We start from the raw sequence: 55,708 nt of genomic DNA, 5'->3' as shown, positions 1-55,708 counted from the left end.
GATCACCGCATCTCCGCCCGGCAGGCTGCCCAGCTGCTCGGTCAGCAGGTCGAGCCCGGCGGCCTGCTCGTCGAGCGTGGCGAGCATCTGTCCAAGCGCGGGCGAGGTGGCGAGGTTGGGCAGTTCGAGCGCGAGCTTGTCCAGCGCCTGGCGCTGGCCGTGGAAGGCCGTGTCGGCCGCCAGGAACTGCATCGCGCGCTCGCCGATGCGCTGCTGCTCGACTTCGAGCGCGGCGTCCATCGCGGCGATGCGCGGCAGGTCGGCATAGCGCAGCTCCTTGAGCATCTGCAGCGCGCCGCGCCGCTCGCGCAGCCGGCCCAGCGCCTTCACGAAATCGTCGGGCGCGCGCCAGAGGGTGCTGGCAATGTCGACCAGCAGCGCATGCTGCTCGTCTTCCGCGCGGGCCAACGCACGCGCGGTTTCGCGGCGGATGGTGTCGACCTTTTCGAACTCGGCCAGCGTGCTGCGCGCCACCTCGGCGATGCTGCGCAGCTCGCCCATGAGGCCGGTGGCCTCGGGCGCGTCGAGCCAGAAGTAGGCGTCGCTCACGCGGGTGCACTGGCGGATCAGGTCTTCATAGGCGGCGCGCGTGGGCGCCTGCTCGCGCACCGCGCGGGCGATGCCCATGAGGTCGCTCACCCCGCGCACCAGTTCGGCGTTGCCGATCTTGCCGAAGAAGCCGGTGGCGGGCGGCTGCGCGCTCACGTGCTCTTCGCTGGCGAAGGGCGTCTGCCACAGCTGCATCGGGTGCACGCGCGTGGGCTCGACGTCGTCGCCGTTGAACACCAGCATGCGGCCGTCGGCAAAGCGCGCGTAGCCGTTGGCGATGATCGGCGTGGCGAGCTTCTTGTCGATCAGGTTGTAGTTGAACAGCGCATAGCGCCCGGGCTTCGGGTCGTAGAACACATAGGCCACGTCTTCGCCGTTGGGCGAGCGCAGCATGCGCTTGAAGCGCAGGTTCTCCACCACCTCGGCCGGCAGGTCGAATCGCTTGTACTCCCCCGACTGCAGGTAGTAGCCGCCCGGGAAAATGATGCCGTGGTCTTCGGGCAGCTGCACGCAGGAACCGCCGATGGCGTCAATGCGCTCGACCTGCTGCGTGCGGATGTTGAACACCAGGTAGCGCGTGACCTGCTCGCGGTAGGGCTTCACGCGCAGCAGGATCAGCATGCCCAGCTTGGCCCAGGCGATCTCCGCGTCGGTGAGCGACTGGCTCTTGTCCTCCACCGGCTCGCTGTAGATGCCCAGCCCGGTCTCGGTGTTGTTCTCGATCTTGACCGTGAGGTCGCCGCCCAGTGTCTCGACGAACACGGTGTCGAGCACGTTCACGTGCGGATGCTTGCCGCCCACGTGGTCTTCGCGCGTGGCCACGGTCCACTCGAAATCGTGGCTGGCGGGCAAGGCGATGTCGCGCTCGCCGCGGTTGTCGATGTAGTTGATGTTGCCGTTGCGCTCGATGGCCCAGCGGAACACGCGCACGTCGTGCAGCTGCTGGCCGATCTGGAACGAGGCGAGCAGCTTGTCCTGCGTGACGCGCAGCTGCAGCAGCGTGGCCTGCTTGTAGTAGGCGTAGAGCTCGCGGAAGTCGGAGGCGAAGCGCGCGTCTTCCAGGAAGGTGCCGGCCAGCGGCACGGGCTGCAGCTCGTCGTTCTCGGTGGCGGCTTCGCCCGGCGATGCGAGCCGGTACAGGCCGAACACGTCGCCCACGGCCGTTTCCTTGCGCAGGCCGATGAAGACGTTGTAGCCGAACAGCAGCAGGTCGCCGATGCGCACGATGTCGCGCGCCACGGCGTTGTTCTCGGTGCGCGCGCGGGTGCGCAGAATCAGCGCCTGGTCGGAGCGGCCGAACTCGGCCAACCGCTGCTCGTTGAGCGCCTGCGTCTTCTTCAGCAGGCCCTCGCCCTGGGTTTCGAGCCGCTTCTTCAGCAGGTCGTAGCTGCCGCTGCCGGAGACCAGTGCTTCGGTGGGGTCGATGGGGGCCTGGGCGCTGGGCGGCGCTGCGGTGTCGTCAGTGGGTTGCATGGATCGGCGCGGTCAGTCCGCGCGCAGCAGTGCGAGCAATTCGTCGCGGTGAGGCTGGGTGTCGAGCCAGGCGCGGATGCGGTCCAGCTCGTCGATGCAGTCGTCGCCGTAGCGGCGGCGCAGCGCGGCCAGGCGCGCCTCGCGCACCTCCTCGGTCTGCAGCCGGCGCTGCCAGCCGTCGGACAGCAGCTCGTCGAGCCGGCCGGCCAGGCCGCGGCTCACGAGGGCGCGCCACTCGCCCTGGTCGAACCAGAGGTTCTGGCAGGCCACGCAGCGGTCGATGCGGAAGTCGGGCCCGGCGCTCACGCGCAGGCGCTGCATCAGGCGCTCGCACTCGGGGCAGTGGCGCACGGCGGCGACGTCGAACACCTCGATCACCTCGTCGTCGACCTCATGCGGCACGCGCTTCGGATCGGCGGCCTTCCAGCTGCGCCAGTCGTCCATGTCCATCACCATGCCGTGGCAGTCGCCGCACTGCACGCCGAGCAGGGCCTCGGCGAGCGCGACAGGCTGCATCGCGGCATGGGTGGCGCAACTGCACTTCAGGTTCGGGTTCATCGCGCGCCCCCGGCTCAGTTGCGGAAGGAGGAGATCAGGTTCTGCAGCGCCGACTTCTGGCTTTCGGTGCCGTCGTTGGCGATCTTGCTCATCAGCGAGGCGACGCTGAGGTTCTGAATTTCGCCCGACGAGTTGCCCAGCGCGCCGACGATGTCGCGCAGGTCCTTCACCACGTCGCGCTCGCCCGAGAGCTGTTCCTTGAAGGCGACCTGCACCGCCTGGCTCTTGGAGATGACGCCGTCGATACCCTTGCCCACGGAGAGCGAGCGCACGAAGCTGTCGAAGTAGTCGCCCGAGCCGCCCACGATGTCGATCTTGGCGTTGGCGAGCGCGGTGCCCAGCACGTCGGCCTGTTCCTTGGCGATGGAGGTCTGCGCGTCGATGCCCTTCATGGTTTCGATGTGCGACTTTTCCAGGCGCATGCGGAACTCTTCGTGGTCGCGGGTTTCGGGGCTCATGGACTTCATGGCCTCGAACTTCTCGTGCAGGCCCTTGGCCTCGGCGTTGAAGCGCGCTTCGATCACCTGCGCGTCGGCCTGGCCCGACTTGAGCGTGGCTTCGGCGTCGGCCGTGCGCACGTTGACTTCGGCGAGGCCGAGCTTTTCCTTGCCCGAGGCTTCGGCCTCGAACTTGGCACGCATGCCGGCCGCTTCGGCCTGCGAGCGGGCCTCGATGACCTGCGCATCGGCCTGGCCGGCCTTGAGGATCGCGTCGGCATCGGCCTGGCGCACATGCACGTCGGCCAGGCCCAGCTTTTCCTTGCCCGAAGCCTCGGCTTCGAAGCTTGCGAGCTTGGCCTGGGCCGTGGCAATTTCGACCTTGGCGGCGGCCAGGCCCGGTGCGGCGGAAATGGCTTCCACGCCCTCGGCTTCGCGCTTCTTCGATTCGGCGTCGCGCTCGGCCACCTTGAGCTTGGCGTCGGCCAGCGTGAGTTCTTCGGCGGCCTTGTGGCGGGCGCGCTTTTCTTGCGTTTCGGCGGCCTTCACGTCCAGCACCATCTTCTCTTCGGCCTGGCCCTCGGCCATGATCACGACCGACTTCTTGGTGCGCTCGGCCTCGGCGACCACGCGCAGTTCCTTGATGGCTTCTTCCTGCTCGGCCACGGTGCGCTCGACCACGATGCGCTCGCGGATCACGTCGGCAATGGCCTTCTTCTGTACTTCGACGGCCTTGTCCTTCTCGATGCGCTGCAGGGTCACTTCCTTCTCGCGATCGACGATCTCGAGGTCGCGGGCACGCGTGACCTTTTCTTCCTCGATGGCCACCGCGCGCTTGCGGTTGTTCTCGGCCACTTCCTTTTCGCGCTGCACGTTCTCCTGCTGCACCGAGACCGACTGCTCGGCCATGAGGCGCGCGGTTTCGGACTTGGTGCGCTCTTCGGACTGGATCTTGGAGGTCTCGGCTTCTTCGCGGGCGCGCACGCTGGCAATCTCGCGCTGCTGACGCGCGGTGGCGTCGGCCTGCTGGCGCTCGAGCTCGAGCAGTGCTTCTTGCGTCTCGACGTTCTTCTTCTTGATCTGCATTTCCTCGTTGCGGCGCAGCTCGTTGGTGCGCACGTGCTCGACCGCCGTCAGCTCGGTGATCTTCTTGATGCCCTGCGCATCGAGGATGTTGTTGGCGTCCAGCTCGGACAGCGGCGTCTGCTCGAGGTAGTCGATGGCGGCATCTTCGAGCACGTAGCCCGAGAGGTCGTTGCCGATCTGGCTGATGATCTCGTCGCGGAAGCCGTCGCGCGCCTGGTACAGGTCGACGAAGTCCATCGACTTGCCCACCGTCTTGAGCGCTTCGGAGAACTTGGCCGAGAACAGCTCTTCGAGCGTCTCGTGGTTCGAGGCCCGTGCGCAGCCGATGCCCTGCGCCACCTTCAGCACGTCGTCGGCGGTCTTGTTGACGCGCACGAAGAACTTCACCTTGATGTCCGCGCGGATGTTGTCGCGGCAGATGAGGCCTTCGTTGCCCGAGCGGTCGATCTCGATGGTCTTGACCGAGATGTCCATCAGCTCGGCCTTGTGGATGATCGGGTAGACCATGCGGCCGGTGAAGGTCACCTCGGGCTCGGCGCGCAGCGTGTTCACGATGAGTGCGTGGCCCTGTTCGATCTTGCGATAGAACTTGGCGAACATCGCGAACAGGCCGAGGATGACGACGGCCAGTATGACCACGGCGAAGATGATGGGCTCCATTTTTTCTCCAGATGCTTTAAGAGCGAGCGAACGAACTTGGGTGAGGGATGCGCGCGGGCAGAAGGTGTGAGTGAATCCGGCGTGGCCGATGAACGGACATGGCGGGTTCGTTCACGCCTTCTCAGACGATGTCTTCGTGCGCCGCGATGAGGTAGCGCGCGGCCACCTCGTCGTATTCGAGGATGAGCGCGTGCGAGCCGCGCTTGAGGGCGTTGGGCGTGGGCGCCCAGACGCGGATGTTGAGACTGGCGCCGCGGCGCGCCACTTCGGCGCGGCCGTCCTTCTCGTTCACCACGCCGGTGACGACGCGGCAGACCTGGCCTACCAGCGCCGCATTGCTCACGGCCGTGTGGCTCACGAAGAGGCCCTTGAGCGGGCGGATGGCCACCGCCGTCACCGGGATGGCAAGGGCTGCACTGGCCACCAGCAGCACCGTGCCGGCCACCAGCTTGAGCACCATCGTCGGCACCAGCGGCAGCAGCCACTCGCCGCCCAGGCACGAGAGCGTCCAGGCCACGAGCACCAGCAGGCTCACGGCCACCGAGAACGGCACGCCGTTCAGGCCGAAGGCGACCACGTAGCTCGCGATCTGGCCCATGTCGCTGGTGTCGCCGTCGGCATGCGTCTGCAGGTCGACGTCGATCCCGCTGCTCTCGAAGTCGACCATGCCGACCACCGCGAGCACCCAATAGATCACCACGACGCCGAGCAGCACCGTGTAGATCGCGGTGGGGTACCCCGTCACCGCTCCCATGAAATCGCCCATTGATCCTCCCGCGTGCGGGTTGGTTGTTGTTCTCTTTTCTTCTTACCTGCCGCCCGGCTTCCTCGTGCCGGTGTTCTTCTTGTTCGCCTTGCCTGCAAAGGCAATCAGTTCGCGCGTGGCCCTCTCCTTGATGGCCAGGCGGTCGTCAGGTGACAGACCATACCGCGCCGCCAGAAACTCGTAGTCGGCCGTGTTCAACGACACCGTGAGGCGCGGCCGCTTCGGTTTCGAGGTGGTCGCCAGGCCCAGCACCTGCCGGATCTGGTCGGGCGTGGACACATGCTGCTCGAAGGCCGCGGTGCGCACGGCCTCGAGCACGGCTTCTTCCACGTCGAAGGCCACCTGGACCGCGCGGATCGCCTCGTCCGAGCCTTGCCAGCGTACCGGCTTGACCCGCACCATCGTCACTCCTGAACCGGCTTGGACGGTTCGGACGGCTTGGCCTGCCGGGCGCGGATGCGCTCCATCACCTTGCCGGTGCGGTCGGCATCGTTGCCGATGCCCGCCGCGGCCAGCTTCTTCTCGAGCGCGCTGTGGCCGAACTCGTCCTCGAGCTGCTGGCCCGCCGTCATGCGGTCGGACAGGTCTTCGTGGCGCGAGCGGATGCGCTCCAGCGACTCGCGCGCACTGGCCAGGCGCGAGCCGCCGCTGCCGATGTTCTCGGAGATCGACTGGGTGGCGCGGTAGACGCTCTCGGTGGTCTTGGCGATGCCGATCTCGCGCTCGTGCTCGCGGATGCGCGCCTCGGCCGACTTGATCAGGTCCTTGAGCCGCGACACCTGCAGCGCATAAGAAGCGTGGGCCTTGGCCTGCTCCTCGAGCTCCTGCTCAAGCGTGCCGACCTTGGCCGCCACGTCGAGCGCCAGGCCTTCCTGGGTCTTGTTGAGCGCTTCGAGCGCCAGGCCTTCGTAGCGCGCGACCTCGCCCTTCAGGCGTTCGATTTCGCGGGCCGACTGCATCTCCTTGGCCATCACGCCCGTGAGGTCGCCCTTGGCCTTCTCGATGCTGTGCTTGGCGTCGATGATTTCCTGCTCGTAGATGCGCGTGGCGTTGCTGTCGATCACGCTCTCGCCGATTTCGCGGGCGCTGCCGCGCAGCAAGGTGACCAGCTTCTTGATGACTGTCATGATGATCTCCGCTTAATTCAGGAATTCGGACAAGGCGTCGAGCGCATCGAGCGCGTTGTCGCTGAGCACGGCCACTTCGCGTGCGATGTCTTCCACGCTCGCGTTGCGCCCCAGCGCCCCCGTGAGCACGTAGCGGCCACCGACGCGTCCGAAGGACGACAGCGGCACCGACGGGTTGAGGTCGAGCAGCGATTCGAGCAGCTCGGTGCGCCGCGCGGGCTTCACGTCTTCCTCGGTCCAGAGGTAGCAGATGCAGATGATCTGCATGTCGGAGCTGGTGACGAAGATCGGCAGCTCGTCACGCCCTTCGATGCTCACCTGCACCACCGGCGTACTGCCCGGAATCGGCTGCAGCTGAACAGACAGCCCGCCCATCGCGGCACCGGCCAGCACATCGAGGCCTTCGAGTTGATCCAGCAGTGATTGCATACCTCTCCTTTGGGTTGTCTACCGTGGGAAGCGCGCGATGCTTCGATGGATTCACTATAGGTGCAGCGACATAACATGTCAAAAATTCTTTTAACCCGTGCGCATGACTTTCGGCACTGGCGCGCTCTCTAGAATCCGCCGATGGCCAGCACCATCAACCCCGCGCGTGTCGATTTCGTGACGCTGCGCCTGTTCTGCGCCGTCGCCCAGTCGGGCAGCATCACCAAGGGTGCGGAGGCGTGTCACCTCGCGCTCTCGGCGGCGAGCCGGCGCCTGTCCGACTTCGAAGCCGCCACCGGCTCCAAGCTGCTCGAACGCAGCGCCCAGGGCATCGCGCTCACACCGGCCGGGCATGTGGCGATGCAGCATGCGATGCGCCTCTTCCAGGGCTTCGAGCAGTTCAGCAACGAGCTGGGCGACTACGCCAGCGGCGTGCGCGGCCATGTGCGGCTGTGGGCCAACATGTCGGCGTTGACGGAGTTCCTGCCGACCACGCTGGCGGCTTTCCTGGGACAGCATCCCGATATCCGCGTCGAGGTCGAGGAACAGCTCAGCGGCGACATCGTGCGCGCGCTGGTCGACGGCCTCGCCGACGTGGGGGTGTTCGCCGAGAACACACCCGCCTACGGCCTCGACGTCGCGCCCTTCCAGACCGACGAGCTCGTGGTGCTGTGCGCCAGGCCGCATCCGCTGGCGCGACTGCGCGCGAAGCAGGTCGATTTCAAGACCTGCCTGGCACACGAATTCGTGGGGCTGAACCGCAGCAGCTCGCTGCTCGAACTGACCTCGCGTGCGGCCGAACAGGCCGGCATTCCGATGCGCCTGCGCGTGCAGGTGCGCAGCTTCGATGCGATGTGCCACATGATCGCGGCCAACCTCGGCATCGGCGTGGTGCCCCTGGCCGCCTGCAAGGCGCAGGTGGCCGCGCTCGACCTGAAGGTGGTGCACCTGAAGGACGCGTGGGCCACGCGGCGCCTGCTGATGGCGACGAAGACGGGCGCGGCGCTGACGCCGGCGACGCAGCTGCTGGTGCGGCAGCTGCTCGCCTCGTCGAACTGACGACCGGCCGGGGCCCTACCTCGCCGCCTCCGCCTCGAGCACCGCCCACTCCGCATCAGTGAACAACCGCGAGCGCGTCAGAAAGCGCACCCCCAGCGGCCCTTCCAGCGAGAACATGCCGCCGCGCCCCGGCACCACGTCGATGATCAGTTGCGTGTGCTGCCAGTACTCGAACTGCGGCCCGCTGATGTAGAACGGCATGCCGCCGATGCGGCCCAGCAGCCGGTCGTAGTCGCCCACGATGAACTCGCCCTGGGCGTAGCACATGGGCGCGCTGCCGTCGCAGCAACCGCCCGACTGATGGAACATCAGCGGGCCGAGCCTGGCGGCGAGGTCGTCGATGAGCGCGAGCGCCGCGTCGGTCGCGGTGACGCGCAGGACCTCGCCGGTCATCAGAAGAAGCCCAGCTTGTTCTCGCTGTAGCTCACGAGCAGGTTCTTGGTCTGCTGGTAGTGGTCGAGCATCATCTTGTGGTTCTCTCGCCCGATGCCCGATTGCTTGTAGCCGCCGAAGGCCGCATGCGCCGGGTACTGGTGGTAGCAGTTGGTCCACACGCGCCCCGCCTGGATGCCGCGGCCCATGCGGAAGGCGCGGTTCATGTCGCGGCTCCACACGCCGGCGCCCAGGCCGTAGAGCGTGTCGTTGGCGATCGACAGCGCTTCTTCCTCGTCCTTGAAGGTGGTGACCGACACCACGGGCCCGAAGATCTCTTCCTGGAAGATGCGCATCTTGTTGTGGCCGCGGAACACGGTCGGCTTCACGTAGTAGCCGTCGGCCAGATCACCGTCGAGCTGCTGGCGCTCGCCGCCGATGAGCACCTGCGCGCCCTCCTGCCGGCCGATGTCCAGGTACGACAGGATTTTTTCCAGCTGTTCGCTCGAAGCCTGCGCGCCGATCATGGTGGCCGCGTCGAGCGGGCTGCCTTGCTTGATCGCGGCCACGCGCTTCAGTGCGCGCTCCATGAAGCGGTCGTAGATCGATTCCTGGATCAGCGCGCGGCTCGGGCAGGTGCAGACCTCGCCCTGGTTCAGCGCAAACATCGTGAAGCCTTCGAGCGCCTTGTCGAAGAAGGCGTCGTCGCGCTCCATCACGTCGGCAAAGAAGATGTTGGGCGACTTGCCGCCCAGCTCCAGCGTCACCGGAATGAGGTTCTGGCTCGCGTACTGCGAGATCAGCCGGCCCGTGGTGGTCTCGCCGGTGAAGGCGATCTTGCCGATGCGGTTGCTCGACGCCAGCGGCTTGCCCGCCTCCACGCCGAAGCCGTTGACGATGTTCAGCACGCCCGGCGGCAGCAGGTCGCCGATGACCTCCATCAGCACCAGGATCGACACTGGCGTCTGCTCGGCGGGCTTGAGCACCACGCAGTTGCCGGCCGCCAGCGCGGGCGCGAGCTTCCACACGGCCATGAGGATCGGGAAGTTCCACGGAATGATCTGGCCGACCACGCCGATGGGCTCGTGAAAGTGGTACGCGAAGGTTTCGTGGTCGATCTCGCTGATGCCGCCCTCCTGCGAGCGGATGCACGAGGCGAAGTAGCGGAAGTGGTCGATGGCCAGCGGCAGGTCGGCGGCCATGGTCTCGCGGATCGGCTTGCCGTTGTCCCAGGTCTCGGCCGCCGCCAGCATGGCCAGGTTTTCCTGCATGCGGTCGGCGATGCGGTTCAGGATGTTGGCGCGCTCGGTGGTCGAGGTGCGGCCCCAGGCGCCCTTGGCCTTGTGGGCGGCGTCGAGCGCGCGCTCGATGTCGGCGGCGCTGGAGCGCGGCACTTCGCAGAAGACCTTGCCGGTGACGGGCGTGATGTTCCCGAAATACTGGTTCTCCACCGGCGCGACCCATTCGCCGCCGATGTAGTTGCCGTAGCGCTTCTTGAAAGGCACTGCGGTACCGAATTTGCCCGGTTCGAGCATGTCCATGGGTTGTCTCCGTTGGGTAAGGTGTGAACGGGCACCGCGACATGCGGCGGCCCGCACAGGCACCGCAAGCGGCATACCCGCGCGGATCGGGACAATCCCCAAGCCCCGCGCCACAGGGGCGCGGCCCGCGCAGAGGGTTTCCATTCGCAATCTGCGACAGATGCGCGCGACGGCGGCGACTACGATGTCGCACAAGGCGAATCGCCGGCAATCCCCGTCCACGGAGTCACGCATGACGAGTGAAGCTTCCGCTCCATCGGTCAGCGTCGCGCAGGCGCGCGAGCTGTTCTTCGCGCAGGGCCGCGACCCGGCGCCGTGGATCGCGCCGCACATCTCGCGCTCGTGGCAGCGCAGCCGGCCGGTCGACCCGCATTGCATCGACCCCACGCCGATGGCGCCGTCGCTGCTGAACGAGCGCCGCGAGCAGGCGATGCGCCTGCTCAGCTGCGCGCAGCCCGAGCTCGACGGGCTCGCCGAGCACGCGGTGGGCAACGGTTGCATCGTCGCGCTGTCGGACGCCAGCGGCCTCATCCTCGAAGAAATCGGCAGCCCCGACTTTCTGCCCAAGGCCCAGCGCGTGGCGCTGCAGCCCGGCGTGGAATGGTCGGAGAGCCACCGCGGCACCAACGCCATCGGCACGGCGCTGGCCGAGCGTGTGGCGCTGATGGTGCTGGGCGGCGAGCACTACCTGGCGCAGAACGGCCGGCTGGGCTGCGCGGCGGCGCCCATCTTCAGCGGACGCGGCGAGCTGGCCGGCGCGCTCGACATCTCGGGCGAGACCGCGCGCGTGAACCACCACGCCCTGGGCCTGGTGCGCATGGCGGCACAACAAGTGGAGCACCGCATGCTGCTGGCCGAGGCCTCGGGCCACGTGCTGCGCTTCCATGCACGGCCGGCGTTGATCGGCACCGCGCGCGAAGGCCTGATGGTGATCGAGGGCGGCCGCATCGTGGCGGCCAACCGCGTGGCGCTCGACCTGTTCGGGCGCTCGTGGGAGGGCCTGCTCGACCTCGACGCCGAAGAATTCCTGGGCGCGCAGTGGCCACGCATGGAGCACCGGCGCAGCCTGCTCACGCTGCCGGGCGGACGGCAGATCGCGACCGTCATGGAGCGCACGGGCACGGCGAACAGCGGCACGGGCCGCTCCGGTGGTGCGCGGCAGGTGATGGCCGCGAACACAGCGCCCGTCGACAACGACGACGTGGTGCGCCCATTGCTGGCGCGCGCCGTGCGCGTGCTCAACGAAGGCGTGCCGGTGCTGGTGAACGGCGAGACCGGCAGCGGCAAGGAGGTGTTCTCGCGCCGCCTGCACGCCGCCAGCCGCCGCAGCGCGGGCCCGTTCGTGGCGGTCGACTGCGCCTCGCTGCCCGAGACGCTGATCGAGGCCGAGCTGTTCGGTTACGAAGAAGGCGCCTTCACCGGCGCGCGCCGCAAGGGCATGCCGGGGCGCATCCGCGAGGCGCACGGCGGGGTGTTGTTTCTGGACGAGATCGCCGAGATCCCGCTCGCGCTGCAGACGCGCCTGCTGCGCGTGCTCGAAGGCCGCGTGGTCACGCCGCTGGGCGGTGGCCAGGGTGTGGCGGTCGATTTCGATTTGATTTGCGCCACGCACGCCGGCCTGCCCGCGCTGGTCGAGGCCGGGCGCTTTCGCGCCGACCTGATGTACCGCGTGGCCGGTTTCACCGTCGCCCTGCCCGCGCTGCACGAACGCGCCGACCGGCGCGCGCTGATCGCGCGGCTATTTCTCGAATCGGGCGGCGCCGCCAAGCACCTGTGCCTGGAGAACGACGCGCTCGAACGCCTGGCCGCCTACCGCTGGCCCGGCAACGTGCGCGAGCTGCGCAGCGTGCTGCGCGCCCTCGTGGCGCTGGCCGACCCGGGCGATGCGGTGACGGCCGATGCGCTGCCCGCGCACCTGCAAGACCCCGCACCCGTTGCCGACTTCAGCGAAGCCACACTGTCGCAACCCAACGCACCCCTGCAGACCATCACGCGCCACGCCATCGACGAAGCGCTGCGCGCCTGCGACCACGACGTGGCGCGCGCGGCCCGCCGGCTCGGCGTTCACCGCAGTACCGTGTACCGCCACCTCGCACGCCAGCGCCCGCCCGCGGGCAACACCAAAGACTGACTTGCCCGCACGCGCGGGACCGGCCAGACTTTGTGCATGGCCCTGCCCCCGCATTCATGACCACCGGCAAATCCGCGCGCAAGCTCTCGGCCGTGCCGTCCACCTTGCGAATTCCGCTGGCCGCGCGGGCTTCGGGCGATGCGCTGTTTCCGCAGATGGCCGTGCGCGACGCCTACGCCGCCGGCATCCTCGAGCAGATCCGCGACGACGACCATGCCCTGCCCGACGACCGCACGACCATCTACGGCATCCTGGCGCGCACGCGGCGCTTTCGCAGCCTGGCGCAGGACTTCCTCAAGCTGCACCCGGGCGCGCGTGTCGTGAACATGGGCTGCGGCCTGAGCCACTACTTCCAATGGCTGGACGACGGCAAGTCGCGCATGACCGACGCCGACCTGCCCGAGGTGCTGGCCCTGCGCCGCGAGCTGCTGCCCGACACGCATCCGCGCCACGACCTGCGCGAACTCGACCTTACGGCGCCCGGCTGGTGGGAGCAGCTCGGCCTGCCGCGCAAGCGCCAGGCGCAGCCGGTCTTCCTGTTCACCGAGGGCGTGCTGATGTACCTCACGCCCGAGCAGGTGAATGCGGTGTTCACCACCTTCGGCGAACGCGCGCCCGCGGGTTCGGTGCTGGCCTTCGATGCGATGTGCTGGCTGGCCGTGGGCCGTGCGCGCCAGCATCCGTCCGTGCGCGCGACCGGCGCGGAGTTCCAGTGGGGCCTGCGCCGGTACGAAGACCTCACGCAGCCCCATCCGCGGCTGCACCTGGACGGTACCTACCGCGTGATGGAAGGCATCGGCTGGCCCTACACGCTGTTCGCGCCGATGGTGCTGTTCTTTCTCGGCGTGCCGATCTACGCGGTGTACGCGCTGAGGGTGAAGGACTAGGACCTCTTCAGGCGAAAGGCACGCTGCGCCACGGGCTGCGCGTGTCGCTCAACAGCAGGCGGTTGGTGCGCAGCAGATGCTCTTCGCGCGCGTCGGAGTACTGCCAGATCAGGCCCGCCGCGATGTACGCGGCGCTCACCTGCGACCAGCTGGCATAGGCCGCGCGCACCTGCGATGCCAGGCCGCCCGCAAAGTCCGCGAACTCCGCGCGTTCGATGTAGCCCAGCTGCACCGCCCAGCGCGACAGGTTGGCCAGGCGCACCGCGTCCCAGGCCACGAGGTTCGTCAGCTGATCCGGCGCCACGCCGAAGTGCTTGCGCAGGACGCCGACCCAGCTCTGACTGCCCGTCATCAGCTGGCTCAGCTCGGCGCTCGAGTGCCCGGTCTGCGCGGACAGCGCCCGCATGTCCAGGTGCTCGCGCGCCTTGATCTGGAAGAACGCGGGAAACCACGCGTCCATGACCAGGCGCAGCACGCCCGGCGTGGATTGCACCGCCGCATCGATTGCACCGATGGCCTTCCAGGCCGGCAGGTACTTCGCGCGCTGCCCTTCCTCGGTCAGCCAGCGCGCGGTCTGCTCGAAGCTCGCGCGGTCGCTCACGTTCCACACCTGCGCGATGCCTTCGCGCAGGGTGTCGTTGTCCTTGCCGGTGAGCACCGCGTTCACGCAATCGCCGTTGAAGGCCGACAGCGGCGTGCTCAGCGTGACCAGCCATTGCTCCTGCGCGGGAAGCGCGGGCGCAGCGGCGTCGAACTTGAGCTTGTCGTTGTCGAGCATCGCGTGCGCGAGCGTGTCCTTGAACCCCATGAAAACTCCTCCGAGATTTGTTGAATGGCGCGCGGGTGGATCGATCAGGCCTTCGATTGCAGGCGCGCGATCTCCTGCTGCAGGAACGCGAGGAAAGGTGCGCGCAGCGATTCCTTCATGTGCGCGGGCAGCGCCATCGGCGGGGTCGAGCCCGTCAGCAGCTGGTCGCCCTTCTCTCCGATCTGCAGCGCACGCACCTCCACCCGCTCCAGCGCGATGCGCAGCGGCGACTCCATCAGGTCCTTGCCGTACAGCGCCTGCGCGGTGAGCGCCACGCCGTAGGGGCCGCCGAACAGCGGAAAGTCGGCCAGCGCGAACTGCAGCGTCTCGCCCGCGGGAATCTGGAACTTGTCCGTCACCTTGCCCAGCTTCTTGGCCAGCTTCGGGTTGGCGGGGTCGAGCAAGGTGTCGACTGCGCCGTGGTCGGCCACCAGCTCGGCCAGCGTCCAGACGCGTTGCTGCGCCTGTCGCTGGCTGCCGTTTTCCGCGTGGTACGCGAGCACCGCCGCGACCGTCGGCGCCAGCAGTTCGCCGCAGCGTTTGAGCAGCACCGGCTCGGGCGCGTCGGCCACGCCGGACCAGTCTTTCCAGGCCTTGAAGCGCGCGAGCAGCATCGAGACGAACGAAGGTGCATCGTCCGCGCGCGCCGGCAAGGCATGGCCCTGCGCCGGTGGCGGTGCGGCCGACAGCACGGTGAAGTCGTCCTGCACGTACACCGCCTGATCGGTCAGCAGCAGCCCTTGCGAGGTGCGCTTGCCGCTGAGCCGGTTCATCGCGTGGTAGCCCAGGAAGAAGAGCGGAATCTCGTCGCCCAGCCACGGCTTGGGCAGGTACATCTGCTCGACCGCCTGCGCGAACACCTGCGGTGCGTCCTCGTGGTCGGGGTGGTCTGCCTGGTCGGGCAGGAAGGAAAAGGCCGACAGGTCGGCATGCAACGGTGCCTGCACCTGTTGCTGCACGCGTGTGCGCAAGGCATCGCCGTGGCGCGCGCGTTCGGGCGGCAACGCGCCCAGGTGATCGGTGAACGACGAAAAAACGAATGACATGCTGAATCTCTCCCTGAAACCGTGGTTGTGAATGGGTAAGCGGCCCGGCATCTGCTTCCGCGGGCCATGCACGGCAGATCGGCCGTGACCGCGGCGTGTCCTGGAAGGACACCGCCGCAACGCCGGCCCAAGGGAAGTGTTCCCCGGCGGCTCACGGACTGGATGATCACGCGCCCCCATGTCAGGAGCGCGGCCATGCTACTGGGAAGCGTCGCCTGGCATTCTGACGAATTCTGCGAGGCCGCGCGATCACGCCATCGGGTCGCTAGCATCACCGCATCTTCAAACCGTGGCCGCACCGCGACACGCCACACACGGGAGTCAAACGAATGGGTACATGGTCGACAGCAGGCTTCGGCAACGACGAGGCACTCGATTGGCTGGCGGAACTGCAGGAAGCCGATGACGCGCTCGCCTTCATCCGCGAGACGCTGGATTCAGGTTCGACCGAAGGCACCGTCGCCGCGGCCGAAGTGCTGGCACTGCTCTCCGGACACGGCAGCGCCGATGCACACCCGGACGCCGTCGACTGGTGCGCCGGCAAGGCCGCGCCGCCCGCCGACCTGCGCAAGGCTGCCGCCGACGCGCTGCAGGCCATCCTCGACGACCCCGACGCGGACGGCCACGACACCTGGGCCGAACTGGGCGAGGACGACGAGGACTACCTTGCGTGGCTGGCCAACCTGAAGAGCTTGCAGGTCCGGCTGCGCGGCTGAACCGCGCTGAACGCGCCCGGCGTTCCGGCCAAAGCGCGCGCCGTGTTACGTAACGAGTGGCGACAGCTGCCCGTTTTGCACCATTGGCCTGACAGGGCCATTTGCACAAAAATCGTTTCGAATCAAAGAGATACGGCGTTTCCGGTCCGTCGTTGACGGCCGAAGTCGAAGGCGGCACGCATGTTGCCCTCTGTAGTCATTTATTTGACGAGGAGGCCGCATGACCACCACCGTATCGCCGATCGCTTCGATCCCCGCCGCCGCCGAAAGCGGCGCCCCCGTGGTGCTTGCACAGGCCAGCGTCACCCCCCTGGGCCCCGTCGGATCGGGCGCCCCCATGGCCGCGCCCGCCGGGCCGACCAGCCTGGGCACCCTGTCCAACGCCACGCCCGGCACGGTCGTCATGCGCGACGGATTTCGCATGCCGGTGGACGGCAACCAGACCCTCATCGCAGGCGACCGCGTGATCGTGCCCGACGGCGGCCAGGCCAACGTGCTCTTCCCCGGCTCGGCCACCAACAAGGCGCCGCTGGCCGGAGTGTTCGCGGGCGGCACCGACGCCACCATCACCTCGACCAAGCTGTCCAGCGGCCTCGAACAGGTGAACGTCGACGTGGCCGCCGGCAACCTCGATGTCACCTCGCCCGACAGCGACGCGGAAGCCGCGGCGCTCGCCGTGAGCAAGAAGACCGCGGCCGGCAGCGGCATCGGCCTGGGTGAATTCGCACTCGGCGCGCTGGGCGCCATCGGCCTGGGCGCCGCGCTGAGCGGCGGTGGTGGCGGCGACGGCGGCGGCTTTCCCCTGTTCGTGTCGGGCATCGGCGACAGCGACGCGGATGCCGATTCGGATGCCGATGCAGACGCCGACGCCGACTCGGATGCAGACGCCGATGCCGATGCCGATTCGGACGCCGACGCGGATTCGGATGCAGACGCCGACGCTGATGCGGACGCCGATTCGGACGCGGATGCCGACGCCGACGCAGACCACCTGCTCGATCCGGGCGACGGCCTCGCCGGGCACCTGCTGGGCGCCCTCGACAACGCGCTCGGCCTGGGCGGCGGTGCGACCAACGTGCGCAGCGCCTCCGGCTCGTCGGGCACGCTGGCCTCGCTGATGCCGGTGGCCGACGGCCTCACCGACCTCGTCGACGACCTGCTCTCGCCGGTGACCGGCGAGGAGTTCAAGCCCAACGATCCCAATGAGTTCGAACCGGTGGACAACGCGGTCGAAAACATTGCCGTTCACGTGGGCGGCGTGCTGACCCCCGTGGTCGACGGCCTGCTCGGCGATGGCCTGACCGACGCCCTCGTCGGCTCGCTGATCGGCCAGGTCGACTACCTGACCGACGCGCTGGGCAATGCGCTGGAGAACGTGCTGGGCAGCGAAGGCCTGCTCGGCGGCATCACCACCCCGCTGGGCCTGGACGGCCTCGTGGACGACCTGCTCGGCACGGACGGCGTCGTCGGCCAGGTGCTCGAGGGGCTGCTGGGTGACGGCAGCCTGCTGGGCAGCGTGCTCGGCGAAGACGGATTGATCGGGCAGTTGCTGGGCGATGACGGGCTGCTCGGCGGCGTGCTGGGCGATGGCGGTTTGCTGGGTGGCTTGCTCGGCGGCGAAGGCGGCCTGCTGGGCGGTGTGCTGGGTGACGACGGCCTGTTGGGCGGTCTGCTCGGTGGCGACGGGGGCCTGCTCGGCGGTGTGCTGGGCGATGACGGCCTGCTGGGTGGTGTCCTCGGCGGTGAAGGAGGCTTGCTTGGCGGCGTGCTGGGTGACAACGGCCTGTTGGGCGGCTTGCTCGGTGGCGATGGGGGTCTGCTCGGCGGTGTACTGGGTGACGACGGCCTGCTGGGCGGTGTCCTCGGTGGCGAAGGTGGCTTGCTCGGGGGTGTCCTGGGCGACGACGGCCTGCTGGGTGGCCTCCTCGGCGGCGAGGGCGGCCTGCTTGGCGGTGTGCTGGGCGACGAAGGCCTGGTCAACGGCCTCCTCGGTGACGAAGGCATCCTGGGCGGCGTGCTCGGCGGCGAGGGCGCCCTGTCCGGCCTGCTCGGTAGCGAAGGCCTCACCGGCGGACTGCTCGGTGGCGACGGGCTCGTGGACAGCCTGCTCGGCCCCGACGGCGCGGTCGGCTCCCTGCTGAGCGCCACCCCGCTGGCCGGCCTGCTCGGCGGCGAAGACGGCTTGCTCAGCGGCCTGCTGGGCGATGACGGGCTCCTGGGTGGCGTCCTCGGTGACGACGGCCTGCTGGGCGGTGTGCTGGGCGACGACGGCATCCTCGGTGCCGAAGGCCCGGTCGGCGGCCTGTTGAATGGCGTCCTTGGCGGCGACGGCGGCGGCTTGCTCGGCGGTGTGCTGGGTGACGATGGTTTGCTGGGCGGCCTGCTCGGCGGTGACGGCGGCCTGCTGGGTGGCTTGCTCGGCGACGACGGTCTTCTGGGCGGTGTCCTCGGCGGCGACGGTGGCCTGCTCGGCGGTGTGCTCGGTGACGACGGCCTGCTGGGTGGTGTCCTCGGTGGTGAGGGAGGCCTGCTAGGCGGCTTGCTGGGTGACGAAGGCCTTCTGGGCAGCCTGCTCGGCGGCGGCGACGGCGGATTGCTTGGCGGCGTGCTGGGTGATGACGGCTTGCTGGGCGGTGTCCTCGGCGGCGACGGTGGTCTGCTCGGTGGATTGCTGGGCGACGACGGCTTGCTGGGTGGCGTCCTCGGCGGTGACGGCGGTCTGCTCGGCGGCGTGCTGGGTGACGACGGCCTGCTGGGCGGTGTCCTCGGCGGCGACGGCGGTCTGCTCGGCGGCGTGTTGGGTGACGACGGCCTGTTGGGCGGTGTCCTCGGCGGTGACGGCGGTTTGCTTGGTGGCGTGCTCGGTGACGACGGCCTCCTGGGCGGTGTCCTCGGCGGTGACGGCGGTCTGCTCGGTGGCGTGCTGGGTGACGACGGCCTGCTGGGCGGTGTCCTCGGCGGCGAAGGCGGTCTGCTCGGTGGCGTGCTGGGCGACGACGGCCTGCTGGGCGGCGTCCTCGGTGGCGGCGAAGGCGGCTTGCTCGGCGGCATCGTCGGCGAAGACGGCCTCGTGGGCAGCCTGCTCGGCGGCCTGCTCGGAGGCAAGAGCCCCGTCGCGGACATCCTGGAGCCGGTGTCGTCGGTGCTCGGCCATGCAAGCGACGCCGTGGCACCGGTCGTGGCCGAGGCCACGCAAGCCGCATCCGGCGCCGCGGTGCCCGCGGCCGACATCCTGGCCGGCGCCAGCTCGGCGGTCGCCCCGGTGGTCGCGGAAGTGGTGAACACCGTCGAGCACGCGGTCACGCCGCTGGTGTGCGAGGTCGTGGCCCCGATCACCAGCCTGCTCGACCACAGCGGCACGGGCTCCGCGCTGGCGCCCGTGACGAACATCCTGCACGGCCTGCTGGGCTGACCGAAGGCGGGAGAGGCCGGCAACGGCCCTCCCCTTTGTTCCAATTCGCGCACACGAAGGCGCAGCGCACCGCTTCCGGCGCGCTGCGCCTTCGCATGCCTGCCGTGCACAATCGGCGCTCTCCCGAGCCCCTTTGCCCCACGCCGCGCATGCGAATCCACGAACTGAAACGACGACTCCGCGAGGCCGGGGCCGGCCCCAGCCACGAGCAGCGCATCCTGCGGCTGTGGTCGCATGCGCTGCCGCGCAACAGCGGCAGACGCCTGCCGGCCACCTTCTTCCCGTCGTCGCTGATGGAGGCCCTGCCGGCCATCGAGGCCGAGCTTGCGGGCTTGGCGCGCATCCATGCGGTTCACCCTGGCGCCGACGGCTCCGAGCGGCTGCTCGTTGCGCTGGCCGACGGCCAGACGGTGGAAAGCGTGCTGCTGCCGCGCGACGGCCTGTGCGTGTCGTCGCAGGTCGGCTGCGCCGTCGGGTGCCAGTTCTGCATGACGGGCCGCGACGGCCTGCTGCGCCAGGTCGAAAGCGCCGAAATCATTGCCCAGGTGGCGCTCGCGCGCCTGCGCCGGCCGGTGCGCAAGGTGGTGTTCATGGGCATGGGCGAACCGGCGCACAACCTGGACAACGTGATCGAGGCCATCGAGCTGCTGGGCACCGTGGGCAACATCGGCCACAAGAACCTGGTGTTCTCCACCGTCGGCGATCCGCGCGTGTTCGAGCGGCTGCTGCAGGCGCGCGTGCGGCCCGCGCTGGCGCTCTCGCTGCACACGACCAATGCGGAGCTGCGCCGCAAGCTCCTGCCGCGCGCGCCGAACCTGACGCCCGAAGCCCTCATCGACGCGGGCGAGCACTACGCCCGCACCACCGGCTACCCCATCCAGTACCAGTGGACGCTGCTCGAAGGCGTGAACGACGGCCCCGAGGAAGTCGAAGGCATCGTGCGGCTGCTGTCGGGCAAGTACGGCGTGCTGAACATGATCCCGTTCAACACGGTGGACGGCGTGGCCTTCGGCCGCCCGTCGCGCGCGCGCTGCGAGCAGATGGCCCGCACGCTGCACGAGCGCGGCATCCTCACGAAGCTGCGCTACTCGGCCGGCCAGGACGTCGACGGCGGCTGCGGCCAGCTGCGGGCGCGCGCGGCCGAAGTGCGAGTGACGGTGCCGATCCGCCGCGCCGACGACCGGCTCAGCTGAGCGAAGCCATCCAGTCCCACACCGCGCCGGGCGCCTCGACCATCACGTTGTGGCCGTGCGGGCCCAGGTCGCGGGCTTCGGGGTCGAGAGAGCGGGTCTGTTCCATCGTCACCAGCGCATCGTGGCGGCCCTGCCCGAGATGGACGGGGCAGCGCGCCAGGCCGACGAGTTCGGACAGCGGCGGCTTGCCCACGGCATTGGCGCGCGGGTCCATGGCGAGGCGCCATCCCTCGTCCTCTTGCGTCACGCCGCGCGCCACGACGGGCGCCGTCGCGTCGGCGATCGCGGCCAGGCCGGAGACCTTCAGGTAGCGGTCAACTGCCTCTTCTTTCGTCGCGAAACGCTTGGTAGGCTGCATCGCCAGCGTCTCCATGCGGCGGACTTCTTCATCGCTCCATCCGACCTTGATGCCCGCCGCGAACACCGCGTGCGGCACGACGCCAAACCATCCCGTCGCGAGAGCCAGGCCGATCACGCCGCCCAGTGAATGGCCGAGCACCACGAGGCGGCCTTCGGGCTGCAGATGCGGCAGCACTGCGCGCGCCACGGTGGCGGCGTGCTGGCCGATGGCGTAGGAGGCCTGTCGGTCCGATGCGCCGTGCCCGGGCAGGTCGAGCGCAAGCCAGCGGCCACTCCATCGCGCACCGGCCTGCGCGCACAGCGGCGACCACACCGCGCCTGTCGCGCCCATGCCGTGCAGCAGCACCAGCAGGTCCGGGCCTTCGCCGCCTTGTTCCGTGTACATGTCCGTGGTCTCCAGGCACTTTCGATGGCGCGAGAATACCCGCCGACGCCCCGAAAAAGGCCCGATCGGCACCCGCTGCCGCAAGACAGCGCGGGGCCTTGTCCGGCCCCGTTTGCGCGGAATGGCTGACGCGCCGTACCCTGTGGTCCGGGGCATGCTTGGCGTTGTTTTTCCCCCGTCTCCCCGACGCTTCTCTTTTCCCTTCTCCTCCAAAGGCTTTCGCCGCCCCTCAAGAACCCATGCTTGATCGCCGATCCTTCCTCGCCGCCGGCAGTGCCGCCGCCGCACTCGCTGCCCTGGGACTGCCCGAAGAGGCGCTGGCCGCCAACGGCCTGCAACTGAGCCAGCCGGCGCCCTTCTCCTTCGATGCGCTCGTCGCACAGGCCAAGCGCCTCGCGACCCGCCCCTACACCGCCGCCGCGCCGCTGGCGCCGCAGGTGCTGGAGCGCATCGACTACGACGCGCACGGCAAGATCCGCTTCGACCCCGCCAACGCCCTCTTCCGCGACGGGCCCGGCGCGTTTCCCGTCACCTTCTTCCACCTCGGCCGCTTCTTCCAGACCCCGGTGCGCATGCACGTGCTGGAGACCGCCGGCGGCGACAGCTTTGCGCGCGAGGTGCTCTACAGCCCCACGTACTTCTCGATGCCCCCCGACAGCCCCGCGCGCGCGCTGCCCGAGGGCGCCGGGTTCGCAGGCTTCCGCCTGCAGGAAAGCCGCTTGGGCGATCAAAGCAAGCTCGACTGGCAGAAGAACGACTGGGTCGCCTTTCTTGGCGCCTCGTACTTCCGCGCCATCGGCGAGCTCTACCAATACGGCCTGTCGGCGCGCGGCATCGCGCTCGACGTGGCGGTGCCCGACAAGCCTGAGGAGTTTCCGAACTTCACGCGCTTCTATTTCGAGACACCCGCCGCGGGCAACACCACCTCGATGACCGTCTACGCGCTGCTCGAGGGGCCGAGCGTCACGGGCGTGTTCAAGTTCGTCATGCAGCGCGGCAAGGCCGTCATCATGGACATCGACGCGCGCGTGTTCCTGCGCCGCGACGTGTCGCGGCTGGGCCTGGTGCCGCTCACGTCGATGTACTGGTACTCGGAAACCATCAAGCCCACCGCCATCGACTGGCGCCCCGAGGTGCACGACTCCGACGGCCTCGCGATCTGGAACGGCGCGGGCGAACGCATCTGGCGCCCGCTCAACAACCCCACGCAGACCCGCGCCTCCGCGTTCGCCGACACCAAGCCGCGCGGCTTCGGCCTGCTGCAGCGCGACCGCAACTTCGACCACTACCAGGACGGCGTCAACTACGAGAAGCGCCCCAGCCTGTGGATCGAACCGCTGGGCGACTGGGGCGAAGGCTCGGTCCAGCTCATCGAGATCCCGACCGACGACGAGATCCACGACAACACCGTCGCCTTCTGGGTGCCCAAGGCCGATGCAAAAGCCGGCGCGAGCTACAGCCTGCAGTACCGGCTGCACTGGACCGACCAGGAACCTTTTCCGTCACCGCTCGCGCGCTGCGTCGCCACCCGCATCGGCCGCGGCGGCCAACCGGGCCAGCCGCGCCCGCAAGGCGTGCGCAAATTCATGGTGGAGTTCATCGGACAGCCGCTCACCACCGTGCCCTTCGGCGTCAAGCCCGAACTGGTGCTCACCGCGCCGCGCGGCAAGTTCTCCTACGTCTTCGCCGAAGCCGTGCCGAATGGCGTGCCGGGCCACTGGCGCGCGCAGTTCGACTTCACGCCCGAGGGCACGGAGCCAGTAGACATGCGGCTGTATCTGAAGAACGGGGATCAGACGTTGACGGAGACCTGGCTGTATCAGTACCAGCCGGGGTGAGTGGGAGCGGCTGCATCTTGCAGCCTCAGTTGATTCGTGCGTTGGTCAGTTCCATGTCTTCGAACTGACTGCCTGTGAAGTCGACCTGCTCGCCCTGCAGGTTGGTCGCACTCACTTGCGTGCCTCTGCACTCAAGCAACTTCAGACCCGACCAATGGCTCGCATCGAAGTTCAGTTCGGTCCAGTTGCATCGAGTGAAGGCGCAATCACTGAGCGTGCTGGCCTTGAGCTGCGATGCACTGAAAGTGCAGTCCACGAAGGTGCATCCGCTGATCGCGATGCGCTGCATGTCGCATTGGCTGAAGGAGCAACCGCTGAACTGGCATGCGGTCCAGATGGCGTCTTGAAAAGTGGTCGCAGTGAAGCTGCTGCCACTGAAGGCGCTGGACGAGAAGGTGATCAGGTTGAGGTCCAGGCCGGCGTAGGCATTGCCGTCGCTCTGGCCGGAAAGGCCCGCGGGCGCGCCGCCTGCGCCTTTTCGCCATTTGTCGTGGTCCTCGATGATTTGTTTAGCGCTCACGGTGCACCTCGACAAATCCGACTGCACATGAGGGCACCACGCGGCCCAGAAACATCAGAGTGGCGGTGCCAGTGATATGAAGCGTGCGCGTCGGCGCGGCACGGAATGCGGACATGTATTATTCCTCCCAGAAGCCGCTCCTGTGGATCAGGAGTCAGGCCGCGGATTGTGGGAGGCCCATGCGCGCAAAAACAGGGGGAAAGAATCGGGCAACTATTGCGTGGCGAGCAGCGTGATGGACTGCACGCACCGCCCATTGCCCCAGCCGGCTCCAACCGGCCGCGACCACTACTTCTTCGTGACCGACACCAGCTCGACTTCGAAATTCAGCGTCGCATTCGGCGGAATCAGGCCGTTGCCCGCACCGCGCGCACCGTAAGCAATCGACGCCGGGCAGGTCAGCTTGGCCTTGCCGCCCGGCTTCATCTTCTGCACGCCTTCCGTCCAGCACGGGATCACGCCGTTGAGCGGGAACTCGGTGGGTTCGCCGCGCTTGTACGAGCTGTCGAACTCCTTGCCGCTGTCGGGGAAGGTGCCGCGGTAGTGCACCTTGACCACGTCCGTGGCGGCGGGCGATGCGCCGGTGCCTTCCTTGAGCGACTGGTAGATCAGGCCGCTGGGCGTGGTGACCGCCGCGGACTGCGCAAAGGCTGCGGGAATGGCAAGGACGGACACGAGCGCGGCACAGAAAAATGACTTCACGAAACACCTCGGTGGTTGAAAAGCTGCCGATTATGGACAGCCCCCGTGAAGCCGCCTGTACGCCGATGTATCCGATGGAACGGCCCTTGCTTTGGGAGGGGTGCACTGTCACCATCCGCCCAGAGAGGAAGCCCCCATGCGCGCCAACGACGCTCCGCCGGCCCCCGTCGCCGGCACCGGTCATCTCAAGAAAGTCCTCGGTCCCGTCCAGTTGTGGGGCATCGCGGTCGGCCTCGTCATCTCGGGTGAGTACTTTGGTTGGAGCTACGGCTGGAACACGGCCGGCACGCTCGGCTTCCTGGTCGCCACCGTGCTGGTGGCGACGATGTACACGACCTTCATCTTCAGCTTCACCGAGCTCTCGACTGCCATCCCGCACGCGGGCGGCCCCTTCGCCTATGCGCGGCGCGCCTTCGGACCGCGCGGCGGTTTCGTGGCGGGTTTTGCGACGCTGATCGAATTCGTCTTCGCGCCGCCGGCCATCGCGCTGGCGATCGGCGCCTACCTCAACGTGCAGTTCCCGGGCATCAACCCGAAGTGGTTCGCGGTGGGGGCCTACGTGGTCTTCATCGGGCTGAACTGGATCGGCATCGGCATCGCGGCCGCGTTCGAGCTGTTCGTCACGGTGCTCGCGATCTTCGAGCTGCTGGTGTTCATGGGCGTGGTCGCGCCGGGCTGGTCGATGGCGAACTTCGTGGCCAACGGATGGGCCGGCGGCAATGTGCTGAACGGCGCGGCGGTGTCGGGCATCTTCGCGTCGATCCCGTTCGCGATCTGGTTCTTCCTGGCCATCGAGGGCGCGGCCATGGCAGCCGAAGAGGCGCGCGATCCGCACCGCACGATTCCGCTGGCCTACACCACCGGCATCGTCACGCTGGTGCTGCTGGCCTTCGGCGTGATGATCTTCGCGGGCGGCGTGGGCGACTGGCGCCAGCTCGCGAACATCAACGACCCGCTGCCGCAGGCGATGAAGGCGGTGGTGGGCGCCAACAGCGGCTGGCTGCACATGCTGGTGTGGATCGGCCTGTTCGGCCTGGTCGCCTCGTTCCACGGCATCCTCATGGGCTACTCGCGCCAGATCTTCGCGCTCGCGCGCGCCGGCTACCTGCCGGCCTACTTCGCCGGACTGAGCCCGCGCTTCGACACGCCGCACCGCGCGCTGCTGGCCGGCGGCGTGGTGGGCATCGCCGCCATCTTCAGCGACGAGTGGGTGCAGTTCGGCGGACAGACGCTCACGGCCAACATCGTGACCATGGCCGTGCTCGGCGCGATCGTGATGTACCTGATCTCGATGGCCGCCCTGTTCAAGCTGCGGCGCACCGAGCCCGACCTGCTGCGCACCTACCGCGCGCCCTTCTACCCCGTGTTCCCGGCCGTCGCGCTTGGGCTCGGGCTGGTGTGCCTGGGCGCGATGGTCTGGTTCAACCCCATGCTCACGGTGCTGTTCCTCGTGCTGATGGCGGCCGCGTACGGCTACTTCCTGCTCACCTCGGCGCAGCGCGACGCCGCCGCACCGGACGCGATGCTGTCATCCACGCCCTGACAAACAAAGATGCGCTACCGCACCACCATTGCCGGCCAGGGCTTCGCCTTCGACGATCTGCGGCAGGTGCTCGCCTGCGCCAGCCCCGCGCGCTCGGGCGACTACCTCGCCGGCCTTGGCGCGGCGACCGCGCAGCAGCGCATGGCGGCGCGCCACGTGCTGGCCGACACGCCGCTGAAGCAGTTCCTCACCGAGGCGCTGATTCCCTACGAGCAGGACAACATCACGCGGCTCATCATCGACACGCACGACGCGCTGGCCTTCGCGCCGGTCGCGCACCTCACGGTCGGCGACTTCCGCAACTGGCTGCTGTCGGAACAGGCCACCACAGAGGCACTCGCCGCGCTGGCACCGGGCCTCACGCCCGAGATGGTGGCGGCCGTGTCCAAGCTCATGCGCAACCAGGACCTGGTCGCGGTCGCGAAGAAGTGCCACGTCGTCACGCGCTTTCGCGACACCATCGGCCTGCCCGGCCACCTGGCCGTGCGCCTGCAGCCCAACCACCCCACCGACGACCTGCGCGGCGTGGCCGCCTCCACGCTCGACGGCCTGCTCTACGGCGCGGGCGACGCGGTCATCGGCATCAACCCCGTGTCCGACAGCCTGCCGGTGCTCGGGCGCCTGCTGCACATGCTCGACGAGGTGATCCAGCGTTTCGAGATCCCCACGCAAAGCTGCGTACTCACGCACGTGACCAACACGCTGAAGCTCGCGGAGGCCGGCGCGCCGGTCGACCTCGTGTTCCAGTCGATCGCGGGCACCGAGAAAGCGAACCTCTCGTTCGGCGTGACGCCCGCGCTGCTCGACGAGGCCCATGCCGCGGCGCAGTCGCTCGCGCGCGGCACCGTCGGCAACAACCTCATGTACTTCGAGACCGGCCAGGGCAGCGCGCTCTCCGCCAACGCCCATTCCGGCGTCGACCAGCAGACCTGCGAGGTGCGCGCGTATGCGCTGGCGCGGCGCTACCAGCCGCTGCTCATCAACACCGTGGTCGGCTTCATCGGCCCCGAGTACCTGTACGACGGCAAGCAGATCATCCGCGCCGGGCTCGAAGACCATTTCAGCGGCAAGCTGATGGGCCTGCCGATCGGCTGCGACATCTGCTACACCAACCACGCCGAAGCCGACCAGGACGACATGGACACGCTGCTCGTGCTGCTGGGCACCGCGGGCATCAACTTCATCATGGGCATCCCGGGCGCCGACGACGTGATGCTCAACTACCAGAGCACCTCGTTCCACGACGCCCTCTTCCTGCGCGAAACGCTGGGCCTGAAGCGCGCGCCCGAGTTCGAGGCCTGGCTGCAGCGCATGCAGATCACCGACACCGCCGGCCGGCTCGCACCGCCCACCGCCAACCGGCTGTTGAGCGACATGGGCGGGCTGTCCGCGCTGACACCATGAGCGATTCGCCCGTCACCCCCAACCCCTGGGCGCAATGGCGCGCCGCCACGCCCGCGCGGCTCGCACTCGGCCGCGCCGGTGCCGGCATGCCCACCGACGAAACGCTGCGCTTCGGCTGGGCCCACGCGATGGCGCGCGACGCGATCCATGCGGCACTCGATGTCGACGCGCTCGACGCCGCGCTGCGCGCCGACCAATGGCACGTGAACCGTGTGCGCAGCCGCGCCCCCGACCGCACCACCTACCTGCGCCGCCCCGACCTGGGCCGCCAGCTCGACGCCGAAGACGCCGCGCACCTGCGCGACGATCGACCCGTGGGCGGCTGCGACCTCTGCCTGGTGATCGGTGACGGCCTCTCCTCGCTCGCCGTCGCCCGCCACGCCGTGCCGCTGCTCGCGGCGCTGCGCCCGCAGTTGCCGCCCGGCACCCGCCTGTCGCCTGTGTTCATCGCCACCCAGGCGCGCGTGGCACTGGCCGACGAACTGGGCGAAGCGGTGGGCGCGGCGCTGTCGGTCATGCTCATCGGCGAACGCCCGGGCCTGAGCTCGCCCGACAGCCTCGGCATCTACCTGACCCATTCGCCACGCCGCGGCCGGCACGACGCCGAACGCAACTGCATCTCGAACGTGCGGCCCGAGGGGCTGTCGTACGCGCAGGCCGCCTTCAAGCTCGCGTGGCTGGTGCGCGAATCGCTGCGCCGGGGGTTGAGCGGTGTGGGGCTCAAGGATGAGAGCGACCTGGCGGTGCTGGCTGCAAGCCCGGACGCCGTTGCCTATGATCCCGGGACCGATCCCCAGGAGACAAGCAGATGAACGCCCCCCGCTACCCCCTCGCCGAACTGAAAGACCTGCCCGACGACATCCGCACCGCGATCCTCGCCGTGCAGGAAAAGGCCGGCTTCGTACCCAACGTGTTCCTCGGCCTTGCGCGCCGCCCCGCCGAGTGGCGGGCCTTCTTCGCGTACCACGACGCGCTGATGCTGAAGGAAGAAGGCTCGCTCACCAAGGGCGACCGCGAGATGATCGTCACCGCCACCAGCGCGGTCAACCAATGCCTGTACTGCGTGGTGGCGCACGGCGCGCTGCTGCGCATCTACGAGAAGAAGCCGCTGGTGGCCGACCAGGTGGCGGTGAACTACCGCAAGGCCGACATCACGCAGCGCCAGCGCGCGATGCTCGACTTCGCGATGAAGGTCTGCGAACGCTCGCACGAGATCGACGACCGCGACTTCGGGCCGCTGCACGCGCACGGCTTCGACGACGAGGACATCTGGGACATCGCGGCCATCACCGCCTTCTTCGGCCTGAGCAATCGCCTGGCCAGCTTCAGCGGCATGCAGCCGAACCCGGAGTTCTTCCTGATGGGCCGGCTGCCGCGCGAGAAGAAGTAAGACGCTGCGGCGGCGAGCTCAGCCCTTGCCGCGGCAGGAAGCCAGCGCGTCGAGCGCGGGCTTGTAGGTGGGCGTGGTCACGTCCATGAGGCCCAGCACCGTGTGATAGAGGTTGTCGTGCGTGAGCGGCGCATCCAGGCCCGCCTCCATGCACGAGCGCGAGAGCTTGCGGCGCTCGCTCATGCCGTCGCCGAACCAGGTGACCATGGGCACGTGCTTTTGCGCATCGGGCGCGAAGCTGTAGGGCACGCCGTGCAGGAACAGGCCGTACTCGCCCAGCGACTCGCCGTGGTCGCTCATGTACAGCAGCGCCGTGTCGTACTGCTTCGATTGGGTCTGGAGCCAGTCGATGGTCTGGCCGAGGAAATGGTCGGTCTGCGCGATCGAGTTGTCGTAGACGTTCATCAGCTCGGCATGCGCGCACTCGGCCAGCGCGTTGGTCTTGCACTCGGGCGTGAAGCGCTTCAGCTCGGGCGCCGAGCGCTTGTAGTAGGCCGGACCGTGGCTGCCCATCTGGTGCATCACGAGCACGACACCCTTGGCACGCCGCTCGGCGGGCAGCGCGGCGATGCGTTCATCGAGGCCCTTGAGCATCACGTTGTCGAGGCACTCCTCGCCGTCGCACAGGGCCTTCTTGGTGGCCGCATCGAGCCCGTCGAAGGCCGAAGCGTTCGGGATGCGCGCGCACACGCCCTTGCAGCCGGCCTGGTTGTCGAGCCAGAAAACCGCCAGGCCCGAGGCCTGCAGCACGTCCATGAGGTTCTCGTACTCGTCCTTGCGCGACTCGTAGCCGCTCTTGCCCAGGGGCGAGAACATGCAGGGCACCGAGGCCAGCGTGTTGGTGCCGCACGAGCGCACCTCGCGGTAGCTCAGCACGTTGCGCTTCGCCAGCTCGGGCGTGGTGTCGCGGGCGTAGCCGTTGAGGCCGAAGTGATCGGAACGCGCGGTCTCGCCCACCACCACCACGAACAGCGGCGGGCGCTTCTGCGCCGCATAGCTCGGGCCCAGCGCCGTGCCTGCGGTGATCGGCATCAGCTTGCTGCTGCGCTTGAACATCGGCTTGAGCACCACGGCACCAGCCGAGTACAGGCTGGCGATCGGGTTCATCATGTAGCGCAGGTGCACGTTGTTGCGCATCAGCGGCGCGAGCTGCCGGTTCATGGCCACGGCCGTGACCACCGCCACGACGGCGGCCAGCACCAGCAGCAGCGCGTTGCGCCAGACGTGCGACAGCAGCCCCATCGGCACGATGCGCACGCGCCAGATCGCCCAGGCCGCGGGCAGCACGACCACGAGCACGTTGAAGGCCATGCGCCCGCTCAGCAGGTCGCGCGCTTCGTTGGGGTCGGTCTGGAACGCGTTCGCGATCATGCTCGGGTCCATCACCACGCGGTACTGGAGCATGTAGTGCTGCGCCACCGCGGCGATCACCACCACGAGCAGCCACAGCGGCTTCATCCAGCGCGACCAGGCGGTGAGCGACAGCATCGCGACGGTGCCGCAGAAGGTGAGCATCCCCAGCGCGGCGATGGTCGGCATGTAGGTGCTGGGTGCGCCGCCCAGGCGGGCCAGGTCGTTCAGCAGCGGCCAGTTGGCGGTGAGGCCGAGGTACAGGCTGAGCCAGACGATCACCTGCCGCGTCGAGCGGGGCTGCGAGATCCAGCGGTCGAAGCGCTGCCAGAAAGTGCCGGCGGCGCCCGCATCCGACAGCGGCGCGGGGCGGGATTCAGATCGGCTGGGAGCACGCGCCAGCAGCGCGGAGTCGAGACGCGAAACAGACATGCCGCCAATGTAGGCAGCGTGCCTGAAGAGAGCCTGAACAGTTCATTCAGAGCGCATTCAGGCTCGGCCGATGCGCGCGCGGCGCAGCAGTCGCAGGCGCGGGCTGCGCGACACCGCGCGGCCGGCGGGGCGGCTGATGCCGCGCTCCACCACGATCGAGACCAGCGCCGCCAGGATCGCGGCGGCCGTCACGTCGGTCGGGAAATGCAGGCCCAGGTACAGCCGGCTCCAGGCCACCACCACCGCCGCCACCAACGCCAGCCGCATGGGCGTGCGCCACGGCAGGCACCACAGCGAGAAGGCGGCGGCGAAGGTGCCGGCCGCATGCAGGCTGGGGAAGCCCGGGCGCGCCCCCTGCGGCACCCACTGGATGCCCAGGCCGTAGAACGCGGGCCGCGGGAACGGCAGCACCGAACGGAACACGTTCACCACCAGCCACACGACGAGCACGCTGACGAGTGCGGTGAAGAAGGCGTGGCGCCAGCGGCGATCGAAAGCCGCGGCGGCTGCGATGGACAGCGCCAGCAGGGTCGGCAGCACGTCGGACGCGAACATCGCGAAGCGCAGGCTCCACGCCGGCGCGGAGGCCGAGGCGTTGAGCCAGCTGAACAGGGCGAAATCAAGGGCTTGCATGCAGGGGCGCGGTGCGCTCGATGGGAGGAGACGTGCGGCGGCGCGTCGCCACCAGTTCGATGAGGAAGCCGACCGTCCAGCAGACCCAGGCGGTCCACAGCGTGTGGCTCATGTAGTGCGCGCCGCGCATCTGCTGCGCCACGCCGAGCACGAAGCCGGCGGCCAGCGCCACGCACAGCCACACGACGGCCCCGCGCGGTGCCACGCGCCGCAGCACGAAATACCCGCCGAGGTAAGCGAAGGCGGCCGACGCATGGCCGGCCGGGAAGCAGCCGCCCGGCCCGCCGTCGTCCTGGCCCCAGGCCCAGTGCGACACATAGCGCGCCACGCCGCCGAACTCCTTCAGGTCCCAGGGGCAGCTGGTGTCGCTCAGGTGTTTGATCAGGCTCACGGCCAGCACCGAGGCCAGCACCGTCAGCGCCAGCTGCACGCGGGCGCCCGTGTCCAGGCGCCGCAGCACGCCCACGGGCCAGCGGATGGCAGCGAACAGGCCGATCACCAGCAGCCAGCTGAGGTTTCTCGCGCCCTCGTGCATCACGTGGACCAGGAAGGGGTTCTCACGCCAGGGAAAGCCCATCGGCGTGCCGGCCAGGCGGGCCAGCGGCAGGTCGCCGCCAAGGGCGTCCCAGATCATCAGCAGGGCCAGGGCAAGCAAGGTCAGGGCTCCGAGACGGAGATGCGGGGTACGACGGGTCATGAAGAAAAACAGGCCTCGGAACAGACTGGCGCGAGCCTACGCACGCGGGATGAACCCAGTCTGAAGCGACCTGAACGATTCCTGACGCGATCGCCAGAGGGGCGGCGCTAGACTTCGAGTTTTTGTAAGGGCCACCGCGTGCGAATCTTGCTGGTCGAAGATGACAGTTCGTTGGCAGACGCGGTCTGCAGCTACCTCGTCGCCAAGGCGTTCGTCGTCGACGTGGCCCCCAGCCTGGCCGACGCGCGCGGCGCCTTGCTCTCGGTGCAGTACGCGGCGGTGCTGCTCGACCTGCACCTGGGCGACGGCGACGGCCTCTCTTTGCTGCCGCAGGTGCGTGCGCTGCGCGAGCCGCCCATCGTCATCGTGCTCACGGCGCGCGACCAGGTCACCGACCGCATCCGCGGCCTCGATGCCGGCGCCGACGACTACCTCATCAAGCCCTACGACCCGGCCGAGCTGCTCGCGCGGCTGCGCGCCGTGGAACGCCGGCGCAGCGCCAACACCTCGCCGGTGCTGCAGCTGGGCACGCTGGAAATCGACCTGGCCCACGACCGCGTGCGCAAGGACGGCGTGCCCGTCGTGCTCACGCAGAAGGAATGGGCCCTGCTGCGCGTGATGGCCACGCGGCCCGAGCGCATCCACACGCGCGACAACCTGGCCGACGCGCTGTACGGCTTCGGCGACGAGGCCGACAGCAACACGCTCGAGGTGTTCATCAGCCGGCTGCGGCGCAAGCTCGGGCGCAGCCACATCCAGACGCTGCGCGGCCTGGGCTACCGGCTGTCGTTCTCTGCGGACGACGAGGAATGACCAGCGCCCTGCTGCGCGACCGCCGCGATTCGCTGGCCGGGCGCCTCACGCGCACGCTGATCCTGTGGGTCGGCGGCGTGTGGCTGCTGTGCGTGCTCGCCGTGGTCTGGTACGTGGACCGCGAGATCAACCACAACTTCGACAACGAGCTGGTGGAGGTGTCGCACCGCATGTTCGACATGGCGGTGCAGGAGCTCGAGAAGCTGCGCCTGCGCCATGAAAGCGGCAAGCAGGACACGCCGCTGATCGCGCCCAAGCAGCTGTTCTCCGAAGACGCCGTGATGTACCAGGTGGTCGATGTGCACGAGCACGTGCTGCTGCGCTCGGCCGAGGCGCCCGACGACGCCTTCGACGTGCCACTGGCCGCGGGCTTCGCCAACAACCAGACCTGGCGCATCTACACCGTGCGCCACCCCACGCTGGGCCTGTACTTCCAGGTGGCCGACCCGCTGGACGAACGCCGCCGCGCGCTGAACCGCACGCTGTTCGGCCTGATCATTCCGCTCGGTGCGGTGCTGCCGTTGCTGGCGCTCGTGCTGCGCCGGGTGGCGCGCACCGAGCTGCGCGTGCTGCAGCAGCTGGCCGCCGAGATCGAGAAGCGCAACGGCGCGGACCTGCGCCCGATCACCCTGCCCGGCCTGCCGCAGGAGCTGCGCGCGGTGGGCGACCATGTCAACCGGCTGCTGCAGCGGCTGTCGCAGTCGCTCGACGTGGAGCGCGCGCTGGCCGCCAATGCCGCGCACGAACTGCGCACGCCCCTGGCCGCCGCGCGCCTGCGGCTGCAGACCGCGCTCGACCACGACCTGAAGCGCACCGACGTCGAAGGCGCGCTGCAGGCGCTGCAGATGCTGAGCCACCGCGCCGAAAAACTGCTGCAGCTGTCGCGCGCCGAATCGGGCGCCTCGCTCGCGCGGGCGCGGGTCGACCTGGTGCAACTGGCGGGCACGGTGGCACAGGAGTTCTGGCAAGACCCGCAGATCAACGAACGCCTGAAGCTCAAGGTGCCCGACAGCGCGGCGCCGGTGGCCTTCGGCGACGTCGACGCGCTGGCGATCGCGCTGCGCAACCTCGTGGAGAACGCGCTGCGCTACAGCGGCGACGGCCGCGTGACGATCGAGGTGGCCGCGCCGTGCGTGCTGGTGGTGCGCGATGCCGGCCCGGGTGTCAGCGCCGAGCAGCTGCAGTCGTTGCACCAGCGCCATGTGCGCCACGGCTCGGACCGGGCCGGCTACGGCCTGGGCATGTCGATCGTGGGCACCATCGTCGAGAAGCACAACGCGACGCTGGAGCTGGCCTCGCCGCCGCCCGGCATGGCGCGCGGCTTCGAGGCGCGCATCGTGCTGCGGCCGGCCTGAGCCTTTTTTCGTAGACGTGTCAGTGCGCCTTCAATCGCTGACGATCTCGCGCAGCCAGTCGGGCAGCGCCAGCGCCTTCTGCTTCGGAAAGTCGACCCAGATGGTGGTGGCGCCGCCGGCCGCGCAGAGCACCTCGGGCGCGTCCTCGCGGACCATGGTGGCCCAGCTTTCGAAGGTGGTGCGCCCCGGGTCGCTCACGTACATCTTGATCCGCACGTTGCCCGGGTACTCGATCTGCCGGTAGAAGTTGCAGAAGGCATTGACGATCACCATGCCCTCGCCGCCCGGCGTGGGCTCGACGCCGAGCGAGCGGATCCAGTCGATGCGCGCCGTCTCGAGGTAGCGGAAGTAGGTGCCGTTGTTCAGGTGGCCCATGGCGTCCATGTCGCCCCAGCGGATGGGGATCGACATCTCGTACACGAGCTTCTTCTTTTCGGGGATTTCGATTCTCATCGGTGGGCCTTGATGGATGCGAGGATGCCCAGGACGAACAGCGCCGCCGCCACCCATTCGGTGGTCTGTGGCCAGCGGCCGTCCCAGAGGAAGGAATAGAGCAAGGCGAACAGCGTCTCGCTCACGATGAGCTGGCCGCACAGGCTGGCCGAAAGGCGCTGGCTCGCGACGTTCCAGAGAATGGTCGCGAGCCACGACGAGCCGAAGCCGCTCGCCAGCGCGATCCAGATGAAGAGCATGCCGTCGGGCTGCGACTGCAGCGTGGCGACATCGCTGCCCGCCACCGCCCACAGCAGCAAGGCCCCGAGGCCGGTGGCAATGCCCAGCCAGTTGGCCCAGTCGGCCGCATGCACCTCGCGGTGCCGTTGCAGCCAGGCGGCATTGAGCAGGCCGTAGACCGTCCAGCTCACCATCGAGCACAACGCCAGCGCAATGCCCCAGCCGAAGCGCGCGCCGCCTCCACCTGCACCGTGCTGCGCCGACCACGCGCCCCAGATCATCAGCGCGATGCCCGCGCCCGTGAGCAGCAGGCCGGGCAGCAAGGCCCGCATGTGCAGGCCGGCGGGCCGGCCCAGCAGCATCATCCAGACGGGAATGGTGCCGATGATGAGGCTGGGCACCTCGGTGCCCGCCGCCGCGATGCCGAAGGCCAGCAGCAGGTAGTAGCCGCTGAAGCCCAGCACGCTGAGGCCGAGCGCCGCCAGCGCCTGCCGGCCCGTGGGCCAGCGCACGGCCGCGGGCCGCGCGAACACCGCCAACGCCGACACCGCGCCGAACACCGCGAAGCGCGCCGCCGTGATGTCGACCATGCCGAAGTGGCCGACCATGCGCGGCGCCACGAACACCAGGCCCCAGAGCGCGCCCGCGCCCAGGCCGGCGGCGATGCCGATCCAGACCCGGGGGCTCAGATCGCGAACCCGTCGTCGGCGGCGATGACGGCGCCGTTCACGAAATGGCTCTCGCCGCTGGCCAGCAGCACGATCAGGCCATCGAGGTCTTCGGGCTTGCCCACGCGCTTGCGCGGCAGCATGCTGACCAGCTTGGCGCCGCCCTCGGTGCTCCAGTGTTCTTCGTTGAGCTCGGTCGTGATGTAGCCCGGGCACAGCGCGTTCACGTTGATGCCGAAGCGGCCCCATTCGAGCGCCATGGCCTTGGTCATCTGCACCACGGTGGCCTTGCTCATGCAGTAGGTGCCGATCTGCGGCATGACCTTCAGCGCCGCTGACGACGCGATGTTGATGATGCGTCCGCCGATGTAGGTGCCCGGCGCCTTGCCCTGGGCGCGCGCCAGCATGCGCTTGCCGACCTCCTGCGCGACGAAGAAGGAGCCCTTCACGTTGGTGTCGAAGATGTAGTCGTAGTCCTCGGGCGTGACGTCCTGCAGGCGCTGCGTGGCGCTCACGCCCGAGTTGTTGACCAGGATGTCGATGGGCCCCACCTCGGTCTCGGCGCGCGCCACGGCGGCCTTGATGCTGCCGATGTCGGTCACGTCGAGCTCGACCACGTGGGCGTCATGGCCCTCGCCTTCGATGCGCGCGCGCAGCTCCTTGAGCTTCTCGACGCGGCGGCTGGCCAGCACCACGGCGGCACCGGCACGGGCCAGTGTTTTGGCGAACTGGGCGCCCAGTCCGCTGGAGGCGCCGGTGACGAAAGCCACGCGGCCGGAGAGATCGATGCTGTAAGCCATGAGCTGAATCCTGTGGAGTCGCGCAGGTGACGCAAGGCGCCTCGCCTGCCGGCGACAAGGCCCCCGCCGGACGCCGCATAAAATGCCCGGCGAACCGGGACGCCCCCGCGCCTCTAAAAATCATTATCGACCCAACCCACATGACGCACGACGAAATCCTCGCCCAGTTCGGCCCTCGCGAAGCCATGGAATACGACGTGGTCGTGGTCGGCGGCGGCCCCGCCGGCCTCTCGACCGCGATCCGCCTCAAGCAGCTCGCCGCCCAGCAGGAGAAGGAAATCTCCGTCGTGGTGCTCGAGAAGGGTTCCGAGCCCGGCGCGCACATCCTGTCGGGCGCCATCATGGACCCGCGCGCGCTCAACGAATTGCTGCCCGACTGGGAGGAACTCGGCGCCCCGCTGAACCAGCCGGTGACCGACGACGCCATGGTGTTCCTGAGCGAAAAGTCGGGCCTGCGCACGCCCAACGCCTTCCTGCCGGCCTGCTTCCAGAACCACGGCAACTACATCATCAGCCTGGGTGCCTTCACCAAGTGGCTGGCGCAGCAGGCCGAGAACCTGGGCGTGGAAATCTTCCCCGGCTTCCCGGCCGCCGAAGTGCTCTACAACGAGAACGGCTCGGTGCGCGGCGTGGCCACCGGCAACATGGGCGTCGGCAAGGACGGCGAACCCACCGAGAACTTCCAGCTCGGCATGGAGCTGCTGGGCAAGTACACGGTGTTCGCCGAAGGCGCGCGCGGCCACCTGGGCCGCCAGCTGATCGCCAAGTTCAAGCTCGACGAAGGCCGCGACCCGCAGACCTATGGCCTGGGCGTCAAGGAAGTCTGGGAAATCGATCCCAAGCGCCACCAGCCCGGCTTCGTGCTGCACACGGCCGGCTGGCCGATGGACAACAACACCTACGGTGGCGCGTTCCTCTATCACATGGAGGACAACAAGGTCACGATGGGCTTCATCACGGGCCTGGACTACAGCAACCCGTACCTGAGCCCGTTCGAGGAAATGCAGCGCTGGAAGCTGCACCCCAACATCCGCTGGTACCTCGAGGGCGACGAAGCCAAGGGCATCAAGCCCGCCAAGCGCATCGGCTACGGCGCGCGCGCCATCACGGCCGGCGGCCTGATGTCGCTGCCCAAGACGGTGTTCCCGGGCGGCGCGCTGGTCGGCTGCGAGGCCGGCTACCTGAACGTGAGCCGCATCAAGGGCAGCCACGCCGCCATCAAGACCGGCATGCTGTGCGCCGAAGCCGCCTTCGACGCCGTCATGGCCGGCCGCCAGCACGACGAACTCACGGCCTACCCGGCCGCGTTCGAGAAGAGCTGGCTCTACACCGAGCTGAACAAGGCGCGCAACTTCAAGGCCTGGTTCAAGAAGGGCCTGGGCATCGCCACGGTCATGAACGGTGTCGAGCAGTGGCTGCTCAAGGGCCACATCCCATGGACCCTGCGCCGCAACAAGCCCGACCACCAGTACCTGAAGCCGGCCGCCGAGTGCAAGCCCATCGTCTATCCGAAGCCGGACGGCAAGCTCACCTTCGACCGCCTCTCCAGCGTGTTCATCAGCAACACGAACCATGAAGAGCAGCAGCCCGCCCACCTGACGCTGAAGGACGCGTCGGTGCCGGTCAACGTCAACCTCGCCAAGTTCGCCGGCCCCGAAAGCCGCTACTGCCCGGCCGGCGTGTACGAGTTCGTGCCCGACGAAGCCAGCGCCGGCAAGGAGCGCCTGCAGATCAACGCGCAGAACTGCGTGCACTGCAAGACCTGCGACATCAAGGACCCGACGCAGAACATCGTCTGGGTCACACCTGAAGGCGGCGGCGGCCCGAACTACGTGGGCATGTAAGGCGCCCCTCAAGACACCTCAGAAAGCCCTCTTCGGAGGGCTTTTTTCATGGCGCTTCAGGCGAGGTACGCGGCGACCTCGTCGGGCGTGAGGAAGTGCACCAGCGACACCTGCGGGTTCTGCTCGGCATGCAGCACGTGGGTGAATCCGTTCCAGCCGCGCGCGGGCTTGTCGTCCGTCTCCAGTGCGACGAGCACCAGCCGCCCCTGCCGGCGCACGTTCTCGCGCAGCGTGCCTTCCCCCCAGGACCACGCCATGCGGTCCACCAGCTCGCCCTGGGCGAAGGCTGTCGCCTGCAGCCAGAGGAAGGCGGCGGCGTCGCTGTCCTCGTCGCGGCGTGTGCGCGGCGGCTGCCGGATGCCCAGCGTCTGGGCGTGCGTTTCCATCAGGTCCTGCAGCAGCGAGAAGGCGTGGAAATTGTTGTTGATGCCCTGGGCGCGAACGACCATGCCCGCGCGCGACGCCGGCAGCAAGACCACCAGCTCGTCCTCGTACGACAGCTGGGCCGCGGCGCGCAGGAAGTGCAAGGCCTCGAAGGGCAGCGAGTCGTTGGCGTACATCGCCTCGATGTGCGCGAGCAGGCCTGCGTCCGCCACCAGCGACTGGTGGTTGCGCACATCGCGCACCACCATGGTCATGAGCGGCAGCACCAGCAGGTCGACCGCGCGCTGCAGCGCATCGACCTCGAAACGGGCCTGCGGCGACAGCGCCGCGAGCGCCGCTTCGGCGGCCTGCCAGGCGGCGAGTTCTGCCTCGTCCTGCGGTTCCTCGTCGTCATCGCCGGGTTCGTACGGCTGCACCGCGCAGTAAGGCGCCAGCGACGCCAGCAGGCGCCCCGCCAGCTGCCGCACGGCGTCGAACATGAGCTGCGGATCGGCGCCGTTCTCGACCAGCGCGCCGCAGAACACCGCCAGCAACGCGGCCCGGTGCGGATGCAGCTCGCCGAGCCGCGCGATGGCGGCCCGCAGCACCTCGTCCTTCGCCGAGCCTTCCACCACCTCGAAGTAGAGCGCACGGACCTCCGGCCGCTGGAAGAAGGAAGCCTGGGTGTCGAGGTCGGCGTCCTGCAGCACAGGCAGTCGCAGGGTGGCAAGAAGATCGGGAGGCAGCATGGGCATGCGCAAATTGTGCGATACCGCCGACGCTATCCTCGCGACACAAGGACACAAGGAGACAGGACCCCATGCACATCGTCATCACCGGCGGCGCCGGCTTTCTCGGCGCGCGCCTGGCGCGCACCCTCCTGGCCCTGGGCCAGCTCTCGCTCGCCGGCGCGCCCGCCCGCGACATCGCCCGCATCACGCTGGTCGACCGCGCACCACCGCCGCCCGACCTCGCGGCCAACGCGCGCATCGCGGCCGCCACCGGCGACCTGAACGCCCAGCTGGCCGACGACGGCGCCACCTTCTGGCGCGAGGCCGACGCGGTGTTCCACCTCGCAGCGGCCGTCAGCGGCGAATGCGAAGCCGACTTCGACCTGGGCATGCGCAGCAACTTCGCCGCCACGCACGGCCTGCTCGAGAAGCTGCGCGCGCTCGGCACGCGCCCAGTGCTGGTGTTCTCCAGCTCGCTCGCTGTGTTCGGCGATTCGCCCGAACAGCCGCTGCCCGCGCTCATCGACGACCACACGCTGCCCACGCCGCAGACCAGCTACGGCATCCAGAAATTCATCGGCGAGCAGCTGGTGGCCGACTACACGCGCAAGGGCTTCGTGCAGGGGCGCAGCGTGCGCCTCATGACGGTGAGCGTGCGCCCCGGTCAACCGAACGGCGCGGCCTCGGGTTTCTTCAGCGGCATGATCCGCGAGCCGCTCGCCGGCCTGCGCGCGGCCTGCCCGGTGCCCGACGAGACGCCCGTGGCCATCGCCTCGCCGGCCCGGACCATCGAAGGCATCGTGCGCGCCGCCGAAGCCAGCGACGCCGACTGGGGCCCGCGCACCGCGCTCAACCTGCCCTCGCTGGCCACCACCGTGGGCGAAATGGCCGCCGCGCTCGAACGCGTGGCCGGCCGCGCCGCCACCGACCTGCTCGACCGCACGCCCGACGCCGCCATCCGCCGCATCGTGAAGACCTGGCCCGGGCGCTTCGACACGCCGCGTGCGCGGGCCCTCGGGCTCACGGCCGACGAGAGCTTCGACGCGGTGATCCGCGCCTACGTCCGTGAAAGTCCCGACGCGGTCAAACTGGTTATTGGTGCATAGTCATTTCCTGACCTGCGCCTGACGCGCTTTCGACCCCCAACTCCCCGGAGACACCATGAAATTCGGCCACATCGCCGCCGCCTGCCTTTCGCTCGCCCTGGGCACCGCCGCCTTCGCGCAGCAACCCACCGTTCTCAAGATCGGCTATGCGACGTCCAAGGAATCGCATTACGGCGTGGGCTCCACCGTGTTCTGCGAAGAGGTCGAGAAGAACACCCAGAACCGCTTCAAGTGCCAGCACTTCGCCAACTCGGCGCTGGGCGGCGAGCGCGAGCAGATCGAAGCGATCCAGCTCGGCACGCAAGACCTGCTGAACACCTCGACCGGCCCCGTGGGCAACTTCGTGCCCGAGGTCAAGATCGTCGACATCCCCTTCCTGTTCCGCGACTACGACCACGCCCGCAAGGTCATGGACGGCCCCATCGGCCAGGACATCCTGACCAAGTTCCCGAGCAAGGGCATCATCGCGCTGGCCTGGACGGAAAACGGCTTCCGTCACATGACGAACAGCAAGCGCGACATCGTCAAGCCCACCGACGCGGCCGGCCTGAAGATGCGCACCATGGAAAACAAAGTGCACATGGACGGCTACCGCACCTTCGGCATCCTGCCCACGCCGATGGCCTTCCCGGAACTCTTCGGCGCGCTGCAGCAAGGCACGGTCGACGGCCAGGAAAACCCGATTCCGGTGATCCTGTCCTCGAAGTTCTCGCAGGTGCAAAAGCACCTGTCGCTCACCGGCCACGTCTACTCGCCGGCGCTGCTGCTGCTGTCGCCCAAGGTGTGGAACAAGCTCTCGGACGCCGACAAGAAGGTGTTCACCGAAGCGGCGAAGAAGGCCTCGATCGCGCAGCGCAAGAAGGTCAACGACGACGAGAACAACGGCATCGCCCAGCTTGAGAAAGACGGCATGAAGGTCACGCGCACCGTCGACGGCGCGGCCTTCCGCGAAGCCCTGAAGCCGGCCTATGTGGGCTACGCCAAGGAATTCGGCGCCGACAACATCAAGAAGATCACGGACGTCAAGTAAGACCGCTCCGCCCCGACCGCGCCCGGCCCGCCTCAGTGTGCCGGGCGCTTCGCATTTCCGACACCACAGAGAACCACAACGTGCAAGCCTTCGAGCGCTACTTTCTCGCCGCCAACCGGTGGGCGCTGATCCTCCTGCTGGCGGCCATGTCCGTCATCATCTTCACCAACGTCGTGCTGCGCTACACCACGAACCAGTCGATCGAATGGGCCGAAGAGGTGTCGCGCCACATGATGATCTGGCTCACCTTCCTGGGCGCCGGACCGGTGCTGCGCTACGGCGGCCACATCGCCGTCGAGAACCTGCAGGACGCCCTGCCCCGGCCCGCGGCCGTGGCGGTGCGCATCGTGGTGGCCGGGCTGCTGTTCGCCTTCTTCGGCTTCATGGTCTGGTACGGCTGGCTCTACATGGAACGCACGATGTTCCAGCTCACCGCCGTGACGCAGATTCCGTTCGCCTACATCTACAGTGCGATGCTGATCGGCGGCGTGCTGCTGATCGTGCACTGGCTGCTGGTGGTGCGCGGCTACGTGCTGAACCGCGAGTTCGCGTCGGACGCGCATTTCGACGCCAACGCGTCGGCCTCGCTGTAAGGACACGATCATGGATGCCAGCATTGTTCTGATCGTCTCCGCCTGCGTGTTCCTGGCCATCGGCGTGCCCGTGGCCTTCGCGCTCGGCCTGGCCACGGCCGCCACCCTGATCCTCGCGGAAAGCTACCCGCTGATGGTGCTGCTGAAGGAAACCTTCACCGGCATCGACAGCTTTCCGCTGATGGCCGTGCCCTTCTTCATCCTGGCCGCCGAGCTCATGAGCGGCGGCTCGCTCACCGAGGTGCTGCTGCGCTTCGCGGGCCAGTTCGTCGGCCACCGCCGCGGCGGGCTGGGCTACACCAACGTGGTGTCGCTGACCTTCTTCTCGGGCATCTCGGGCTCGGCGCTGGCCGATGCGGCCGGCCCCGGCTCGATGCTCATCAAGATGATGGACAAGGCCGGCTACGACCGCTCGTACGCAGCGGCGCTGACGGCCTCCACGGCCATCGTGGGGCCGATCATTCCGCCCTCGATCATCATGATCATCTACGCGCTGCAGGACGAAACCGTGTCGGTCGGCCAGCTGTTCGTGGCCGGCATCGTGCCGGGCATCCTGATCGCGGTGGCGATGTGCGTGGTGAACTTCTACGTCTCGAAGAAGCGCAACTACAAGGGCGACGGCCAGACGCCGCCGCTGCGCGAAATCCTCATCACGACGTGGAAGGCGATTCCCGCGATTCTGCTGCCGGTGGTGATCCTGGGCGGCATGCGCGCCGGCTGGTTCACGCCCACCGAAGCGTCGGTGGTGGCGGTGTTCTACGCGCTGGTGTGCGGCAAGTTCATCTACCGCACGCTCGAGTGGAAGATGCTGCCCGACATCCTGTCGCGCTCGGCGCTGCTGTCGGCGTCGGTGCTGATCATCATCGGGCTGTCGGCCTCGTTCGCGTGGGTGCTGACCATCGAGGGCATTCCGCAGCAGATGGCCGAATGGCTCATCAGCATGAACCTCTCGCCGTGGATGTTCCTGATCATCGTCAACGTGTTCCTGCTCTTGTTCGGCATCTTCATCGAGCCGCTGCCGGGCGTGATGGTGCTGGCGCCGATCCTCGCGCCGGTGGCGATCAAGCTGGGCGTCGACCCGGTGCACTTCGCGATGATCGTGATCTTCAACCTCACGCTGGGCATGATCACGCCGCCGGTGGGCGGGCTGCTGTTCGTCACCTGCAACGTGTCGAAGGTGCCGATGTCGGCGCTGGTGAAGGAACTGGTGCCCTTCCTGTGGGCGCACGGCGCGGTGCTGATGCTGCTGACCTTCGTGCCGATGCTCAGCACCTGGCTGCCGCGCGCGCTCGGGTTCAAGTAGCGGCGCAGGCCGCCCCCGCCCACGCCTTCACCCGCCTCAGGCCGGCGGGTGAAGGTACTGGCTCGGCGGCACGCCGAGCGTGCGGCGGAACATCGCGGTGAAGGCGCTCGGGCTCTCGTAGCCGTGCGCCAGCGCCACCTCCAGGATCGACGCGCCCGCGGCCAGCCGCGGCAGGCTCAGCAGCAGCCGCGCCTGCCGGCACCACGCGCCGAAGGTCATGCCAGTTTCGCGTTCGAACAACCGGGCCAGCGTGCGCGCGTTCATGTGCAGCCGCGCGGCCCAGCCGTCGAGCGTGGCGGGCTGCGCGGGGTCGCGGATCAGCGCCTCGCACAGCGCGGCCAGGCGCACGTGGCGCGGCATCGGCACATGCAGCGACAGGGCGGGCGCGGCCTCGATCTCGTCGAGGATCAGCTCCATCACGCGCTCGTCGCGCCCGCCCGGCGGGTAGTCCAGCGGCAGCGACACGGCCGCCACGATCAGCTCGCGCAACAGCGCCCCCACGTGGATCACGCGGCAGTCGCCGCCCAGGTCGGCGCGCGTGCCGGGCTCGACGAAGACGGTGCGCATCTTCACCTCGCCCGCCATGCGGATCTGGTGCGTCATGCCCGGCGGCACCCAGACGCCGCGCCCCGGCGGCACCACCCAGCTGCCGGCCGCGGCGCCGACCATCATCACGCCCGAGATCGCGTGGATGAGCTGCCCGCGCCGGTGTGCATGCGGCGGAATGAAAGCGTCGCCCGCCGGATCGGTGGCCAGCACGGCCACGGCGCGCGGGGTCGATTCGCCCTCGTCGGGGCGCAGATTCAGTTTGTCCATTTCACGACGATGTTTGCACATTCGTAGCGAGAACATCTTCTCCTGTCTTCCTACGATGGCTTTTCTCCCTCTTTTTCTCCAACCGGACATCCAGGAAAGAAGCCATCGCATGAACACGCGCCGACTCGGGCTGCTCACCGGCACCCATGCCGTCAACGACCTCTACCAGGGCCTCGTGCCCGCGCTGCTGCCCTTCATGGTGCTGGAGCGCGGCTACAGCTACACGGCCGTGAGCGGCCTGATGCTGGCGGCCACCGGGCTGTCGAGCGTGGTGCAGCCGCTGTTCGGCCTGTATGCCGACCGCCACCCGCGCGCCTGGCTGGTGCCCGTGGGCTTCCTGGTGGCGGCGCTGGGCGTGGTGCTGGCGGGCCTGAGCCAGAGCTACCTGCTGACCTGGATCGCGGTCGCGCTGTGCGGGCTGGGCATCGCGGCCTACCACCCGCCCGCCACCGTGGCCGCGCGCGCGGCCGGCGGTGCCTCGCAGAAGGCGATGAGCGTGTTCTCGGTGGGCGGCACCATCGGCGCCTCGTTCGCACCCGTGCTGGCGGCCACGGTGGTCGGCGGCGGCAGCCTGTCGCGCAGCTACCTGCTGGGCATTCCCGCGGTGGCGATGGGCGTGGTGTGGGTCGTGGCGAACGCGCGGCGCGGCGCGGCCGCCCAGCACGCGGCCACGGCGGCGCGGGCCGCGCAGGCCCGCGCCCAGGTGCTGAAGCCGCACAACGACTGGCGCGCCTTCAGCCTGCTGGTGGCGACCATCGTGGGCTGGTCGATCCCCTACGTCACGGTGCTGTCGATGCTCTCGCTGCGCATCACGCGCGACCTGCACGGCAGCACCTTCCAGGGCGCCGCGGCGCTCACCGCCTTCACCGCCGCAGGGGCCGTGGGCACGCTGGCCGGCGGCTGGCTCGGCGACCGCATCGGGCGCATGGGCACGATCCGCTGCGGCTACCTGCTCGCGCTGCCGGCCATGGCGGGCCTCGTGCTCTCCTCCACGCCCGGCGCGGCGCTGGCCTGCACCGCGTGGCTCGGCATGAGCATGTTCCTCCCCTTCGCCGCGCAGGTGACGCTCGCGCAGGACTACCTGCCGCGCAACCCGGCCACCGCCAGCGGCATCACGCTCGGACTCGCGCTCTCGGTCGGCGGGCTGGTGTCGCCGCTGTTCGGCCTGCTGTCGGATGCGCACGGACTCGGCGTGACGCTGACGGTGGTGTTGTGCGTGCTGTGCGTCGCGACCGTGCTCGCCTTGCGGCTGCGCAACCGCACAGTGCAGGTGATGGCGGGCGAGGCTGCCGCGGCCTGAGTTGAGTTCCGTTCCCGCGCTACGGCAGCGCCCACCGTGCACAGGGCACTGGGTGCTTCCCGCAGCGAAATCAAGGAGGAGCCGAAGGCGGGGGACATTCGCGGAGGGAAGTACCCGGTGGCCTGTGCACGCGCCCTGAACCACGGACCACCGAAATCCGTGGGCGATTCAACGCCGCACGCCTCCTCTTTCACTGCCAGAATCGACGCAAGCTTCGACGTCGAGCCTGACAGACAAGAAGAAGGAAAGAGAAGGACGCCATGCACCGAATCGTCGCCCAGGGCAGCAGCCTTGTCGCTGCCGGCTTGCTGGCCACCGCCGGTATCGCGGCCACGCCGGCCGCCGCGCCCGTTGCAGCCGTTGCACCAGCAGCTGCCCCCGCCAATCCCACCAATCCCGTCACCCACCTCGCCGAAGTGGAAAGCGCCGTGCGCGCCTGGGCCGCCGCCTGGTCCGCGCGCGACGTCGAGCGCTACCTCGCCGCCTACGCGAGCGACTTCACCCCCGCGCGCGGCCAGACCCGCGAGCGCTGGGAGGCCGACCGGCGCGCCCGCATCACGGGCAAGTCGCGCATCAGCGTGGGCATCGAGGGGCTGGTGATCAGCGTCCAGGGCACCTCGGCCAGCGCGCAGTTCCGGCAGGTCTACAGCGCCGACGCGCTCACCGAGACCGACCGCAAGACGCTCGAGCTGCAGCGCGTGGGCCCGCGCTGGCTGATCCGCAAGGAAAGCGCGGGCAACTGACGCGCGCCGCCTTGTCCCTGTAAGGCAAATGGTTCACGAAGATGTCACCACTTGCAACGATGCTGCAGCCTTCGACCTCCGAAAGCTGTGGCCGCCATGTTCCCCACCAAGACCGAGAAGGCACGCGACGAACTCCAGGCCGGGCAGCGCACGCTCAGCCAGCGTGAGCGCGCCCTGCTGCTCATGGCCGACGGCCGGCGCTCGCTGACCGACTTCAGCCCGCTGTTCCCCAGCCGCGTCGAGGCCGAGCAGGCGATCCAGGGGCTGATGCAGCGCGGCTACCTGCAGGTCGCGCGCCCGGTCGCGCCGCCGCCTGCACCGGCCCCCACGCCCGTCCCCGCCGCCGAGCCGATCCAGGTCGCCACCTCGGCCGACAGCTTCGACGGCAAGCGCTCGCTGGCCACCACGCGCATGTTCCTGTTCGACATCTGCGAGCGCATGTTCGTGCGCCGCGACCCGCGCTTCGCCAACCAGATGCGCGACGCCCTGCGCGAGGCCCGCGACCGCGAGGCCATGCTGACCATCGCCGCGCTGATGCTCTCCGAGATCGAGAAGGCCGCCGGCCCCGAGCGCGCCGACTCGCTGCGCGAGCGCATCGACAAGCTGCTGCCGCCGGCCGAAACCGTGCACTGAGCCGCCAGCCCCGGCCCCGCGATCCACTACACTCGCCGGGTCAGGAGAGAGCCCCGCGCGACGGGGCCGCCGAAGGCGCAGGGGTTCCCCGAACGCTCAGGCAAAAGGACTGACAAGACGCCGGCAACCACCGGCGTTTCCTTGCTGGAGAGAGGCCGTGGCATTGCATGCGGCCCACCGAAGGAGCAAACCCCGATCGTGGGGCGAATCTCTCAGGTAAAGCGGACAGCAGGGGTGGCCCGTGGCGTTGCAGCCATGGATTTCGACTGCCCCTTTGGAGTACCCCGTGGCTGCTTCCTCCGCTTCCAACGCCCAACTTCTCAAGACCCCGCTGTACGACCTCCACGTCGAGTTGGGCGCCCGCATGGTGCCCTTCGCCGGCTATTCGATGCCCGTGCAGTACCCCGCCGGCCTCATGGCCGAGCACAAGCACACGCGCAATGCGGCCGGCCTGTTCGACATCTCGCACATGGGCCAGCTGCGCCTGGTCGGCCCCGACGCCGCCGCCGCGTTCGAAACCCTGATGCCCGTCGACGTGGTCGATCTGCCCGCCGGCAAGCAGCGCTACGGCCTGCTGCTGAACGACGAGGGCGGCATCCTCGACGACCTGATGTTCTTCAACGAAGGCAGCGGTTCGCTCTTCGTGATCGTGAACGGCGCCTGCAAGGTGGCCGACATCGCCCACATCCAGGCCAGGATCGGCGCGCGCTGCCAGGTGCAGCCCCTGCCCGACCACGCGCTGCTGGCGCTGCAGGGTCCGCAGGCCGCCGCCACGCTGGCGCGCCTGTCGCCCGGCATCGAGCGCTTCGTGTTCATGACCGGCGGCGCGGTGCAGATCGGCGGCATCGCCGCCTTTGTCACCCGCAGCGGCTACACCGGTGAAGACGGCTTCGAAATCTCGGTGGCCGCAAAAGACGCCGACGCCCTCGCCCGCCTGCTGCTCGCGCAGCCCGAAGTGAAGCCCGTCGGCCTGGGCGCGCGCAACTCGCTGCGGCTCGAAGCCGGCCTGTGCCTGTACGGCAACGACATCGACACCACCACGACCCCGGTCGAAGCCTCGCTCAACTGGGCGATCCAGAAGGTGCGCCGCGCCGGCGGTGCGCGCGAAGGCGGTTTTCCGGGCGCGGCCAAGGTGCTGGCCCAGCTGGCCGCCGTCGCCTCGGGCGCGGCCGGCCATACCGACCACAAGACACTCACGCGCAAGCGCGTCGGCCTCGTGGCACTGGAACGCATTCCGGTGCGCGACGGCACGCTGCTGCAGTCGCTCGAAGGGCACGACATCGGCGCCGTCACCAGCGGCCTGCTCGGCCCCACGGCCGACCGCTGCGTGGCCATGGGCTACGTGGCCGCCGCCTTCGCCGAGCCCGGCACGCGCGTGCAGGCCATCGTGCGCGGCAAGCCGGTGCCGATGGAGGTGTCAACGATGCCTTTCGTGCCGACGCGCTACTACCGCGGCTGACCGACACTGAACACCGCAGACCCGGCTAGGCTCTGCACCCCGATTCCATTTTTTCCACGAGGAGTTTTTTCATGAGCATCAAATACACCAAGGACCACGAATGGGTGGCGGCCGAAGGCGGCGCCGCCACCGTCGGCATCACCGTGCATGCGCAGGACGCGCTGGGCGACGTGGTGTTCGTCGACCTGCCTGAAGTGGGCAAGACCTTCGCGCAAGGCGAGGTCGCCGGTGTGGTCGAGTCGGTGAAGGCCGCCGCCGATGTGTTCATGCCCGTGTCGGGCGAGATCACCGAAGTGAACGAAGCGCTGCGCGCCGACCCGTCGCTGGCCAACAGCGACCCGCTGGCCGCCGGCTGGTTCTTCAAGGTCAAGCTGAGCGAGCCCGCGCAGCTCGACGCCCTGCTCGACGCCGCCAGCTACGACAAGTTCGCCGCCGAATCCTGATCCGCTGAACAGCAGCTTCTTCGCACCTTCGTTCCTTCTCCCCCGAGCCTTCACCGCCATGCCGATTCCCGCCCTTCCCTCTTTGCAAGAACTAGAGAACGCCGAAGAATTCCTCGCCCGCCACATCGGCATCGATGCGGCGGACGAGGCGCGCATGCTGCCGGTGATCGGCTCCGAAACGCGCGCGGAGCTCATCGACGGCATCGTGCCGGCGGCCATCCGCCGTGCCCGGCCGATGCGCCTGCCCGCGCCGGTCACGGAGGCCGACGCGCTGGCCGAGCTGAAGGCGCTGGCGTCGAAGAACAAGGTGTTCAAGAGCTTCATCGGCCAGGGCTACTACGGCACGCACACGCCGGGCGTGATCCTGCGCAACATCCTGGAGAACCCCGCCTGGTACACCGCCTACACGCCCTACCAGGCCGAGATTTCGCAGGGCCGCATGGAAGCCCTGCTCAACTTCCAGACGATGGTGTGCGACCTCACGGGCATGGCCATCGCCAACGCCTCGATGCTCGACGAAGCCACGGCCGCCGCCGAGGCCATGACGCTCGCCAAGCGCAGCGTGAAGAGCAAGAGCAACGTGTTCCTCGTGTCGGGCGACTGCCATCCGCAGACCATCGAAGTCATCAAGACGCGCGCCGCGCCGCTGGGCATCGAGGTCAAGGTGAGCACCGTGTCGGAAACGCTGCCGCACCTGATGGTGAGCGGCGAGTTCTTCGGCGTGCTCGCGCAGTACCCGGCCACCACCGGCCACGTGCACGACCTGCGCCCGCTCGCCGGCCACGCGCACCAGTGCGACGCCGCCTTCATCGTCGCGGCCGACCTGCTGGCGCTGACGCTGCTGGTCGCTCCCGGCGAGTTCGATGCCGACATCGTCTGCGGCACCACGCAGCGCTTCGGCATGCCGCTGTGCAACGGCGGCCCGCACGCCGCCTACCTGGCCTGCCGCGATTCGTTCAAGCGCTCGCTGCCCGGCCGCCTCGTCGGCGTGAGCGTCGACACGCATGGCCAGCCGGCCTACCGCCTCGCGCTGCAGACGCGCGAGCAGCACATCCGCCGCGAGAAGGCCACCTCGAACATCTGCACCGCGCAGGTGCTGCCGGCCGTGGTCGCCAGCATGTACGCCGTGTACCACGGCCCCGACGGCCTCACGCGCATCGCGCAGCGCGTGGCCGTGCTCACCGCCATCCTCGCCAAGGGCCTGTCGCAGATGGGCCGCGAGCCGGTGAACACCACCGCCTTCGATTCGCTCACGATCCGCACCGGCGACGACACGGCCGCGATCATCGAGCGCGCGCAGGCCGGCGGCGTCAACCTGCGCCAGCGCCTGCAGCAGCACCTGGGCATCTCGCTGGACGAAACCACCACGCGCGCCGACATCGAAACCCTGTGGGCCCTGTTCGTGCCCGCCGGCACCGCGATGCCGCGATTCGACGAGCTGGCCGCCAGCACCACGCCGCTGATTCCCGAGGACCTGCGCCGCACCAGCGCCTTCCTCGCGCACCCGGTGTTCAACACCCACAAGAGCGAAACGGCGATGCTGCGCTACATCCGCAGCCTGTCGGACAAGGACCTCGCGCTCGACCGCAGCATGATCCCACTGGGCAGCTGCACCATGAAGCTCAACGCGACCAGCGAGATGATCCCCATCACCTGGCCCGAGTTCGCCAACATCCACCCCTTCGCGCCCGCCGATCAGCTGCAGGGCTACGCCCAGCTCGACGCGCAGCTGCGCGCCTGGCTGTGCGAGGCCACCGGCTACGCGGGCATCAGCCTGCAGCCCAACGCGGGCTCGCAAGGCGAGTACGCGGGCCTGCTGGCCATCAAGTCCTTCCATGAAGCCAAGGGCCAGGGCCACCGCAACATCTGCCTGATTCCTTCGTCGGCCCACGGCACCAACCCGGCCAGCGCCCAGATGGTGGGCCTGCAGGTGGTGGTGACGGCCTGCGACGCGCAAGGCAACGTCGACATGGACGACCTGAAGCGCGCCTGCGAAAAGCACAGCGCCCACCTGGCCGCCGTGATGATCACCTACCCCAGCACGCACGGTGTGTTCGAGACCCGCGTGAAGGAACTGTGCGAGCTCGTGCATGAACATGGCGGCCGCGTGTACGTCGATGGCGCCAACATGAACGCGCTGGTCGGCGTGGCCGCGCCGGGCGAGTTCGGCGGCGACGTGAGCCACCTGAACCTGCACAAGACCTTCTGCATCCCGCACGGCGGCGGCGGCCCGGGCGTCGGCCCGGTCTGCGTGGTCGAGGACCTCGTGCCCTACCTGCCGGGCCATGCCACGGCCGGCGTGCCGTCGAACGGCGTGGGCGCCGTGTCGGCCGCGCCGCTGGGCAATGCGGCCGTGCTGCCGATCAGCTGGATGTACTGCCGCATGATGGGCGCCAAGGGCCTGCAGGCCGCGACCGAAACGGCCATCCTGAGCGCCAACTACATCAGCGCCCGCCTGAAGGACCACTACCCCACGCTGTACGCGAGCCCCAACGGCCACGTCGCGCACGAGTGCATCCTCGACCTGCGCCCGCTCAAGGACACCAGCGGCGTCACCGCCGAGGACGTGGCCAAGCGCCTCATCGACTACGGCTTCCACGCGCCCACGCTGAGCTTCCCCGTGCCCGGCACGCTGATGGTGGAGCCCACCGAAAGCGAACCGCTGGCCGAGCTCGACCGCTTCGTCGACGCGATGATCGCCATCCGCGGCGAGATCCGCCGCGTGGAAGAAGGCGTCTGGTCGAAGGACGACAACCCGCTCAAGCACGCGCCGCACACCGCCGCCAGCCTGCTGGGCACGGAGTGGAGCCACCCGTACTCGCGCGAACTCGGCGCGTTCCCGCTGGCCGAACTCAAGCAGGCCAAGTACTGGCCGCCGATCGGGCGCGTCGACAACGTCTACGGCGACCGCAACCTGTTCTGCAGCTGCGTGCCGGTGGGCGAGTACCAGGAAACCGAAGAGGCCTGACGAAGGCGCGGCGGCGCAAGCCGCCCGCCGTTCAGCCTTCGCGCTGGTACATCGCCCACTTCACGGTGAGCAGGTCCGCGGCGATCTTCGCGGCGTTCACACCCGCGTAGGTTTCGGACGGATCGAAGGCGAAGGCCGCCTGGTAGCGCTTGATGTGCGCGTAGTCCCGATCGAAGGTCATCGGGCCCATGAGTTCGGTCGGGTCGGTGCCGGCGGGAAGCGCCAGGAATTTCCCGGGGTCGGTGGTGCTCTGGTAAAGATCGACGCTCATCAGGTTCATGGCTTGCCCTCGAAGTCGTAGGCGCAAATCATCTCGACCCTTCGCGCCGCATGCAATCGGCCCGCGCCTACAGGGCGTGCAGGCGGGGCGCTGTCAGTGCATCGCGCCTCAGGGCTGCTTCTTCTTCGCGATCTCGCCGGTGGCGATCTGCGCGCGCAGCCCGCGCAGGCTGGCCTTCATCTTGCGCTCGTTCTCGGGCCCCATGCGCACCAGGATCTTCTGGCCGGCCGAGAGCGATTCGAGCTTCGGATCGGCGTATTCGTAGCGCACCCAGGGCCGCTGCGAGGGAATGTCGCCCTTCACCTCGACCAGCTTCACCTGCACCGGCCCCGTGGGCTCGGGCGCCTGCAGCAGGTGGTCGATGACGGCGATGAAGCGGTCGTTGAAATAGCGGCCCGGATAGCCCAGCTCTTCGTACGCCTGCTGGAACAGCGGGTACAGCCGCGCATACACCGCCGCCGCCTTGGCCGGATCGACCGCCCCGGCCAGCATCACGATGCCGTTGTAGCGCGCGGCGTTGTTCGCCGCGATGGTCTGCACGCCGCCCTGCTGCGGCCCGTCGGTGATGAAGCGCTGCGGCGCGGGCTGCACGGGCCACTTGCTGGCGGGTGCCTGCTCGCGCGGCAGGTTGTCGACCGTGGCGACGAAGCGCCGCACCACGCCGTCGGACTGCAGGTAGGCCGCCACGGCCTTGCCGCCCAGCAGCTCGGTGAGCGCCTTCATCACGCGCGCATCGGAACTGGCCAGTGCGGGCAACGCGGCATCGGGCGGGGCCAGCGCCTCGACCGGGTTCTGCGGGCCCTTCGGCTCTTCCACCTTGGGCGGCTCGGGGGGCGCGTCGTTCGGGGCGACGGCCACGGGCGCGGTCGGCAACGGCGCCAGTTGCTGCTGCTGGTACCAGCGCCAGCCGAAATAAGCCGCCACCAGCACGACCAGCGCCAGGCCGACGATGGTGCCCATCGGCGCTTCCTTGCGGGGTCGGAATTCAGGGGTGTCGCGGGGGGAGTCGGCGTCGGACATGGGCGGTTTCCTTTTGCGGGATGGCAGTGGGGAGACGAAAGGCAATGGTGCACCAGGATGGCCTGCACGGCCCGCACGATCGCCACGTTCTCGTAACCCCCTGTGACGCCCCACCCGCGCCGAAGTTCAGTCGCTCAACCCCTCATTCGCCGCCGATGCGCACCACATGCGCCTCGCGCGGATCGACGCGGCCCGCGTGCAGGTCGGCGATCACGGCCTGCGCATGCGCGAAGCCGCGGCCCTGCGCCAGCGTCATCCAGCGGTTGCCCGGGCGGCTCAGCTCCGCGATGAAGCGGCCCTGCGCGTCGTTGAAGCGGCGATTGACCTCCTGCGGGCCCCAGTCGGCATTGCGCTTGCGGATCTGCACGGGCGCGAAGTAGAGCTTCGGCGTGGGGCCGGGCAGCGCGCTGGTGTCGCCGAGGAATTCGGTCTTCTGCGCCGAGCCCGCATAGCAGTCGTACACCAGCGATTCACCGAAGTGGTGGTGCACGGTGGCGCGCAGGTCGTCGTGGCCCGCGAAGTCGACGTACAGCGTGGGCACGTCGGCCGCGAGCGTGGCGATCTCGCCGTAGGCCACCGTGCGGTCGTAGCAGCCCAGCGCTTCGACGAAGGCGCGGTTGCCTTCCGAGGTGGCCGCGATCAGCTGCAGGCCCTCGCGGCGGCCGAGGCAGAAGGCGGTGCCGAACGCGGTCTTGCTCGACGCGCTGGACACCACGACCTGCGTTGCACCGAAGAAGGCGTTGTCTTCGAGAAAGTCAGCCAGCATGAACGAGGTGATGAACAGCGGACGCACCAGCATCTGGTAGTCCTCCAGCGCGGCGACGTAGCCCGCATCGTGGCTGCAGCGCATGTACTGGTTGTAGGCCGACACCAGTTCGCTGCGGTGCGCCGCGCCGTCGTAGAAGCCGCGCGGCGTCACGCGCACCGGCTGCATGCGCAGGTGGCTGGCAATGGGAAAGTAGCCGTAGAAGCGCTCGCCCACCGCCACGCCTTCGACATTCGAGGCCACCACGTCGGCAAAGCCCCAGGCCGGCATGTGGCCCCAGTCGGCGTCGCCGGTGGGAAAGAACTGCCAGTACTTCATCACCGCATCGCCGAAGGCCGCGTAGGTGATGTTGTTGGTGGTGAGCGAGAAGCGCTCGATCTGCATCAGCACCTCGCCCGGCTGCAGGCTGCCGGCGTCTTCCGAAGTGACGATGCGGGTGGTTCCGAGTGCGTTCTTGCGCGTTTCGAGGCGGGTTAAAGTGAATGCGTTGTTCATTCGCAAACTGTAGGACGGCCCGCTTCGTCGCGGGTTCGGAAACCCGGTCCATGCCCGCCGCACCCCGCTCCAAGCCCCTGAAACGCCCCACGCAGGCGCGCGGCAAGTTCACCGTGCAGGCCATCTACGACGCCTTTGTTCGGATTTGGCGCGCGCAGGGCTGGGAGGGCGTGACCACGCGCGCCGTGGCCCTCGAAACCGGCATCGCCGTCGGCACCTTCTACGACTACTTTCCCGACAAGGAAGCCCTGCTCTCGGGCTATGTGCGCCACTGCGTCGAGGCGCTGCTCGCGCGGCTCGACGAAGAGGTGATTGCGCCACCGGACATCGACTGGCGCGAGCGCACGCAGCGCCTCGTGCGCCTCACCTGCGACACGCGCATCGACGGCTTGCCCGCCTTCGACCACGAGATGCTGATGCTCGAGCACCGTGTGGCCGAGCCCAAGCACCACCGGCGCGTGTACGACGAGCTGCTCGCGCGCTGGACGCAGGCCTTCGCCGCCTGCCGCGACCTGCAGCCGGCGCCCTCGCCCGCCACCGTGCAGGCGCTGCTGACCGCCGCCTGGGGCGGGCGCCGCTACCGGCTGCTGGTGCAGCCCGACGATGCGGCGGGGGATGCCTGGGTCGACGAGATGGAAGCGATGGTCAGGGCGCGGCTGTTGGCGCGCTGAGCGCCTGCAGCCACGCCAGCGTGCCCTGCAGCTCGGCCGGGCGGATCTCGTGCGCGCCCGGGAAGTCCGAGCCCGACAGCGCCAGCGGCAGCCCGCGCGCCAGCTCGCGCGTGGCCTGCGCGGCGCTCGGCGGAATCACGTTGTCGGCGCTGCCGTGGCTCACCCACAGCGCCTTGCCCGCGAAGGCCTCGGGCGGTGCGATGTGCGGCACCACCTCGGGCAGCAGCCGGCTGTGCCACACCAGCGCGGCACGCAGCTTCTCGGGCTGCGTGAGCAGCAGCGACAGCGACATGATCCCGCCCTGGCTGAAGCCGCCGACCACCACGCGCTCGGGCGGAATGCCCAGCTGCTGCGACGCCGACGTGACCATCTCGCCGATGAGGAAGCGGCTTTCCCGCTCCTGTTCTTCGTCGATGCGGCGCCCGCCGTCGGCCAGCACCTGGAACTCGAACCACGCGTAGGAACCGGGCGACAGCACATACGGCGCGCGCAGGCTCAGCACGTGGAACTGCGGCGGCATCATGCGCGCCAGGCCGAACAGGTCCTGCTCGTTGCTGCCCACGCCGTGCATCAGCACGAGCAGCCAGGGTTCAGGGCCGCCCGAGGGCGCGGGGTGGTGCAGGAACTGCAGGGGCAGATGGAGCGATGTCATGGGTCGGAAGGGTCTCGAAAAAATGACGGACGGCGCGGCTCAACGAAAGCCCTTGGCCAGCGCCCGCGTGACCTCGGCCGAGGACACCTCGCGGCAGCCGGTGGCGTTCTGCCCCGACCACAGCGGAGAAAAATCGCCGCTGCCCTGCGCCTCGGCCTTGGCGCGCAGCGGCGCGATGCCCGAGGTGGCGAGCGGAAATTCCGGCGCCGGACCGATGGACCCCAGCTCGCGCATCACGCGGTTGACGATGCCGCGCGCCGGCCGGCCGGTGAACAGGTTGGTGAGCGCCGTGTGGCGCGCGGCCTCGCTCTTCAGCGCCGCGCGGTGCAGCGCGCTGGTCATGGCCTCGGGCGTCAGCAGGTAGGCCGTGCCGACCTGCACGCCGGCCGCGCCCAGCGCCATGGCCGCGGCCACGCCGTCGGCATCCGCGATGCCGCCCGCCGCGATCACCGGCACCTTCAATGCGCGCACCAGCTGCGGCAGCAACGCGAAGGTACCGAGCTGCTTCGTCAGGTCGTGCGACAGGAAATGGCCGCGGTGCCCGCCGGCCTCCAGCCCCTGCGCGATGACCGCGTCGACGCCCTTTGCCTCGAGCCACAGCGCTTCATCGACGGTGGTGGCCGAAACCAGCACCTTCGCGCCCCAGCCGCGCACCTTCGCCAGCAGCGGCTCGGGCGGCA

At 68.8% G+C, this 55,708-nt stretch carries 52 protein-coding genes and 2 riboswitches (2 of these 54 cut by a window edge); of the genes, 25 read left to right on the top strand and 27 right to left on the bottom strand.

What is annotated here, in order from left to right:
• The 7 genes from AC07O4_RS11645 to AC07O4_RS11615 form a co-directional block, all read right to left on the bottom strand.
• Nucleotides 1-2,022: the 5' portion of a DNA repair ATPase gene (locus AC07O4_RS11645; protein WP_495304593.1), read on the bottom strand. The gene continues 3,246 nt to the left of window position 1, outside the view; only the first 2,022 of its 5,268 coding nucleotides appear in the window; it begins with the start codon at nt 2,020-2,022; the stop codon falls past the left edge of the window.
• 12 nt (nt 2,023-2,034) lie between these two features.
• Nucleotides 2,035-2,580, bottom strand: a complete 546-nt coding sequence (locus AC07O4_RS11640) for a TFIIB-type zinc ribbon-containing protein (protein ID WP_070059348.1) — start codon at nt 2,578-2,580, stop codon at nt 2,035-2,037.
• A gap of 14 nt (nt 2,581-2,594) precedes the next feature.
• Complete coding sequence (locus AC07O4_RS11635) at nt 2,595-4,763, bottom strand: flotillin family protein (protein ID WP_062476401.1); 2,169 nt, start codon at nt 4,761-4,763, stop codon at nt 2,595-2,597.
• Between the two features lie 121 nt (nt 4,764-4,884).
• Entirely contained in the window at nt 4,885-5,529 is a 645-nt protein-coding gene (locus AC07O4_RS11630; protein WP_095744901.1) for an OB-fold-containig protein, read from the bottom strand.
• A 42-nt stretch (nt 5,530-5,571) separates the two neighbouring features.
• On the bottom strand, nt 5,572-5,931 hold the full coding sequence (locus AC07O4_RS11625) for a hypothetical protein (protein ID WP_495299542.1): 360 nt from the start codon (nt 5,929-5,931) through the stop codon (nt 5,572-5,574).
• 2 nt (nt 5,932-5,933) lie between these two features.
• A complete protein-coding gene (locus AC07O4_RS11620; RefSeq protein WP_489057179.1) occupies nt 5,934-6,656 on the bottom strand; it encodes a PspA/IM30 family protein in 723 nt (240 codons plus the stop codon).
• Between the two features lie 12 nt (nt 6,657-6,668).
• On the bottom strand, nt 6,669-7,085 hold the full coding sequence (locus tag AC07O4_RS11615; RefSeq protein WP_062476391.1) for a YjfI family protein: 417 nt from the start codon (nt 7,083-7,085) through the stop codon (nt 6,669-6,671).
• Nucleotides 7,086-7,226: 141 nt separating this feature from the next.
• Here AC07O4_RS11615 and AC07O4_RS11610 point away from each other — a divergent pair, with 141 nt between their 5' ends.
• Nucleotides 7,227-8,144 (top strand): LysR family transcriptional regulator, encoded by a 918-nt coding sequence (locus AC07O4_RS11610; RefSeq protein ID WP_354347730.1) that lies wholly within the window; start codon nt 7,227-7,229, stop codon nt 8,142-8,144.
• 15 nt (nt 8,145-8,159) lie between these two features.
• On the opposite strand, the gene AC07O4_RS11605 is transcribed toward AC07O4_RS11610, so the two are convergent.
• Together AC07O4_RS11605 and adh are read right to left on the bottom strand one after the other, a co-directional pair.
• Nucleotides 8,160-8,537, bottom strand: coding sequence for a DUF779 domain-containing protein (locus AC07O4_RS11605; protein WP_495304592.1), 378 nt, complete (start codon nt 8,535-8,537; stop codon nt 8,160-8,162).
• Nucleotides 8,537-10,057, bottom strand: coding sequence for an aldehyde dehydrogenase (gene adh / locus AC07O4_RS11600; protein WP_495304591.1), 1,521 nt, complete (start codon nt 10,055-10,057; stop codon nt 8,537-8,539). Before adh ends, AC07O4_RS11605 begins: the two co-directional genes overlap by 1 nt.
• 232 nt (nt 10,058-10,289) lie before the next feature.
• Here adh and AC07O4_RS11595 point away from each other — a divergent pair, with 232 nt between their 5' ends.
• Nucleotides 10,290-12,188: a sigma-54-dependent Fis family transcriptional regulator gene (locus tag AC07O4_RS11595; protein WP_495304590.1), complete on the top strand. Its 1,899-nt coding sequence runs from the start codon at nt 10,290-10,292 to the stop codon at nt 12,186-12,188.
• 56 nt (nt 12,189-12,244) lie between these two features.
• Nucleotides 12,245-13,075 carry a class I SAM-dependent methyltransferase gene (locus AC07O4_RS11590; RefSeq protein ID WP_495304589.1) on the top strand — a complete coding sequence of 277 codons (831 nt, stop codon included), beginning with the start codon at nt 12,245-12,247 and terminating at the stop codon, nt 13,073-13,075.
• Between the two features lie 7 nt (nt 13,076-13,082).
• On the opposite strand, the gene AC07O4_RS11585 is transcribed toward AC07O4_RS11590, so the two are convergent.
• On the bottom strand, nt 13,083-13,883 hold the full coding sequence (locus AC07O4_RS11585; protein WP_495304588.1) for a DUF1266 domain-containing protein: 801 nt from the start codon (nt 13,881-13,883) through the stop codon (nt 13,083-13,085).
• 44 nt (nt 13,884-13,927) lie between these two features.
• A complete protein-coding gene (locus tag AC07O4_RS11580; protein WP_495304587.1) occupies nt 13,928-14,929 on the bottom strand; it encodes a hypothetical protein in 1,002 nt (333 codons plus the stop codon).
• Between the two features lie 329 nt (nt 14,930-15,258).
• On the opposite strand from AC07O4_RS11580, the gene AC07O4_RS11575 reads away from it, so the two are divergent.
• The 3 genes from AC07O4_RS11575 (at nt 15,259) to AC07O4_RS11565 (ending at nt 20,250) form a co-directional block, all read left to right on the top strand.
• The gene (locus AC07O4_RS11575; RefSeq protein WP_495304586.1) at nt 15,259-15,645 is read left to right on the top strand and encodes a DUF4259 domain-containing protein; all 387 of its coding nucleotides are present in this window, start codon (nt 15,259-15,261) and stop codon (nt 15,643-15,645) included.
• 220 nt (nt 15,646-15,865) lie between these two features.
• Nucleotides 15,866-19,057, top strand: coding sequence for a hypothetical protein (locus AC07O4_RS11570; protein WP_495304585.1), 3,192 nt, complete (start codon nt 15,866-15,868; stop codon nt 19,055-19,057).
• A gap of 149 nt (nt 19,058-19,206) precedes the next feature.
• Nucleotides 19,207-20,250 carry an RNA methyltransferase gene (locus AC07O4_RS11565; RefSeq protein ID WP_495304584.1) on the top strand — a complete coding sequence of 348 codons (1,044 nt, stop codon included), beginning with the start codon at nt 19,207-19,209 and terminating at the stop codon, nt 20,248-20,250.
• Here AC07O4_RS11565 and AC07O4_RS11560 read toward each other — a convergent pair.
• On the bottom strand, nt 20,243-20,995 hold the full coding sequence (locus AC07O4_RS11560; protein WP_390344756.1) for an alpha/beta fold hydrolase: 753 nt from the start codon (nt 20,993-20,995) through the stop codon (nt 20,243-20,245). The two genes, AC07O4_RS11565 and AC07O4_RS11560, sit on opposite strands and share 8 nt — an antisense overlap.
• Before the next feature lie 239 nt (nt 20,996-21,234).
• Here AC07O4_RS11560 and AC07O4_RS11555 point away from each other — a divergent pair, with 239 nt between their 5' ends.
• Complete coding sequence (locus AC07O4_RS11555; RefSeq protein ID WP_495304583.1) at nt 21,235-22,833, top strand: OpgD/OpgG family glucan biosynthesis protein; 1,599 nt, start codon at nt 21,235-21,237, stop codon at nt 22,831-22,833.
• A gap of 25 nt (nt 22,834-22,858) precedes the next feature.
• Here AC07O4_RS11555 and AC07O4_RS11550 read toward each other — a convergent pair whose 3' ends face one another.
• Nucleotides 22,859-23,380 (bottom strand): pentapeptide repeat-containing protein, encoded by a 522-nt coding sequence (locus tag AC07O4_RS11550; protein ID WP_495304582.1) that lies wholly within the window; start codon nt 23,378-23,380, stop codon nt 22,859-22,861.
• 261 nt (nt 23,381-23,641) lie between these two features.
• Nucleotides 23,642-24,055 (bottom strand): FKBP-type peptidyl-prolyl cis-trans isomerase, encoded by a 414-nt coding sequence (locus AC07O4_RS11545; RefSeq protein WP_095744887.1) that lies wholly within the window; start codon nt 24,053-24,055, stop codon nt 23,642-23,644.
• A gap of 136 nt (nt 24,056-24,191) precedes the next feature.
• On the opposite strand from AC07O4_RS11545, the gene eat reads away from it, so the two are divergent.
• Genes eat through AC07O4_RS11525 form a run of 4 tightly spaced genes read left to right on the top strand, consistent with a single transcriptional unit; the run spans nt 24,192 to nt 28,392 of the window.
• Nucleotides 24,192-25,598 (top strand): ethanolamine permease, encoded by a 1,407-nt coding sequence (gene eat, locus AC07O4_RS11540; RefSeq protein WP_495304581.1) that lies wholly within the window; start codon nt 24,192-24,194, stop codon nt 25,596-25,598.
• A gap of 9 nt (nt 25,599-25,607) precedes the next feature.
• Nucleotides 25,608-27,002, top strand: a complete 1,395-nt coding sequence (locus AC07O4_RS11535; RefSeq protein ID WP_495304580.1) for an ethanolamine ammonia-lyase subunit EutB — start codon at nt 25,608-25,610, stop codon at nt 27,000-27,002.
• Entirely contained in the window at nt 26,999-27,814 is an 816-nt protein-coding gene (gene eutC / locus AC07O4_RS11530; RefSeq protein WP_495304579.1) for an ethanolamine ammonia-lyase subunit EutC, read from the top strand. The genes AC07O4_RS11535 and eutC overlap by 4 nt, the downstream gene beginning before the upstream one ends.
• Nucleotides 27,811-28,392 (top strand): peroxidase-related enzyme, encoded by a 582-nt coding sequence (locus AC07O4_RS11525; protein WP_062474448.1) that lies wholly within the window; start codon nt 27,811-27,813, stop codon nt 28,390-28,392. The genes eutC and AC07O4_RS11525 overlap by 4 nt, the downstream gene beginning before the upstream one ends.
• Nucleotides 28,393-28,410: 18 nt before the next feature.
• Here the strand turns inward: AC07O4_RS11525 and AC07O4_RS11520 are convergent, their stop codons facing one another.
• The 3 genes from AC07O4_RS11520 to AC07O4_RS11510 are packed head-to-tail and all read right to left on the bottom strand — an operon-like array spanning nt 28,411 to nt 31,504.
• Entirely contained in the window at nt 28,411-30,174 is a 1,764-nt protein-coding gene (locus AC07O4_RS11520) for a phosphoethanolamine transferase (protein ID WP_495304578.1), read from the bottom strand.
• A 57-nt stretch (nt 30,175-30,231) separates the two neighbouring features.
• On the bottom strand, nt 30,232-30,807 hold the full coding sequence (locus AC07O4_RS11515) for a phosphatase PAP2 family protein (protein WP_095744881.1): 576 nt from the start codon (nt 30,805-30,807) through the stop codon (nt 30,232-30,234).
• On the bottom strand, nt 30,794-31,504 hold the full coding sequence (locus AC07O4_RS11510; RefSeq protein ID WP_369632356.1) for a phosphatase PAP2 family protein: 711 nt from the start codon (nt 31,502-31,504) through the stop codon (nt 30,794-30,796). The genes AC07O4_RS11515 and AC07O4_RS11510 overlap by 14 nt, the downstream gene beginning before the upstream one ends.
• A gap of 138 nt (nt 31,505-31,642) precedes the next feature.
• On the opposite strand from AC07O4_RS11510, the gene AC07O4_RS11505 reads away from it, so the two are divergent.
• A complete protein-coding gene (locus AC07O4_RS11505; RefSeq protein WP_099796469.1) occupies nt 31,643-32,317 on the top strand; it encodes a response regulator in 675 nt (224 codons plus the stop codon).
• Nucleotides 32,314-33,672, top strand: a complete 1,359-nt coding sequence (locus AC07O4_RS11500; RefSeq protein WP_095947444.1) for a sensor histidine kinase — start codon at nt 32,314-32,316, stop codon at nt 33,670-33,672. The genes AC07O4_RS11505 and AC07O4_RS11500 overlap by 4 nt, the downstream gene beginning before the upstream one ends.
• A gap of 30 nt (nt 33,673-33,702) precedes the next feature.
• Here the strand turns inward: AC07O4_RS11500 and AC07O4_RS11495 are convergent, their stop codons facing one another.
• From AC07O4_RS11495 to AC07O4_RS11485, 3 genes are all read right to left on the bottom strand, one after another.
• Nucleotides 33,703-34,125, bottom strand: coding sequence for an acyl-CoA thioesterase (locus AC07O4_RS11495; protein WP_062474433.1), 423 nt, complete (start codon nt 34,123-34,125; stop codon nt 33,703-33,705).
• A complete protein-coding gene (locus AC07O4_RS11490) occupies nt 34,122-34,952 on the bottom strand; it encodes a DMT family transporter (RefSeq protein ID WP_495304577.1) in 831 nt (276 codons plus the stop codon). Before AC07O4_RS11490 ends, AC07O4_RS11495 begins: the two co-directional genes overlap by 4 nt.
• A 77-nt stretch (nt 34,953-35,029) precedes the next feature.
• Entirely contained in the window at nt 35,030-35,812 is a 783-nt protein-coding gene (locus AC07O4_RS11485; RefSeq protein WP_369632353.1) for an SDR family oxidoreductase, read from the bottom strand.
• Between the two features lie 140 nt (nt 35,813-35,952).
• Between AC07O4_RS11485 and AC07O4_RS11480 the strand changes: the two genes are divergently transcribed.
• The gene (locus tag AC07O4_RS11480) at nt 35,953-37,656 is read left to right on the top strand and encodes an electron transfer flavoprotein-ubiquinone oxidoreductase (protein WP_062474428.1); all 1,704 of its coding nucleotides are present in this window, start codon (nt 35,953-35,955) and stop codon (nt 37,654-37,656) included.
• Nucleotides 37,657-37,712: 56 nt separating this feature from the next.
• Here the strand turns inward: AC07O4_RS11480 and AC07O4_RS11475 are convergent, their stop codons facing one another.
• The gene (locus AC07O4_RS11475; protein WP_495304576.1) at nt 37,713-38,774 is read right to left on the bottom strand and encodes a hypothetical protein; all 1,062 of its coding nucleotides are present in this window, start codon (nt 38,772-38,774) and stop codon (nt 37,713-37,715) included.
• A 65-nt stretch (nt 38,775-38,839) separates the two neighbouring features.
• Here AC07O4_RS11475 and denD point away from each other — a divergent pair, with 65 nt between their 5' ends.
• The 4 genes from denD (at nt 38,840) to AC07O4_RS11455 (ending at nt 42,782) form a co-directional block, all read left to right on the top strand.
• On the top strand, nt 38,840-39,856 hold the full coding sequence (denD, locus tag AC07O4_RS11470; RefSeq protein ID WP_307694020.1) for a D-erythronate dehydrogenase: 1,017 nt from the start codon (nt 38,840-38,842) through the stop codon (nt 39,854-39,856).
• Between the two features lie 55 nt (nt 39,857-39,911).
• Nucleotides 39,912-40,886, top strand: a complete 975-nt coding sequence (locus tag AC07O4_RS11465) for a TRAP transporter substrate-binding protein (RefSeq protein ID WP_062474422.1) — start codon at nt 39,912-39,914, stop codon at nt 40,884-40,886.
• Nucleotides 40,887-40,966: 80 nt separating this feature from the next.
• A complete protein-coding gene (locus tag AC07O4_RS11460) occupies nt 40,967-41,479 on the top strand; it encodes a TRAP transporter small permease (RefSeq protein WP_062474469.1) in 513 nt (170 codons plus the stop codon).
• Between the two features lie 10 nt (nt 41,480-41,489).
• Nucleotides 41,490-42,782, top strand: coding sequence for a TRAP transporter large permease (locus AC07O4_RS11455; RefSeq protein ID WP_062474420.1), 1,293 nt, complete (start codon nt 41,490-41,492; stop codon nt 42,780-42,782).
• Nucleotides 42,783-42,818: 36 nt separating this feature from the next.
• On the opposite strand, the gene AC07O4_RS11450 is transcribed toward AC07O4_RS11455, so the two are convergent.
• Nucleotides 42,819-43,598: an AraC family transcriptional regulator gene (locus AC07O4_RS11450; protein WP_495304575.1), complete on the bottom strand. Its 780-nt coding sequence runs from the start codon at nt 43,596-43,598 to the stop codon at nt 42,819-42,821.
• A 109-nt stretch (nt 43,599-43,707) separates the two neighbouring features.
• On the opposite strand from AC07O4_RS11450, the gene AC07O4_RS11445 reads away from it, so the two are divergent.
• From AC07O4_RS11445 to gcvP, 6 genes are all read left to right on the top strand, one after another.
• Nucleotides 43,708-44,898 (top strand): MFS transporter, encoded by a 1,191-nt coding sequence (locus AC07O4_RS11445; RefSeq protein WP_495304574.1) that lies wholly within the window; start codon nt 43,708-43,710, stop codon nt 44,896-44,898.
• Nucleotides 44,899-45,158: 260 nt separating this feature from the next.
• Nucleotides 45,159-45,641, top strand: a complete 483-nt coding sequence (locus AC07O4_RS11440) for a L,D-transpeptidase Cds6 family protein (RefSeq protein ID WP_159272259.1) — start codon at nt 45,159-45,161, stop codon at nt 45,639-45,641.
• A 96-nt stretch (nt 45,642-45,737) separates the two neighbouring features.
• Nucleotides 45,738-46,274 carry a hypothetical protein gene (locus AC07O4_RS11435; RefSeq protein ID WP_062474467.1) on the top strand — a complete coding sequence of 179 codons (537 nt, stop codon included), beginning with the start codon at nt 45,738-45,740 and terminating at the stop codon, nt 46,272-46,274.
• A gap of 31 nt (nt 46,275-46,305) precedes the next feature.
• Nucleotides 46,306-46,396, top strand: a riboswitch (glycine riboswitch).
• 12 nt (nt 46,397-46,408) lie between these two features.
• Nucleotides 46,409-46,513: riboswitch (glycine riboswitch) on the top strand.
• A gap of 47 nt (nt 46,514-46,560) precedes the next feature.
• Nucleotides 46,561-47,733, top strand: a complete 1,173-nt coding sequence (gene gcvT / locus AC07O4_RS11430) for a glycine cleavage system aminomethyltransferase GcvT (protein ID WP_495304573.1) — start codon at nt 46,561-46,563, stop codon at nt 47,731-47,733.
• 71 nt (nt 47,734-47,804) lie between these two features.
• A complete protein-coding gene (gene gcvH / locus AC07O4_RS11425) occupies nt 47,805-48,176 on the top strand; it encodes a glycine cleavage system protein GcvH (protein ID WP_062474411.1) in 372 nt (123 codons plus the stop codon).
• 58 nt (nt 48,177-48,234) lie between these two features.
• Entirely contained in the window at nt 48,235-51,144 is a 2,910-nt protein-coding gene (gene gcvP, locus AC07O4_RS11420; protein WP_495304572.1) for an aminomethyl-transferring glycine dehydrogenase, read from the top strand.
• Between the two features lie 31 nt (nt 51,145-51,175).
• Here gcvP and AC07O4_RS11415 read toward each other — a convergent pair whose 3' ends face one another.
• From AC07O4_RS11415 to AC07O4_RS11405, 3 genes are all read right to left on the bottom strand, one after another.
• A complete protein-coding gene (locus AC07O4_RS11415) occupies nt 51,176-51,424 on the bottom strand; it encodes a hypothetical protein (protein ID WP_095744869.1) in 249 nt (82 codons plus the stop codon).
• Nucleotides 51,425-51,532: 108 nt separating this feature from the next.
• Entirely contained in the window at nt 51,533-52,444 is a 912-nt protein-coding gene (locus AC07O4_RS11410) for a DUF3014 domain-containing protein (RefSeq protein WP_495268121.1), read from the bottom strand.
• Between the two features lie 142 nt (nt 52,445-52,586).
• A complete protein-coding gene (locus tag AC07O4_RS11405; RefSeq protein ID WP_495304571.1) occupies nt 52,587-53,705 on the bottom strand; it encodes a DUF2855 family protein in 1,119 nt (372 codons plus the stop codon).
• A gap of 50 nt (nt 53,706-53,755) precedes the next feature.
• Here AC07O4_RS11405 and AC07O4_RS11400 point away from each other — a divergent pair, with 50 nt between their 5' ends.
• Nucleotides 53,756-54,376 carry a TetR/AcrR family transcriptional regulator gene (locus AC07O4_RS11400; protein ID WP_495304570.1) on the top strand — a complete coding sequence of 207 codons (621 nt, stop codon included), beginning with the start codon at nt 53,756-53,758 and terminating at the stop codon, nt 54,374-54,376.
• Here AC07O4_RS11400 and AC07O4_RS11395 read toward each other — a convergent pair.
• The gene (locus tag AC07O4_RS11395; protein WP_070059384.1) at nt 54,351-55,028 is read right to left on the bottom strand and encodes an alpha/beta hydrolase; all 678 of its coding nucleotides are present in this window, start codon (nt 55,026-55,028) and stop codon (nt 54,351-54,353) included. The genes AC07O4_RS11400 and AC07O4_RS11395 overlap by 26 nt on opposite strands.
• 39 nt (nt 55,029-55,067) lie before the next feature.
• A protein-coding gene (locus AC07O4_RS11390) for an NAD(P)H-dependent flavin oxidoreductase (protein WP_495273016.1) crosses the window boundary here: on the bottom strand, nt 55,068-55,708 show its 3' portion. Its footprint extends 400 nt past the window's final position; only the last 641 of its 1,041 coding nucleotides appear in the window; the start codon falls outside the window, past its right edge — the gene reads right to left on this strand; the stop codon is at nt 55,068-55,070.

The organism is Variovorax sp. GW821-FHT09D04, assembly GCF_059416405.1.
This window is presented reverse-complemented; position numbering and strand designations above follow the sequence as displayed.

What these genes read in the sequence shown, in the direction of transcription:
- AC07O4_RS11610 (WP_354347730.1), top strand. Translation starts at nt 7,227, where the DNA reads ATGGCCAGCACCATCAACCCCGCGCGTGTCGATTTCGTGACGCTGCGC.
- AC07O4_RS11410 (WP_495268121.1), bottom strand. Translation starts at nt 52,444, where the DNA reads ATGTCCGACGCCGACTCCCCCCGCGACACCCCTGAATTCCGACCCCGC.
- gcvH (WP_062474411.1), top strand. Translation starts at nt 47,805, where the DNA reads ATGAGCATCAAATACACCAAGGACCACGAATGGGTGGCGGCCGAAGGC.
- AC07O4_RS11575 (WP_495304586.1), top strand. Translation starts at nt 15,259, where the DNA reads ATGGGTACATGGTCGACAGCAGGCTTCGGCAACGACGAGGCACTCGAT.
- AC07O4_RS11405 (WP_495304571.1), bottom strand. Translation starts at nt 53,705, where the DNA reads ATGAACAACGCATTCACTTTAACCCGCCTCGAAACGCGCAAGAACGCA.
- AC07O4_RS11455 (WP_062474420.1), top strand. Translation starts at nt 41,490, where the DNA reads ATGGATGCCAGCATTGTTCTGATCGTCTCCGCCTGCGTGTTCCTGGCC.
- AC07O4_RS11445 (WP_495304574.1), top strand. Translation starts at nt 43,708, where the DNA reads ATGAACACGCGCCGACTCGGGCTGCTCACCGGCACCCATGCCGTCAAC.
- AC07O4_RS11510 (WP_369632356.1), bottom strand. Translation starts at nt 31,504, where the DNA reads ATGACCCGTCGTACCCCGCATCTCCGTCTCGGAGCCCTGACCTTGCTT.
- AC07O4_RS11485 (WP_369632353.1), bottom strand. Translation starts at nt 35,812, where the DNA reads ATGGCTTACAGCATCGATCTCTCCGGCCGCGTGGCTTTCGTCACCGGC.
- AC07O4_RS11435 (WP_062474467.1), top strand. Translation starts at nt 45,738, where the DNA reads ATGTTCCCCACCAAGACCGAGAAGGCACGCGACGAACTCCAGGCCGGG.
- AC07O4_RS11555 (WP_495304583.1), top strand. Translation starts at nt 21,235, where the DNA reads ATGCTTGATCGCCGATCCTTCCTCGCCGCCGGCAGTGCCGCCGCCGCA.
- AC07O4_RS11480 (WP_062474428.1), top strand. Translation starts at nt 35,953, where the DNA reads ATGACGCACGACGAAATCCTCGCCCAGTTCGGCCCTCGCGAAGCCATG.
- AC07O4_RS11475 (WP_495304576.1), bottom strand. Translation starts at nt 38,774, where the DNA reads ATGCCCATGCTGCCTCCCGATCTTCTTGCCACCCTGCGACTGCCTGTG.
- AC07O4_RS11415 (WP_095744869.1), bottom strand. Translation starts at nt 51,424, where the DNA reads ATGAACCTGATGAGCGTCGATCTTTACCAGAGCACCACCGACCCCGGG.
- adh (WP_495304591.1), bottom strand. Translation starts at nt 10,057, where the DNA reads ATGGACATGCTCGAACCGGGCAAATTCGGTACCGCAGTGCCTTTCAAG.
- AC07O4_RS11440 (WP_159272259.1), top strand. Translation starts at nt 45,159, where the DNA reads ATGCACCGAATCGTCGCCCAGGGCAGCAGCCTTGTCGCTGCCGGCTTG.
- AC07O4_RS11525 (WP_062474448.1), top strand. Translation starts at nt 27,811, where the DNA reads ATGAACGCCCCCCGCTACCCCCTCGCCGAACTGAAAGACCTGCCCGAC.
- eutC (WP_495304579.1), top strand. Translation starts at nt 26,999, where the DNA reads ATGAGCGATTCGCCCGTCACCCCCAACCCCTGGGCGCAATGGCGCGCC.
- AC07O4_RS11635 (WP_062476401.1), bottom strand. Translation starts at nt 4,763, where the DNA reads ATGGAGCCCATCATCTTCGCCGTGGTCATACTGGCCGTCGTCATCCTC.
- AC07O4_RS11520 (WP_495304578.1), bottom strand. Translation starts at nt 30,174, where the DNA reads ATGTCTGTTTCGCGTCTCGACTCCGCGCTGCTGGCGCGTGCTCCCAGC.
- AC07O4_RS11400 (WP_495304570.1), top strand. Translation starts at nt 53,756, where the DNA reads ATGCCCGCCGCACCCCGCTCCAAGCCCCTGAAACGCCCCACGCAGGCG.
- gcvP (WP_495304572.1), top strand. Translation starts at nt 48,235, where the DNA reads ATGCCGATTCCCGCCCTTCCCTCTTTGCAAGAACTAGAGAACGCCGAA.
- AC07O4_RS11580 (WP_495304587.1), bottom strand. Translation starts at nt 14,929, where the DNA reads ATGTCATTCGTTTTTTCGTCGTTCACCGATCACCTGGGCGCGTTGCCG.
- AC07O4_RS11585 (WP_495304588.1), bottom strand. Translation starts at nt 13,883, where the DNA reads ATGGGGTTCAAGGACACGCTCGCGCACGCGATGCTCGACAACGACAAG.
- AC07O4_RS11605 (WP_495304592.1), bottom strand. Translation starts at nt 8,537, where the DNA reads ATGACCGGCGAGGTCCTGCGCGTCACCGCGACCGACGCGGCGCTCGCG.
- AC07O4_RS11630 (WP_095744901.1), bottom strand. Translation starts at nt 5,529, where the DNA reads ATGGGCGATTTCATGGGAGCGGTGACGGGGTACCCCACCGCGATCTAC.
- AC07O4_RS11590 (WP_495304589.1), top strand. Translation starts at nt 12,245, where the DNA reads ATGACCACCGGCAAATCCGCGCGCAAGCTCTCGGCCGTGCCGTCCACC.
- AC07O4_RS11640 (WP_070059348.1), bottom strand. Translation starts at nt 2,580, where the DNA reads ATGAACCCGAACCTGAAGTGCAGTTGCGCCACCCATGCCGCGATGCAG.
- AC07O4_RS11515 (WP_095744881.1), bottom strand. Translation starts at nt 30,807, where the DNA reads ATGCAAGCCCTTGATTTCGCCCTGTTCAGCTGGCTCAACGCCTCGGCC.
- AC07O4_RS11450 (WP_495304575.1), bottom strand. Translation starts at nt 43,598, where the DNA reads ATGGACAAACTGAATCTGCGCCCCGACGAGGGCGAATCGACCCCGCGC.
- AC07O4_RS11560 (WP_390344756.1), bottom strand. Translation starts at nt 20,995, where the DNA reads ATGTACACGGAACAAGGCGGCGAAGGCCCGGACCTGCTGGTGCTGCTG.
- AC07O4_RS11570 (WP_495304585.1), top strand. Translation starts at nt 15,866, where the DNA reads ATGACCACCACCGTATCGCCGATCGCTTCGATCCCCGCCGCCGCCGAA.
- AC07O4_RS11625 (WP_495299542.1), bottom strand. Translation starts at nt 5,931, where the DNA reads ATGGTGCGGGTCAAGCCGGTACGCTGGCAAGGCTCGGACGAGGCGATC.
- eat (WP_495304581.1), top strand. Translation starts at nt 24,192, where the DNA reads ATGCGCGCCAACGACGCTCCGCCGGCCCCCGTCGCCGGCACCGGTCAT.
- AC07O4_RS11595 (WP_495304590.1), top strand. Translation starts at nt 10,290, where the DNA reads ATGACGAGTGAAGCTTCCGCTCCATCGGTCAGCGTCGCGCAGGCGCGC.
- denD (WP_307694020.1), top strand. Translation starts at nt 38,840, where the DNA reads ATGCACATCGTCATCACCGGCGGCGCCGGCTTTCTCGGCGCGCGCCTG.
- AC07O4_RS11535 (WP_495304580.1), top strand. Translation starts at nt 25,608, where the DNA reads ATGCGCTACCGCACCACCATTGCCGGCCAGGGCTTCGCCTTCGACGAT.
- AC07O4_RS11500 (WP_095947444.1), top strand. Translation starts at nt 32,314, where the DNA reads ATGACCAGCGCCCTGCTGCGCGACCGCCGCGATTCGCTGGCCGGGCGC.
- AC07O4_RS11495 (WP_062474433.1), bottom strand. Translation starts at nt 34,125, where the DNA reads ATGAGAATCGAAATCCCCGAAAAGAAGAAGCTCGTGTACGAGATGTCG.
- AC07O4_RS11465 (WP_062474422.1), top strand. Translation starts at nt 39,912, where the DNA reads ATGAAATTCGGCCACATCGCCGCCGCCTGCCTTTCGCTCGCCCTGGGC.
- AC07O4_RS11620 (WP_489057179.1), bottom strand. Translation starts at nt 6,656, where the DNA reads ATGACAGTCATCAAGAAGCTGGTCACCTTGCTGCGCGGCAGCGCCCGC.
- AC07O4_RS11490 (WP_495304577.1), bottom strand. Translation starts at nt 34,952, where the DNA reads ATGGTCGGCCACTTCGGCATGGTCGACATCACGGCGGCGCGCTTCGCG.
- AC07O4_RS11615 (WP_062476391.1), bottom strand. Translation starts at nt 7,085, where the DNA reads ATGCAATCACTGCTGGATCAACTCGAAGGCCTCGATGTGCTGGCCGGT.
- AC07O4_RS11565 (WP_495304584.1), top strand. Translation starts at nt 19,207, where the DNA reads ATGCGAATCCACGAACTGAAACGACGACTCCGCGAGGCCGGGGCCGGC.
- AC07O4_RS11395 (WP_070059384.1), bottom strand. Translation starts at nt 55,028, where the DNA reads ATGACATCGCTCCATCTGCCCCTGCAGTTCCTGCACCACCCCGCGCCC.